This is a genomic window from Criblamydia sequanensis CRIB-18, assembly GCF_000750955.1.
GTDB lineage: Bacteria > Chlamydiota > Chlamydiia > Chlamydiales > Criblamydiaceae > Criblamydia > Criblamydia sequanensis.
Genome location: NZ_CCEJ010000004.1, coordinates 115343 through 173013 on the forward strand (window position 1 = coordinate 115343; position 57671 = coordinate 173013).

Sequence of the window (57671 nt, forward strand, 5' to 3'; positions counted from 1 at the left end):
AGTTGAACTATTTCATTTTTAATAGAGCATGCTTCATCTTTAGATGTCTTTTCTAAAGGCCTGAAGAAGTTTGAATGTCGCTTATGAAGGAAAATAAGGAAGTTATAGTTTTATTGAAAAGCTTGGACTATTTCATCCTTTGAACTGCTGACTTTACGAAATTAATAAAACGAAAAGTTTATAACTTTCCGTGTTATTAAAGCGTCTTTTTTTAGTTTAGAATGCGAAGTGCTTCTTGATATTCGAAAGACTCAAAGTTATCTAAAGCCTTTTGCAAATACTTGGAAGCCATGATGAGCTTATATTCCGAGCCTTCAAAATCTAACTCATCCATTTGAGAATACTTTTTCAAAGAAGTAAAAGTAGCCGGATCTCCATCTTCGATTAAATTGATAAGGCCGAATCCCCAGTATAGAGAAACCAATTGTTTCATAATAAATAGCTTTGATTGTTCCTTTTGGGTCGGCTCTCGATTAAAATAATGAGTAAGAAATAAGTTGTCTTGTCCTTTGTCAAAATCATAAGAAAGTGAAAGGGTTGCCAAATCCAAAAAGGGATCGCTCATTGAGGCCAATTCATAATCGATGGCATAGCATTGGCCGTTAGAAAAAAATAAATTGGCTTTATGCAAGTCCCCGTGGCAAGGAGCTTCCTTTGGAAAGCTTTCAAGGGACGTATTTATTTCTCGACAAGCTTGAAGTATCCTCTCCATCCAATCAAGCGGAATAACTTCCGAGTAAAACTTTTGGGAATAAATATAATCAAGCATTCTAAAAATATGCAGTTCCATAATATTGCTTGAAGAAGAAAAACTTGGACCCTCATGAATTTTTTTTGCGAGTTCTGCCAAAGAAGGGATGCTAATCTTTTCTACATCAAGTTCATTCACCAGGTATTCCATGACAATAAAGCCTCTTTCTTCATCAGAAAGGTAGACTTTCGGGCCATAACCGGCATGGGATGCTATTTCGCAAATGGAAATTTCTTTTTGAAATTCTTCAGGACTTATTTGATTGGAAAATCGAACTACAAATTTTTGACCTTCAAAATCGACTAAAAATAAATCAGCCCCGGAGTAGCCGCCGCGAAGTTCCTTAATCTGAATCCCTTCATCAACTTTTAGAAAATCCTTCATAATCTGAAGAGTTTCTATCTCCCGGTTCTCAGAAGCAAACGAGGTGCCGATTAGAAAAATCAAGGCAAAAACAAAACTTTTTACGCTTGCTAAGTTCATTATTACTTTTTTCATATTCATCATCATTTTTTTAAATGGATCCGGAAAAAAGTTTCTTTTTTCAAAATCCACATTTATTTGTTGAGCCTATATTTTACTAAAGGCATTTAAAATTAACAAAGTAAAAAAAATAAGGACCGGTTAAATCAAACTCTTCGGATTAAAAAAAAATACGAAAAAATTTTTTTTGGAGGAAATTCATGACTTTTTTTTGTAAATGATTCATGATTGAAGAAGATCTTTTCTGTTTTTAAGAAGATCTACCCTATTATTAAAGACTAAACGATAGGAATGGTATGCAAGAAAAAAAATCTTCCGCCAAACCCAATCCCTTGGATATGAGAGAGCTGGAATTACCTGAAACTGTGTTTATACGCGATGTTGAAAATCGTGTTTTTCAAGGCATCGTCTTGCAAAGTCTTTCTAAAATAAGCGGCATTGCGCTTCTTGAGGGCAATTTCATAGATTCCATCTTCAATAAAGGATCTACAGAAGGCGTTAAAGGGATTTTTGCCGAGCAAGATAACAAGCATCAATCGGTCAGCATTAAAATTGAAGTGAACATCCGCTATGGAGAACAGATTCCCCAAAAAGCTGATGAAATACAGACAAAAGTAGCTGAAGATATTACAAAGCTGACAGGCCTTCATGTTTCCTGCGTCCATGTAGTATTTAAAGATGTCATTTCAGAAACGGATGCAGCAAAAATCAATCATACATCAAAAGAAGATGCTTTAAAAATTTCTGAAGCAAGCGTTGAAGAAGAATATTCGGAAGAATTTTGATGTTTAGCTAGGACATAACTTCCATGCAGAATGTGTTTACGACGATTTTAATGTTTATGCTAGGGCTTTTTATTGCCATCGCGGGTTTTCTAGCTATGCTCCTTCCCCTAATTGAAAGGATGCGAGACGCTTTAGTTTACTTATTAATGGAAAAGCCTTTTGCCGTAGCCTTTATCGGCCTCCCCATTTTTCTGATAGGAGGCGCTATAATCCTGTATCTTCTTATCAATGCGCAAAAACGCTACTTTTATATAAGGGGAGGAAAGGAATCCTTGCAAGTCAGCATAAGCATAGTCAGCGCCTATGTAACTGAATACTTGAAATCCCTTTTTGGACTAAAAGATTTGGCCTGTGATGTTCATTGCAGAAATGAAAAGCTGACTATTCATGCAAGCTTGCCCTATGTTCCAGAAGATGAACAAGGGGCTATCTCTCAACGCATTAATAGTGATATCGAAGAAATTCTTCTAAATAAAATCGGGTATATGCGCCAATTTAATTTGTCGTTAAGCTTTGAGGGAAAGCCTAGAAAATAAGTTAGAGGGATCACGTAAATTCAAATCTCTCACCCTTAAAAAAAACTTGAAAGCGAGATTTGCCCGCAAATCAAAGGTTATAAAACGACTCCCTTATAGACAATGCCATTTTCTGTATCGAGGGTCACAAGCTGGCCATCGTGCAATATGTTAAAGGCATTATCAGCCTTAATTAGGGCCGGTTTTCCTTTAGACTCGGCTTCCTTTAACAAAAACTCCTCAGAAGCCAGATCTTCTTCAAGATTCTGCAATAGAACCGCTTGGGCATTATGGATAAGAGGCAGATAGCTTGCATCGCATTTTGTAATCACGATGATCCTATCTCTAACAGTGTAGGATGAAATCCCCTCAGCTGTTGGTACAAGCAAGATTTTACCGTGGGTTCTTTTTCCCGTCCCTTGCTTTCCTCTTACGAGTACAAAACCTATGCTATCGACCATCATCGTGTTAGTTGTGCCGGAAACTCCAAAAGGGGTTCCGACCGTTGCTAGAACAAGATCCCCATTTTTAACAATTTCATGTTTCAATGCAAAGTCGCTTAAATACGAAAAGGATTCAAAAAAGTTTCGCCCCTTATCATATAAAACAGGAATAACCCCCCAATATAAAGAAAGTTGATGGAAACACTTTTCAAGGGGGGTTAGCCCAAGAATTGGGATCTCCGGCCTAAGCCTTGATAGTAAACGAGCAGTGCTTCCGGCATTTGTAAAAGCAAAAATGGCGGTAGCGCTGCAGCTATAGGCGGTTTTAACAGTAGCTAAAGTGACAGCAGAGGGCACATCGTTATAAGCTTTTGCGGCATACTGGTTAAAAAAGCCCTTGTAATCAAAGTCTCCTTCAGACTCCTCTACAATGCTTTTCATCATTTTTACGCATTCAATCGGGTATTCCCCTGTCGCTGTTTCACCGGAGAGCATCACAGCGCTTGTGCTATCATAGATGGCGTTTGCGATATCAGAAGCTTCAGCCCTTGTCGGCCTTGGATTTTTAATCATTGACTCAAGCATTTGAGTTGCTGTCACAGAGGGTTTTCCCGCATGGGAGCATTTTCTAATCATCATCTTTTGAAGCTTCGGCACTTGCATTAAAGGAACCTCTACTCCTAGATCTCCTCTCGCAATCATAATGCCATCCGCTATTTGGACGATGCTATCAAAGTTGGTGATGCCTTCATGGTTTTCGATTTTTGCGATGACTTGAATTTCAGGCTTTCCTCTTTCTGCAAGTATCTTTTTTATCGCTACGATATCTTCTGCAGAACGGACAAAAGAAGCTGCAATAAATTCAACGTCGTGGTCGCATCCAAAGTGAATGTCCTGTATATCTTTTTCAGTAGGAGACGATAAAGAAAGCCTTGTGAAAGGAAGGTTTACGCTTTTGCCGCTTTTTAAAGAGCCTGCATTTAATATCTTAACTTTTAAGTCTTTATTGGTTTTATCAACGACTTCTCCCGCAATGTAGCCATCATCAAAAAGAACCCTTGATCCTACCGGTATTTCATTAATAATAAACCCGGGAACGATGGTTGCTTCATTTTGATCTCCTTTAACTATATCTTGAGTCAAAGACCATATTTGGTCTTTTTCAAGCTTGACAATACCACCCTCTATAGAGCCAAGTCTTATTTTTGGCCCCTTGGTGTCTAGCATAATCGCAAGGGAGACTTGAGTTTCTTTCCGCGCCCTCTTAAGCTTCTCTATGATATCGAGATGATCCGCATAAGTACCATGGCTAAAATTAAGCCTTGCCACATTCATACCGGATTCAATCAACTCTACAATTTTTTCATAACTTGAAACGGCGGGCCCAATAGTACAGATGATTTTAGTACGTCTCATTTTTTGTAGATTTAGAGGAAAGTCCATGAACAACCTAATAAAGATTTATCTCTCTATGAGAGCAGCTTTTTTATTTTGAATCAAGTATTCAAGTCTTAAGACCCGGGTTTCTTCAGAGGCCTATTTTAAATAAATCCTCAAGGAATCATTAGGTTTAAGGATAAGCTTCTTATAAAACTTCTTTTAATTCATTTATAAATCTTCTAACTTTTAATTAAATCATCATCCCAACAAAATGTCCTTATTTTAAAAGAGATCTTAAAAGGAGCCTTTTATGTATTTCAAAAATATCTTGTTAACCGTCTTTTTAATCCCAAGCCTATTTGGAACAACAAGCGCATTTTCTGAAATCGAAACCGTCGTAATCTCATGGGCGCCAGGACTTTGCTTGGAATCCTGCCGAAGAAATGCTGAATCTCGTTTTTCAAGTATGCCTCAGGTAGCAGAAGCGGTTGTGTCTCCCGGCTCTGATACAGCCACTTTCCGATGGAAACCCACGGCTCGCTTTTCTTTTGAAGATTTGAACTTTGCGGTTCGAGGAGTAGGTCTTAGAGTAGATAGCTTAATCATCAAAGTTAGAGGTCTCATTAGCCATGATTCAAGAAACGTCTTTTTGACCTCATTAGAAGATGGAACAGTCTTTCTCCTACTTGGCAGAATTGATGTTGAACCTAGCATGACCCCAATACAAAATAGCGTTTATAGCAGACAATTAAGCCCGGCTTTACGCGACCGTCTTATCAAAGCGCAAAATGAATATAAGGTAGTTACAGTCGTTGGACCTATATTTGAGCCTAACCGCAATAACACAAATCTGCAATTAATCGTTCAAACGATGAGTGAAACGCCCTCATTAAGATAATAAATAAACATTACCAAATAAAAAAAATTCTATTCGGTAAATATAAGATAGTTTACTAACATAAACATTTTTATTTATGTAATTTGACAATAACTCCTCTTTAGTTTATTTCTAAATTGAATGATTAGACTTAGGGGCAGGTTAATTATGTCAACAGAACTAAATGCTGGCATTCCTCTTAATATAAATGAAGCATCGAGTAGCGACAGCTTTAATCAATCTTCTGAAAAAGCGGCTCTTTCTTCATCGGATGAAGGATCTGAATTAGAAAGCAAAAGCCAAAGAGTCGCTTCTAAAAATCTAGGTGAAGCCAAAGAAACTAAATCTTTTAATCTTTTTAAAAAACTTCACTTTTTTAATTCAGAAAAAAAAGAGAAAGAGAAGGAGAAGGAAAAAGACAAGTCCACTAAAATTTTTGAAAAGGCTGCTTTTGTAGAGGAGTCTTCCTCTTTACAGAAAGATAGTCAAGAGGGGCTTATAGGCTTTTTTAAGAATAACCTTTCTAAATCGAAAAGAAAGAAAAAAGAGTCTCAGGATTCCCTTCATGAAAAAAGAAAAGTTACTTTTTCAGAAAAAAGAAAAAAAAGCTTTGTTATCCCCCCTCTTCTTTTAACAGAGATAAGTAAATCAGAGAGAAAGCTTTCCGTATCGAGCTCTCTAAAGAGAACCAACTCGGAAACCTGTTCGATGAGCGGAAGTCGAATGGCAAGCGAATCTGACCTTAGCGCTGATTTGCTAAGCGCAAAAAGAGAGGCTATTGATTGGAAGCAAAAAAGCTCATTCAAACTCTCTTTCAATGAAAGGTTCTTGTCACCTGTTTTTGAAAAGATCGAAAACACAGCTCAAGAAGTAAGAGCTACCCAAGAAAAATTTAAATTTCAAAATGGTGAAGCGTCCTATTTCGCTTTTTTAGCCATAGAAATTGCCAATTTACTTATTATGGATGATGGTGAAGTCAATATTTCTTTAATTCCTGCCATTATCGATTTTTTTATCTCCAATGACCCTGTTTTAAATCATGAAGCGTCTCTTTATTATTCATTAAAAGCCATTTTTGAAAATGATGAGATTGTTGAACTCATCAAAACTATTGAAGCTCCAAACAGACAAACAAGCCCCGCGGCAGACCTGATTCGGATTACTCTAAACATTCCTCTTGGAGAATCTGTCAATGATAGGCAAGCCAAAATTACTGCCCTTTCAGCTCTTCTCTCCCACCACCGACAGAGCTTTGAAGGCTCCTGTTTTGCAACCCACTTTGCTATTGCCTTGCTTGCAAATGACCCCTTGGCTTGCTTAAAGGATTTTAAAGATCTTCTAAAAAGAGGCTCTTTAACGAGAACGATTGGAGGAATCAAAAAACCCTTCCCTTTTTTAATGAGAACTGGCGAGGAGAGTTTAAGCCAAACGATCACCATTACGAAAAGCGGAGAAATCAAGGAGCTTGGAACCTACATCTGGAAGGCTCCCTCTATTCAAAAAGCCTTGCACATTGCGGGATTTCATAACTCTAAAATCCCCTCGAAAAAAGTCTTATCAAAGTTAATCCCGTCAGGGGAACAAACCATTTGCATGCATGAGCTTTTAAAAGCTCTTGCAGAACAAGCCTTAAAACTTGAGGTTAATAAAGGGCGATGCCTTCAACAGATTTATTTTAGGATGACCTTTGCGTTTGAAGCTGTCATCTCCAACCCCTTGCTTAGAGCTTTTGACAACTCGCTTGCAGAAATGGCAGAAGCAAACGAACAGGGAATGATTACAAAACCCGTAGTTTACGCGATTACAAACCCCATTGAAAAAGAGCTGAAACAATTCTTAAAAAAAGAAAAAGAATCAAAAAAAGAAGCGATTTTGCTTTACAATACCTTTAAGAGCATTGTCTTAAAAAGGATTCACTTGCATTATGACCCGGACATCAACGAGAAGATGGAAAACCATGAGCATTTTTCAAAAGAAGGGGGATTTGTCCTTTATGATACGAAAGGAAAATCTCTAACCAGCAAATGGACTCGAATTGATTCACCGGAGTCTTTTAGAGAATTTATTTCCGATATGATCGTTTTATCCTTCAATGAAATCTTACCGACTTTAAGTGAACTCGAACCAGATTTAAAAAAAGAAAAGGAACTCATTTATAACCGATTGGTCAAGCGCTTAAGAAAATATATTAACTCCAAATTCTTCTTACTGGAATCCCTATCTTGTTTTTATCCGGCGAATTTAAAAATGAATGACCCTCTAAAATCCTGGCGTAAATCGCAATATACCCCATGGAGAACTATTGCGGGAAATTTTGGTGAAAAAGTAAGGGAAATTTATAACGAAAAGCCTTTGCCCTCGGAAAAAAAGTTATTGCCGGTGGATAATACTGAGATTTGCTTAATGACTTTAGCTGAGGTTAGGAACCTTTACCGCGCCTCGGGAGATAAAGACAGCTTAATTAATTGCCAGAGCAAGGTTCCCGTATATACAAGGACACATGCCTTTAATTTGATTTTTGGACACCCTTCCTTTCAACATTTAAATTCCGATGATCCAAAAAGCTCTTATAATTCATTGATTGACTTGAGCTTAAAGCTCTCGGAAGATGAATTTGAGGAATCAAAAAGAGAACTCTTATCTTCTCAATTTTTATTAGCCTACAATGAAAGCCACTTCAAAGGTAATTTAAATTTTGAAGCCCTAAAAAATTTTATGAAGGAATTAACTTTTCCAATTAGCTGTAAGAATTTTTGGGAATCTAGTTTAAAATTTTTAGAAGGACAATCAGAGGCATCTCAGTTATCTCCTCAAGAAAATGCCTTTCTTATAGATAGGACTTTATGCAGCTGTTTGTCTGAAACTACCCTTTTTTCTATGCAGCGGAACGCTATCCATTTTGCCGACACAAACTGGAAAAATGGCTTGCATGACATTCATTTTTGTATCGCCCCCCACCCGGGGACGGGTACCCTTCGGTTATTCGAAATCCAAGACGATAATCAAAAAATAACACCTATTCATGATTTTTTTATCTTCGAAAAACCTTGGGAGTTTTATTAATACTCCTGACTAATGCCCAAATCTCGCTGTCAGGGGTAAACGTATTGGACTTCTTTTAAAATTCTATTGAATGTTAAAAGAGCTGTTATTGGCATCTTTTTTCCTAAATGTTTCAGGTAAAGTTTATCCTATGCTTTCAAAATTTATCAAAAAATTTGCACAAAACCCGCCCACTCAGCCAATCAAAGAGAGTTCGAAAGAAGTCTATTTTTAAAAGTCTCTTTTCTTGCTTTGTAAGTTCTCTTTTCGTATGAAAAAGAATGCTTATTAAAGAAAGGAGGTAGGCTTTGTTAGCTTTGCAAGGCGGGCTGTCGTCAGCCCCTTTTTATGGAGAAAACCCCTTCATGGATACAACGCGTATGGAAGAAGAATCCGAAGAGACCATTTCAGATGTTATGGATCTTCTTGAGAAAAACCCATCACTTGCTCATAACGCACATCAATTTGCTAAAGCCATCACGGAAAAGCTTCTCGGTGAAGTCTATCAACTTATTGAAAATCCGGAAGTTTTTCGAAAGCAATATAAAGAACTAAGAAGCGAAAACAAATTTTCCAAGAATCCCTACTTGCCAACAAGCGCTTTTGAAAATTACGATCTTTCAATCCTGGCTTCGCCAACATTTGATAGTAAAGGGAATATCGTTTTTTTTGTGACCCGATCCTTTGTTCCTTACTTAGTCTCTTACGAAAAAGGCACAAACGAAGTGGTCCTGGAAATGCTCGATTCTTGAAAATTACAAATCTCGCGAGGGTTCAGTCTTAATCCGCTATCTGGATTTTGCTTGGAACATAGGATCGAGCTTTTTTTTTGCTTCAGAGTCGAACCTATTAAAAGCCAATCGGCAAAACTCGTTACTATCTAACAAATGATTTGATCTATCTTTTAGGTGAAGAAACCATCTCTTTTAATGGCTTCTTGTAATAAGCCACCCTAAAGCTTGTCGTTGGATTCGATTTAAATTTGGGACTTTCCTGATTTTCTCCATCTAGGGCAAACCACTCTGAAAGTCCTTTTTCTTCAAGGATCATTTCAAGCTCATTTGCAAGAAGCCATTCAGAAAGTGTCGGAAGGCGCATTCCCTTCCACTTGGCAAACTTTTCAGCCTCCTGATGCGAGACATTGACAACGGGTTGATTCTCGGTTCCGGGTCTTGGGATCCCTCTTACCCAATGGGAGGGAGCTTTGGCATTATTTGCTTGAACATAAGCTAAATATTCACGATTTGTCACTTCTCTTTTCCCAATGTAAAAAGGAGCCTTTAAGTTTTCATTAGATGCCATCTGATTTTCATCCAATAAGACCATGTCAGACCTTTGAGAATCATAAAAACTTGCTTCAGGTGAAAATTCTTTAGGTTTAGGCTCCCTATAAATATCTTCTTCATTCACCTCGAAAAGCTGCTTTTCTTCTTCTTTAAGCTTTTCTTCTTCTTTGTAAAGATGAGACTCATCTTCTTTTTCAAACTCGGGGTATTCGTGAAATGAGCTTCCTCCCTCATCCGTTCCAGTCATTTCCCGATAAAGGTCTGGTTCATTCGCAAATTGATTAAGAGAGGGGTCTTCCTTTTTTGGTAAAGAGTAGGCTACGATTTGATCTTCACTAGTTTTTAAAGTAGACCCGACAAAAGCTTTGCTTAAATAGGCCAGTTCATTTTCATTTAAATCCTCTATAATTTCGGATTCTACATATTCGAAATCATGGAAGGGATTTGCGGCAATTTTATTCTCAAGCCAAACAAGAAGCCTTTTTTCTTCATTGATCTGATTTTCAAGAAAAAATTCGTTTACAACCTCGTCATCATGAAAAATCCCGGCTTCCTGTGGACTCTCTTTATAAGCGGCAATTGAAACACTCGAAAAATGCGGAGAATCAAGATTTAATCCTAGAGAATTTAAACCTGGCGGTTTCCAAGTTCCATAGTGGCTTGGAGCGATGGATAACCCGGAATAATAGGAAAGAGACGAGTTCGGATCATTTTGAGCCATTGAACAAGAGCCCCAAGCGATGCTAAATCCAAGAAAAGCGTAAAACTTCTTCATGTTTTCTCCCTCTGCCACCTTTATTCCTTAAGCTAAATAGTCACTATACATAGTTGTTTTTTTTTTCAAATATTTAATTTCTAAAGCGCCGATTCCCCAAAATGGGAATCGAAAAAGACCTTTCAAATTTTTAACTTTGGTTAAAAAAGAATTAAGGAATTCTTGCCGAGATTACCAAAGGAGATGTATAATAATTTTTCATAAAGCACTTAGGTTCGCTTCTTTTCTTAAAATCTTCAGTTTGCTAGTGCACCTTCAAAAATTGTAAACCATTCAACCTGATTAAACTAAAAATTTAAACAACCGTAGGTTCAAAAGTGAATCAATCAAGAATTGAGCTTCGCAAAGTTGCCGTTCACAATCTGAAAAATATCGACCTCTCCTTACCTGCCGGCAAACTTATTGTTTTTACAGGCGTTTCAGGTTCCGGCAAGTCCTCCCTTGCTTTTGATACGATCTACGCCGAAGGACAAAGACGTTATATCGAATCACTCTCTACTTATGCAAGACGCCAGCTTGGAGAGATGTCCAAACCTGAATTGGAAGATGCAAAAGGCATTACCCCGACCATATCAATCGAACAAAAAACAGCCGGAAAAAACCCTAGATCTACAGTCGGCACCATGACTGAAATCTATGATTATTTAAGGGTTTTATATGCTAGGGCCGCAACCCCCTATTGCCCGGTTAGCGGTGAAAAAGTCCTTCCTGAGAGCAAAGAAAAAATTATCCGCACTCTTCAAAACCTGGAAACGGGAACTAAAATTATCATCCTTGCCCCTTTTGCCAAGGCAAAAAAAGCCGAGTTTAAAGAAGATTTTCAGGAGCTTGTCCGAAAAGGGTTCACAAAAGCTAGGATTGATGGAAAAATGCTCGACCTTCTTTCCATTAATAGCCTTGATGGGAGTGTCTCCCATGACGTTGATCTTGTCATTGATCGAATAAAGGTTGAAAAATCAGAATCTTCAAGAATTGCTGAAGCTGTCACAATAGCTCTTGAGCAAGGGAAAGGGGAACTTATCCTTCTTGAAAGCGATACTTTAGAAGAAAGGCTCTTCTCAACTCACGCCTATTCCGAAAAATCAGGAATTTATTATTCCTCCCTTGAGCCGCATGATTTTTCATTTAACAGTCCCCTGGGAATGTGCGAGCGTTGCATGGGGCTTGGGATTGTCAATGAATTTGACTTAGAGAAAATTATAGATAAGGATAAGAGTATAGCAGAAGATGCTTGCATAGTCGCAAGCTCTTATTCAACAGTCCGCTATGGAAATATATACGATAATTTAGCCTCTCTTTATAATTTTAACATCCATACTCCCTGGAAAAAGTTATCCGAAAAAGCAAAAAAAGCCTTTCTTTATGGGACCGAAAAGAAATGGACGCGGATGAATTTTGTCCACCCGGTGACTGGTCAAACTTGGACCGATCATGTTAGATGGAGAGGGGTCTTATTTGAAGCCCATGAGCGTTTTCAGCAAGCTAAAAGCGACGCCTATAAATCCAACATGCAAAAGTTAATGAAGAGCATGGTTTGCCCGGACTGCAAAGGAGCGAGATTAAAACCTTACCCTGCGGCTGCAAAGCTTTCCGGAAAGAAAATTAGCGAAATTGCAGCCATGACTATTTCTGAATGCGCCACCTTTTTTAAAACTTTAGTTTTAAGCGAGAGCGAGAAAAAGATTGCGGGAGAGCTTCTAAAAGAAATTCAAACAAGGCTTGATTTCTTAAAAAATGTAGGCCTTGACTATTTGACCCTTGATAGAGGGGCCCCCACTTTATCCGGCGGGGAGGCCCAGCGTGTTCGTTTAGCATCCCAAATCGGGTGCGGACTTGTCGGGATCACTTATGTCCTTGATGAACCCTCAATTGGCCTTCATGCAAGAGACAATAAAAAACTGATTGAAACCATTAAAAGGCTGAAAGACATTGGCAATACCGTGATTGTGGTTGAACATGATGAAGAAACTATTGCCGCAAGCGACTATGTCGTCGATTTTGGTCCGGGACCAGGTGTTAATGGCGGGGAAATTGTTTTTCAGGGTAGCTTAAGAGGGCTGCTTGCAGAAAAAAAATCGCTGACAGGCCAATATTTAAATGGCACGCTTCAAGTAGCTCCCCCTAAAAAAAGAAAAAAACCCGGCAAAGAAAAGCTTAAAATCGTTGGTGCGGCTCACCACAACTTAAAGGATGTCACAGTAGAAATCCCTTTAGGGCTTTTTGTCTCTATCACCGGCGTTTCAGGCTCCGGAAAGTCTTCATTAATAAGCGATATTTTATACCCGGCACTCTCTAATGCTCTAATGGAAACAGATTGGGAAGTCGGAGTTCATAAAGAAATTACAGGCGATGAGTTTATTGATAAAGTCATTGCCATCGACCAAAGCCCTATCGGAAGAAACCCGAGATCAAACCCTGCAACCTACATCAAAGTCTTCGATGAAATCCGCGATCTTTTTGCAAAACTTCCTGAAAGCTTAAGCCGCGGTTATAAACCCGGAAGATTCAGCTTTAACGTTAAAGAGGGAACTTGTCATCAGTGCCTTGGCCTTGGCATGATCAAAATTGATATGGACTTTCTTGAAGATGAATGGGTGACTTGTTCTGCTTGCCACGGAAGACGATTTGATGAAGGAACTCTTTCTGTCCTTTTTAAAGGCAAAAATATTTATGACGTTCTTGAAATGGATGTGCAAGAAGCCCATAAACTCTTTGAAAACATTCCCTCCATTAAAAACAAATTGAGCACACTTGAAAAAGTAGGCTTAGGCTATATAAAACTTGGGCAGTCCTCGACCACTTTATCAGGAGGAGAAGCTCAAAGGGTTAAATTGGCAAAAGAGCTTGTTCGTCCGGCTACCGGCAAAACTGTCTATATTTTTGATGAGCCGACAACCGGGCTTCACTTTCATGATGTGAAGCATTTAATTCAAGTTTTACAAGAGCTTGTCGATAGAGGCAATAGCGTAATCGTAATAGAGCACAATATCGATATTGTAAAAACAAGCGACTGGGTCATTGATTTAGGCCCTGAAGGAGGCTCTTACGGCGGTCAAGTTATTGCCAAAGGAACGCCTGAATCTATCGCTAAAACTAAGACTCCAACCGGAGTTGCCCTTGAGGAAAGCTTCACAGAGGAAATCAAAAAGAGGATCTTAAGTAAAAAAGAGGATCAAAAAGAAGAGGATCGATCAAAAGAGATTACTTCCATTACAGTTGAATCTGCCGAGCAGCATAACTTAAAGCATCTCGATCTTGAAATTCCAAGAAATAAAATGACTATTTTTACAGGGCCGTCGGGATCCGGTAAAAGCTCTCTTGCTTTCGATACGATTTATGCTGAAGGTCAAAGAAGGTATGTAGATTCCCTTTCCCCTTATGCGAGACAATTTGTTCAGCAAATGCCAAAACCCAAGGTCGGCCGTGTCGAAGGGCTTTCTCCAGCTATAGCGATTGAGCAAAAAGCCCATGCCGGCAATCCGAGAAGCACAATTGGCACGATGACTGAAATTTATGATTACTTACGGGTACTCTATGCAAGAGCCGGGATTCCCCATTCTCCTGAAACAGGAGAAGAATTAAAATCGATCAGCAAAGAATATATAGCCGATCAACTGCTAGCTTTACCTGTTGATTCAAAGCTTCAAATCTTAGCTCCCCTTGAGCTAAAACGAAGCGAAAAATTCGAAGAGGTTTTAGCAAAAATCAGACGTCAAGGTTATGTCAGGATTCGTCTTAACGGAGTTTTTTATGACCTTGATGAAGAAAATGAAATATCTTTTGATCCCAAACGGAAAAACCATCTTTATCTTGTGATAGACAGGCTTAAAGTAGACCCCTCGATTAGAAAAAGGCTTCTTGAAGCGCTGCAGATCGCAAGCGATATCGGCTTAAAAAAACTTGTTGTCATGAAAGACGATGAGGATATTTTTTACAACATCGCCTTTTCAGCTGTTAAGGAAGGAAAATCCTACCCTGAAATTACCCCGCAAACTTTTGCTTTTAACAATCAGGAAGGAATGTGTCTTGAATGTTCAGGCCTTGGATTTCTTTATGGCGCCCATTTATCGCAAAACCCCATAATCCTAGCCGCCTCAACAGCCGCGCTCATTAAGGATATCTGGGGATCTAAATTTTCAAAAAGAGCCTTTGAATGCCTTTGCCTTATTTTGCAAGAAGAAGGCATCGATCCTTTTTTACCGCTAAGCGAATTGTCAAGCGATAAACTAGCGATTGTCTTTAATGGCACCCCGAAAAAAAATGTTTACAATTCTCCATACGGCTTTAAATTTCGATGGATTGGTATAAGCCATGTGCTTGCTAAATCGGGAAGAAATGCCTTAAGCCATTTAAAAGAGGCTGTCCTTCCCCTGCTTGATGAAATTGAATGTTTCGCTTGCAAAGGCACAAGATTAAATCCTTTGGCAAGGCACGTTACAATCAACGGCTTATCTATTAGTGATTTTTGCAAACTGCCCATCCATAATGCCTTAAAATCCCTTGATGAGATTTCTCTTAAAAAAGAAAAAAGGGTTTTAGAAGAGGTCTTTCAGCAGATTAAATCACGATTAAAATTTTTAAACGATGTCGGGCTTGATTATATCTCCCTTGATCGAAAAGCCCCTTCTTTAAGCGGCGGAGAAGCTCAGAGAATTCGGCTTGCAAGGCAATTAGGGAGTGGTTTAACGGGGGCTCTTTATGTTCTTGATGAACCGACAATCGGACTTCACCCAAGCGACACGGAAAGACTGCATAAAGCCTTAAAACAGCTTAAGGAGCTTGGCAACACTCTAATTATGGTCGAGCACGACCCCCTAACCATTGAAAAAGCGGATTACATCTTTGACTTCGGCCCTAAATCAGGCGAGCAAGGCGGTCATATAACAGCGAGCGGCTCCTATAAGCAATTATTAAAAAATCCGAATTCACTAACGGGCGCTTATCTTTCACATAAGAAATTAATCCCGATTCCTGAAAAGAAAAATAAGTTGGACAAGGGATTTTTTACGGTCGCTCAAGCCAAAAAGCATAATTTAAAAGGAGTCAATGTCAAATTCCCGATCGGGGCATTGACTGTTTTAACAGGGGTATCAGGTTCCGGAAAATCCACCCTTTTAGAAGAGGTCATTGAGCCGCTTGTTAAAAAATCGATTGAGAAGCGTTCCAATAAGGTTTCCTCTGACTTTGGAACTTTTAAAACCGATGATCTATTTGATAGACTTATTTTAATAGATCAAGACCCGATAGGGTTAACCGTCAGGTCGCTTGTTGGCACCTATGTTGATTTTGTGCCTAAAATGCGCGAATTTTTTGCAAGCCTCCCAGAGGCTAAAAAATTAGGGCTGCAAGGAAAACATTTTAGCTCTAATCATAGAGCCGGCATGTGTACCTCTTGCTGGGGTCTTGGTTATAAACGGGTAGAGCTACATTTTTTACCGAGCGTTCAAGTGGTTTGCCCGGAATGCCAAGGCATGCGTTTAAACCCCTTAAGCCTAAAAGTTCTTTATCATAATAAAAATTTCGGAGAACATTTAGAATCAACGATTGAAGAAGCTCGACTTGAATTTGATAATTTTCCTAGAATGACAAGAATATTGGACACCCTAATTTCAGTAGGACTCGGCTATCTTAAACTTGGGCAAGAAGTTTCTACCCTATCGGGCGGTGAAGCACAAAGGCTAAAATTGACAAGGGAACTTGCCAAGCGCTCTACCGGTAAAACGCTCTATCTTCTAGATGAGCCGACCACGGGACTTCACCCTGACGATATTGAAAAGCTTCTTAAGGTTTTGCATAAGCTTGTTCATAAAGGAAACACCATGATAGTCATCGAACATCATTTGGATATGATGATGAACGCTGATTGGCTGATTGATTTAGGCCCAGGGGGCGGCGAGCATGGAGGCAGCGTCATCTATTCAGGAAAACCTGAGGGCATTATCACTAACCGAATCTCAAAAACAGCGCCGTTTATCGAACGCTATCTTGAAGTCCGTAAAGAAATTGCTGCACCCAAAAAGAAAAAAACGTAAAGCTTTTCATATGGCCATACCTACCTTTTCGTTTAGAAGCCTTTTTGAAGCTATGAATAACTGCAGGTCCATAGCTGAGATTCAAATAAGCGAAGAAAAAGGCATTGAAGTCTTGGATAACCCTAATTATTCCAAAGAAACGATAAGGCTATTCGGGCTTTCAAAAGCAAGAAATGAAAAAGTGAAGGCTTTAAGAAAAAAAACTTTTTTTCTTTTTAAGTCTATCGTTCAAAAGGAAATAACGGACATCCAAATAAATAGTGGCATTCAACCGCTATTACACGAAATAGAACAAACATCCCACCTTAACTCTCCTCTGACCTCGCTTTTTGTTAGAAATTGCTATAAACAAGTCATTCAAGCCTCTCTAACAGGCATTAGGAAAATTGCTGCGTCAGCTCAAGAAAATAATAGAGTGATATGGAGTCTAAAAAAACAAAGTTTTAAAATAGAAAGAGGGACTCTATTCAAAAAATCCCAAGCAACAATCCGAAATGAAAATAGAACCGCTTGGAAAAGACTAAAAGAACAGTTTTATATAGAATGGGGGAAAAAGAGGGTTAAGAATGCGCTTTTTCAAACAGGTTTTACAAAAACCAAACTTGCTTTAACAACCGATAAAATAAATAACCTGGTTTTAAGCATTTCAGAATTTCATCATCAATATCTCCTAATAAGCTGGGAGAGGTTAAAAAAAGTTTTGAAGCAAGAGATTCCATTTACGGAAGTGCCTTTATTTGAAAAAAGAAAGCTTCAAAACGAATTTATTGCTTTTGAAGATAAAAAATTACTTGCCCGCTTAAAAAAGAGATTTCGTCCTTTTTTGGACCAATCTTTTAGAGAGCTGCCCTCAAAAGAACAAACTTTAATTCAATCGATTGTTTTTTTTAATGCCAGGGAACTTGAACTAGCATTCCAAGGAAAACGCTTGGAAGGTATTTTAGACGGCGGACAGACTACTTTAAAAAATTTTTTCTTTAGAAACATTTATTCTCTATCGCGCGAGCGGCTGCAGCTTTATGAAATCCTTTTTACAGCCAAAGATTCGATACCTGAAGAACAGCTCGAGATCTTCTATGATGAGATTCTTGTTAAAGCGCTTGTAAAAAAAATAGAAGAGCAACACTACATACCAACACCATGGTCAACAGAAGAGGGAAAAACTATTTTCTATGAAATCAAAAAAAGAATTCTCACCAACCGATCCAAACTTGCCTATTTTTTAACTTCCATTGAACCCTTATTGAAAGATCTTTTGGTCTATAGAAGCACCTCCTCAGCTCCTTCTACCCCTGATTCTTTAGCCACCTTATTGTCTGACCTTTTTCCGAAAGGCCCCGGGTATTTTTATCATAGGGCCGGAGAAATTGAAGAAAGAGAAATTTTCTTTTACAGCAAAAAAATCCTGAAGCTCATCGGTCATAGTTTGGGCGGCTGCCATGTCATGCTCGCCTTATTGCATCGATTATTACTCAATGATCTTCCTCTAAAAAATTATGAACTCAGAACGTTTGATTCCCCTAAAATAGAAAAGGAGTGTTGTTTAAGCTTTGCGGCTTTACTTGAAAAATTCCCTGAATTTAAAGAACTTATCAGTATTAATCACTACTTAAGCAAAGGGGATTTTGTTCCCAAATCTGGTGTGGCTCTTTTAGGGGAATTCGTACCCGAAAAGCACTTAAAAGAATTTATTGTAACAAAATTAAAACCTTCCCATCCGACAAATAGCGCCCTTATCTCGAAACATCCCCACAATCGACATTTTTATAGATTTCAACTAGGCAAAGATTTCGTTGAAAAAGAAGTTCCCTTTAAAGCAGAAAAACGAATGCGCCTCCATTTAATTGAAATCATAAGACGAATTGTCGGGGTTATTCTTTTTCCGATTTTATTTATCATCTGGCGTATCAAGAGGTTTTTTTCTGTCTATAAACCGCCGATTCATCTTCAAACTAACCGGCTTCCTGTTTGATTTTAAAAAATTGTTTATCATTTAAGATAAACTTGCGCTATAGATCTAGTATCTTTACATCTTTACAAAAGAGGTTACTATGTCAAATTGGATCCTATCAAAAAACAAAGCAGACGCCCTTTCAAACGGGATTTTTTTAATAGCGCTCGGACTTTTATTTTTCTTCAACGCCTGGTGGCCTGGAATCATTTTGGCTATTTGGGCGCTTCTTGCTGTAAGACAGTACTTTACCGGTAGATACTATGATCTTTTTTTAACAACCCTCATTCTCCTAGTCTTATTTTTCTCTGTTCTTTTTAGAATTGACTTGAATGTTCTCACTCCCATCTTGTTTATTATCGGGGGTATATATATTGTCTTTAGAGAGTTTTTCTACGGCGACGACAAGAACGAGAACAAAGAAGCGTAAGAAGCATGGAAGAGCCAAAAATTGGGCAAATTATAGATATCGCTAAATTGGATGTTCCCTTTGAGGGAAATAAATATTTATTGCTACGAAGACTTGAACCTAAAGGATTTGCCTGGTTTTTAGATAACGGTGGCTCGGAGGTTCCGACAGGGATTGTTAGAGACACCATTGCTTTGGCATTCCAGGAAGGCTTTAGCAAATTTAAAATGAACTCATTTAGACCCGTCCTTTCCGGCTTCCGTTATTTGTTGCCGGAAAGGGACGAGCATGGGGAAAGGGCCACATTTTCTGAAATGTGCCGATCCTATGCTTCAAGCAATGGGATTTATTTTGATGAAGCGCTTGGCCACAATTGTTATGTTCAAAATGCCTCTCTTGAAGCCCTTAATCTCTTTCGAAATTTTAAGAAAGCCGGCCGGTTAGAAACACCCCTAAAAAAATAATTTTTAACCGCTAAGAAAACATGGACTCAGAAAACAACCCCAAAGAAAATCCCACCCCTGAAGAAAACTCCTTCGCATTTGTGAAAGGGCAAAAACCTCTCGATAGCGAAGTTAAATTTCGAATAGGCCCCTATTTAATTCTTGAGACTATAGGAAAAGGCGGTATGGGAGAGGTTTTTTTAGCTTATGACACTTCTTGCGGAAGACAAATCGCCCTTAAGCGTATTCGAGAAGACCTTCTTAATTTTAAACAAATTCATGACCGCTTTTTAAAAGAAGCCCATATCACAAGCCAATTGACCCATCCCTCTGTGATACCCATTTATACCATTCATAAAGACAAAGGCACCATTTATTACACAATGCCCTATGTTAAGGGGGAAACCTTAAGACAGCTTTTAAAAGAAGCTAGAAATCAAGAAATCAAAGAACATCATCTAGAGCCGGTTCAAAGCTCGATCCCATCTTTAATCCGTATCTTGATTTCCATCTGTCAAGCCATAGCTTACGCGCACTCTCATCAAGTTCTTCATCGAGACATAAAACCTGAAAATATTATTGTTGGGCGTTTTGGAGAGGTGTTAATTCTAGATTGGGGGCTTGCCAAGCTGATGAATGACCCTGACGAGGAAGGTGAAATAGAAGAAAAAAAAGGGTATTTTGATTTATCGGGTTTGACAAGAGTTGGAAAAGTGGTGGGCACTTTAAATTATATGGCTCCTGAGCGTGCCCTAGGAAAGGAAGCCAATATACAAACAGATATTTATTCACTCGGGGTTATCCTCTATCAAATGCTGACTCTTCGTTTTCCTTTTAAAAGGAAATCACTAAAAAATTTTCGCGAAGAGATGAAGTATGAGGAGCTTATAGACCCGACAGAAATTGCCCCTTATCGCGATGTCCCAAGGGTTCTTTCCAAAATTGCTTTTACCTGCTTAGACCCCGATCCTAAAAAACGATACCGAAGGGTTGAGGATTTGATTCGGGACCTTGAAAATTTTATTGAAGGAAGAGCTGAATGGTTTCATACAAAAGAACTCTCTCCTGCCAAGAAAAGTGATTGGGAATTTCAGGAAAACGTTTTTTTAGCAGAACATATTGCCATCACAAGAGCTGCTGAAGTATCCGATTGGATGAACCTGATGATCTCAAAAGACTCCTTCGGTGAAAACGTCAGAATCGAAGCAAAAGTCCGGCTTAAAACTCATGGGCACGGAGTTGGCTTTCTAATAAGCGTTCCCGAAATTTCCGAAAGGCGCCATTTAAATGACGGCTACTGTTTGTGGCTTGGGTCTGACATTAATAAATCAACTAAACTTTTACGATCAACAGTTGAAGTCGTTCACGCGCCGGAGTTAGTTTTAAAACGTTATGCCTGGTATAAAATTACGATCGAAAAAATTGAACACCGCATTAATTTTTACTTAAACGATGAACTCCAGTTCTCATATGTCAGCCACCTCCCTCTTGTGGGAACACACGTAGGTCTTTTATCAAGGGACGCCGACTATGAAATTCAGGACTTGAATGTTTTTGTGGCAGGCCAAAACGTCATGGTGAAATGCCTAGCCGTCCCCGACGCATTTTTAGCCCATAAAAATTTTACGGCGGCTTTAAGCGAATATAGACGTATCGGCTATTCGTTTCCCGGAAGACAAGAAGGGCGAGAGGCAATGTTTAGAGCTGGCATCACTCTTCTTGAAGAAGCTAAAAATGAAACAAATCCCTTGCTTGCTGAAAAGCTATACGATCTTTCGTTAAAAGAGTTTGAAAAGCTTCATGAAACGCCCGGTGCTCCTTTGGAATATCTTGGGAAAGCCCTTGTTTATCAATCCTTAAAAGAATATGAAGAAGAAATAAAATGTTTTGAGCTTGCTTTAAGGCGTTTTCCAAGCCACCCTCTTTCCTTCATTCTTCATGAGCAAATCCTAAGCCGGATGCATGAATGCTCAAGGAGCAATAGAAAAGCTACCTATAAATTTATCCTTTTAGCTTTAAGAAGACTTCCTAGAATTTTGACGCTTCCTAACTCAAAAAGACTATTTTCAAGCTTGGAAAGGCATTGGGAAGAACTCTTTCTTCTAAAGGCGCCCTCTTTTTTAGAAAGCTCTTTACAATGGAGTCTGAATTTCTCTTCAATTTTGGCTTTCTGGCTAAATAAAGGCTATGTTTTGACAGAAATTGCAGAAGATATGCTTAAAAAGACAGTCGTAGAACCACTGCCGGTAAATCTTTTCACCCTTCTATTTAAAATGGAAGATAGCGAATTTTTATCCAAGGCCATTCAAATTTTTTCTCAAAAAGAAGAGTACCGGCTGTTGGCAGCTTTCGTTCAAGAACTAAACCTTATTTTAGAACCGCAAGAGGGTGTGGATGAACTTTTCTTAAAAACCCCGCTTGATTTTAAAACGAAAGAGCTTTTCTTGTATGCCCTTATCGATATTTGGCTTGCAAAAGGGGGTGCAAACAAAGCCATCATTCTTCTAGATTCCTTGGATCCGTATCTAGAAAACACTCTTGAGCTGGACTCGCACAAAATTTGGTGCTATCTCAAACTTAATTTATTTGAGGAGGCAAGTAAAATATTTTCAAATTATCCCTCCGATTTTTTAGCTAAGGAAGACTGTCCCTTATTTTCACTTTTTGGTTGTTTTCTTGCAGCTACTGATGGGGAAGAAGTAGCTTATATACACTTCCTCGGGGCTATAGATATCGCCTACCCGAGAACCTGGACCCTTCTTGCCCATTTCCTTAAGGGGCAAAGAATTGAAAACTTAAGCTGGCAGCAAAGAGCTTTTTTTTGGGAGAAAAAGCAGCTCTATCGGCAAATTTCACTCTACTATCACTGTATAGGAGAGCCAAAACAAAGCGAGCTATGGCTACAAAGAGCTTCTTTTGATAAGACTTAAATTCCCTTAAAGAGCGTTACCACTTTAGAGACGAGTCAGAATAAAAGAAGCTATAAGATGCGCTTAAGCTCTTTATGTTTGCCCCTTTACTGCCGGTTTTAAAAACTTGCGATTTCTTAAAAAACCTTCTTTTTTATATTCAAATAGTAACTGATGTTGTTGTTTTACAAAACTCCACCTCTCAAATAGAAATTTAGTTTTCTTAAACAAGTATTGTTTCATAGAAGGTACTTTACAATGAGTATATAGGTGGCTTATAAGTTCCACCATTCCGGATGCTCGAGGTAGCCGTCCCTCATCTTTACATTTATGAAGCATAGCCGGCAGAAAGACGATGCCTGTTTTCCAAAAATCATGGAATCTTAGTGACTTGCACACCTTCTTACCGTTTTCAATAATCCACGTTTCTTTTAAGGCTCCCATAGGTAAATGGAAAAAGGTTAATACAGGGGTTTGCCATGAATCCGGCAATTTTTTTATAATTTTAAAAATATGGGATACCACGCCTTCCGGCTCAGTATCCAAAAGACGCATTCTAAACATTTCAGGAATTTCATTCTCGCTTAGGACCTCAGCTAAAGTTTCATGAACCCATTTGGCACAGTTTTCAGATTCGATCTGGTAGACAAAATTGCCTTGCCTTCCTTTTAAAAAGTCCCTTTTAATGAGGTTCATCAATTGATGCCCTTGAGTTTCTGTCAAAATGAAAGGATGGCAAGCGTAAGATCTATGACTGTAATAGACATTATCATCGGGGTAGGCAAGAGTCGCATGAAGATTCCGGCCAAAAATTTCTAAGGTCTCTAAGAAACTGCCGGGAAATTTGGTAGCTACCTTTCCAAAGGAGTAGACAGCGTAGCTTGAATCCCCTCTCGGGATGGCCACTTCCATAAAAGCATGTGTATTTTCATAATCAAGACGCGGGGCAAGCCTTGTTGCAGAAGCAAGAGCGCACCAGCAAGTTCCATTTAAATGGATTCCAAAACGCTCCTCAGCTTCTTTTTTATCTAGAATTTCAAAATAAGGCAGCTCTTCCCACCAATAAAGATGCGTTAAATCGATCGGGATTATCCTTTTTTTCACGGCATCATAATACCCCCATTGATGGGTATTCCAGTTCATAATCCCGGCTTGCAAGTATTCAATGTTTCCAATTTCGAATTCCTTATTTTTAAAAATCGAGAACACTTGATCGAGGGTCAGGGCATAATTGCCTTGAAAAACAATTTCTTTAGTTCGGTCTAGAAGGCTTGTTGAGACTCCGTTGATTGGAAGGGTTAGAACTTTTTCTTTAAAGGAAGCATCCGGACTTACCCTTTCTTCAATTTTAAGATGATATTCATTAATTCTGCCGATTCGTCCTGCCAGATTGCAATCGATCAATTTTCGAACCGTGCTTGGGTATTCTATGAAGGCCTCAGGAATATTGCCGTCTCTGAAAACCCAATTTGCGTAATCGTTAAAAATTTTTTTATTTTCTAAAAGTAGAGCCGCAAAATTTGCAAATTGAGAAGTCGTTTTAAGGGCTAAAAGGTCTCTATTCGTTAATATTTTTTTATTCTGAAAGCTAAGCACTCTTTTTTTAAGCTTTTCATATAAGCTCTCATCAGGAAACCCGGGGTCCTCCCCTCCATGAATTTTACCTATACGATAGCCAAGCGAGATTCTTTTTTGCTTTAATGAATAATAGGCCTCTTCCTGCGAGTCTTTAAGGGTCTCCAATAAACGATCTACACTCTCTAAGTGCTTTTTATAATCAGCCTGTATCTTTTGGCCCTTCAAAGGGAATTTAACAGGGATTTCTTCGAGAAGATCAAGAGCTTGCATCCACTCTCGAAAAAGCTTTTTCTGTCGGCCTTTTGTTACAACTAATTTTTTAAGAAATTTAAAAAAAGAACTGTTTGTCAGAAGGAGAAAAGGCTTTCTCAAAAGAAGCGGCAATTTTTTCTCGAACCCATTCAAAAGAGTATTATTTATATTGAGACTAAGCATGTTATGATCCTCATCTCTATCGGTTAACGCTCTATAAGCCTATTATAGCATTTTATCTAAGGGGGTGATGAAAAGTGAGGAGGTTTTATAGCTTGAAATGAAAGAAATTGATTTAAGAATGGAAAAAAATTCCCGACTTAAAAAATTTAAATTGAATAGCCGTTAAGCAAAAAGCAGGCCAAACCTTCTTTTTCTAAAATTAAAGCAATTTATTGAGTTTCTTTGTTCTTAATTAAGAGATGATAAATTCTTCTTTTCATCATCCCTAGAAATCCCTTAAAATTATTCCTCTAAATATAAAATTAAATGGACCTTAAAAAAATGAGTACCCCTAACGAAAATACAGAGGATCTTCCAAAAACCTATGAAGCTAAATCGATTGAAAGTAAATGGCTTGAATTTTGGGAAAACCATCATCTTTTTAAGGTCGATCCTCTGTCAAAAAAACCCCCCTATACCATTTGTTTGCCCCCTCCTAATGTAACTGGAGCGCTTCACATGGGTCATGCCCTTGGAATTACCCTTCAGGACATCTTAATCCGCTGGAAAAGAATGCTGGGCTTTGAAGCTTTATATATTCCTGGAACCGACCACGCAGGGATCGCTACCCAAACTACCGTAGAAAGGCATCTCATCAAAACGCAAGGGAAGACAAGAAAAGATTTTTCTCGCGAGGAATTTCTAAAATATGTTTGGGAATGGAAAGTTCAAAATGAAGATAGGATTACAAAGCAGTTAAAAAAAATGGGCGCTTCTTCTGATTTTTCAAATATGCGCTTTACAATGGATGATACTTGCTCGAAAGCTGTGAAAACTATTTTTAAAAGGCTTTATGACCAAGGTTTGATTTATCAGGGAGACTACCTTGTCAATTGGGATCCGGTGACGCAAACCGCCTTAGCAGATGATGAGGTTGAATATGAAGATAAAGAGTCTTATCTTTGGCATTTCAAATACCCATTAAGCGATGGGACAGGTTTTGCAAAAGTGGCTACCACAAGACCTGAAACCATGCTAGGAGATACAGCAGTCGCCGTTTCCCCAAAGGATCCACGCTATAAAAGCTGGGTTGGCAAGACCGTTATTCTTCCCCTTATGGAAAGAGAAATTCCAATCATTGCCGATAGACGTGTGGATCCTGAATTTGGAACAGGCATGGTAAAGGTAACCCCCGCCCATGACCCTAATGACTATGAGACGGGGCTTGAACACAAGCTTCCCTTTATCAACATTATGACACCCGATGGCAGGATCAATGAAAATGGAGGATCTTTCCAAGGTTTGACTATGCTTGAAGCAAGAGATGCCGTAGTTAAAGAAATGGAAAAAAAAGGCTTTCTTGAAAAAATAGAGCCTCATAACCTGCGTGTCGGCGTATCTTACCGCTCAAAAGCTATTATCGAGCCCTATCTTTCCAAACAATGGTTTGTTAAAATGGAAAGTTTTGGAAAAAAACTTAAAAGTCTTGTCGAGAGCGGTAAATTTCAGATTATTCCTGACAATTGGGAAAACACCTACTTTCATTGGATTGATAACCTAAGGGATTGGTGCATCAGCCGTCAGCTATGGTGGGGCCATCGCATCCCTGTTTGGTATCATAAGGATAATCCTGAAATAAGAATTTGCTATGACGGCGAAGGTTTACCTGAGGAGGTCAGAAAAGATCCCGATAACTGGAAGCAAGACGAAGATGTGCTTGATACCTGGTTTTCCTCGGCTCTTTGGCCCTTTTCAACTCTTGGATGGCCTGAGAAGACAGATCTTTTAAAAAAATTCTATCCTAATCAAGTGCTTGTGACCGGCCATGATATTTTGTTTTTCTGGGTGGCAAGGATGCTTGTAATGGGAGAATTTGTTTTTGACAAAGAACCTTTTCCGGAGACTTTCTTGCATGGCTTGATTTACGGCAAATCCTATTGGCGAAAAAACAAGGACGGCGGGATTCTTTATGTTACCCCTGAGGAGCGAATTCAATATGACCTTGGCAAACCCCTTCCTAAAGATGTCGAAAGTAAATGGGAGAAGATGTCTAAAACGAAGGGCAATGTGATCGACCCCCTTGAAATTTCCGATCAATACGGGGTGGATGCTTTAAGAATGGCTCTAGCTTCTTCTCAACCTCAGCAAAGAGAAATTGATCTTGATAGAAGAAGATTTGAAGAATTTAAAAACTTTGCCAATAAGGTCTGGAATGGCGCCCGTTTCGTATTTATCAATATCGAGAGTTTATCTCTTGATGAATTCCAAAAGGGATTGGATGAAAAGTTTCTTTCCTTAGAGGATCATTGGATTATTTCATCTCTTGCCAAAACTGTTTATGAAGTGAATGATAGCTTAAAAAACTACGCTTTTGATAAAGCTGCAACCCTTGCCTACGATTTTTACTGGCAAGAATTTTGCTCTTATTATGTCGAAATTGTAAAGCCGGTCCTTTTTGGTAAAGCCGGAACCGATGGGGAGAGGGCTAACAAGAAAAAACTTCTAGTTATTATCCTTTTGCAGTCGATTCGTCTTTTACATCCTATGATTCCATTTATAACAGAGGAATTATTCCAGCGTATAAAAACCCTTTTCGGAAATGCGAAATCAGAAAGCTCTGATCCTTATACCAAAGATGCCATCCGAGCTTTAAGTTCGCTATCTATATCGCAAGCGCCCTATCCTGAGGTCCTCCGTGAAACGGATCTTGATCTAGAGATCAATTCGATGTTTGATCTGATTGGAAAAGTGGTTTATACCATTCGAAACTTGCGTGGAGAGATGAAAATCCCGCCCCAAATGGCAACAGAAGTTATGATAAGCGGTCCAAAAGAGGATCCAATAATTGCGATAATCAAAAAACATGAGAAAATCATCACTGCCCTTGTTCGGGTCTCCAAGATTGAAGTTAAGAATGAAAGTGAAATTCCCCTCTCATCATCAGCTCTTGTGGATTCAGTAAAGATATCACTGCCGATACCAAAAGAGATGATAAATGAAGAAATCCAAAGGCTCATTAAAGAAGAAAACCGTCTTAAGTTTCATTTGGAAAGAGTCTCAAAACAGCTTTCAAACGAGAATTATATTGCGAAAGCTCCTCCTAGCATTGTTTCTCAGCAAAAAGAAAACCTTTTGCAAACAGAGAGCGAGCTTAAGGATTTAGAAGCTAAGCTTATTTCTTTTAAGAAATTAATAGATTCCGGTTCCCGCTAATTAGCGGGAATCAAATCAATCAAATGCATTTTGGTCAGGACCCTTTGGCGGAGAAGGAAAATTCAATTTTTTCTTTTTATTTTGCATCTCATCGGTAATTTTTTTCGCTTCGTCAAAGTAGCTTATTGTGGTTAGAAGATATCTCCAAGTTTCTTCAAGGGTGCTATTCTCATCGATCTCCTCAGAATATCCGGCTACTACATGAGATGCGCCTTCCAATAATGCCCCCTCCTCTCTTTTAGAGTCCTCATATTGAATGATCTGCTTTTTTAATACCTTCGTAGCATTCTTTTCGGAAGATGCGTTAAAGGATGCGCCAAATATAAAATTTGCTAAGATCTGTTTAATTTCATTTTGTCTCGATTGGGGAACATGCGAATTTTTAGCTTTCAGCCCTTCGATGAGGGTCAAACTTTCAAAGATGAAATTATTTCTATCAGGGGATTCGGTTTTTTTAAGTCCAAATTTTTTAAATAGGAAATCTTCCTTTTTAGCCTCGCTTTGATTGACTTCTCTTAGCTCGGATAGTTTATTTAAAACAGTTGCGGAATAGACAGCGGCGATAAAATTGACGCCGGGTATGGCTTCAGCAATAGAGGCCTTCCAAAGGCTTTCATAACACTCTTTTTTTTCTTGGTTGACATTCAAAAGGTTAGAGACGCCAAAAGAATGAGCTTTTTTTGCTGTTCCTTCGGTTCCATCTTTTTCTTCTTTACCGATACTAAGGTCCTTCTTCTGGGCCTTATTATAATAAACAAAAGCTTTTATTATTCCTGAAATGGTGCTGACACCCGGGATGAAAGCTGCGACAGCCCCTAATTTCTCCAATGCTTTTAAAGCCATTAGGACCCCCAATAAAACTTTGAAATACGTTTATAATTATAATTTATGAAACAATTTATTTATCACTTAAAACAACTTAACTTAAAAAATGGTTATATTAATGATTATACAAATAACTTTTATTAAGAATTTGTAAAAATTAAGCCAACCCTCTTTTTAATAATAATTTTGCTTTTTCAATGCCAATTGCTTGAATCAAATAGATAGCCTTTAATGTATTTGCATCTAATGCTTCTCCAGCTTGCAAAGGGCGCATACGCTTTGCTGTTTCATAAACGCTAATTCCAACCGCTACTGATAAATTTAAGCTTTCCATCATCCCTTGCATTGGAATTGTAAATTCATATTCGCATGAGGATAACGCTTCCTCGCTTAGACCTCGGTCCTCATTGCCAAAGAGTAAACAAAGAGGCTTATCAACCGGGATTTTTTCTAAACTAAGTTTGCCTTTTAAGGAAGCTCCCGCTAATAAGACTCCCTGTCTTTTCATTTCAGAAATAAAATCCTGTGTATTTTTATGCTTATGAACAAAAGTCCATTTCCATGCCCCTTGGGAGGCGCTTTTCCCTGAAGTTTTTTTAACTTCACTGGAAATAACATGCACCTGATAAACCCCAAAAGCTTCACAAGATCTTGTGGAAGCTGATGCATTATGTAAATCGCTTGGCGATTCAATGGCCACTTGCAAACCATGCAGCCTAGCGTCTAAAACCTGATCTATTTTCTCAAGCCGATTTGGCGATGTCCACTCAGAAAGCAAACGAATGATGGTTTCATTTCTATAAAGCGACAGCAAATCTTGAAATTTTTTAGGTATTTCCATTTTCAAAAGAATCTACAAATTTATATTTACCAGTAATTTTTTCGATTTTGCTCCCATTGATACATCTTATCAAGCCTCGACAACATCCTTGAAAAATAAGCTTATTGACATTTGAAAAAGAAACAAGGACCTTAACCTCTTTCTCAACTCTTAGAACAGTTTCGAAATGAATAATAATGGTATCCGTATTGGAATTTGAGATAAGAAGCTCTTCCCCGCATCCCTTTATCATTCTCACCTTAGAATTTTGCGCAAGCTTAAGCTCTTCCCTAAAGAAAATGGAATCTGCGTTAGAATGCTCTAAAGTGATTTTTCTTCCCGTGACATGACCGATTTCCGGACAATTTGATATTGTTATAAGTTCGCCATCAATCCTTCTAAGCAACTTGGGGGAATTAGATATTTCAATTCTTTTTCCCGATATCACTTCCCCTTTAACTTCTGTCGATTGCAGTGTAACATTTTTTTCTGCATAAATTCTCCCTATCTTTGAATTTATAGCTTCGACGTTATCACCCGATCTTAGCGTTCTCTTGCATATGGAATTGATAAGATTAACTTTTTTTTCAGCCTCTACTGATGAAATTTTTGCGGAGTTTATTAACTTGATAGACGAGAAGCATAAAATAGGGGCTTTACATCTCTCTCCATCAAAAATTTTGAAACCATGTACCACTAATTGATAATCTATTTTTGTTTTATTTTTTTTTTTGGCTGACCCAAATCAATAAATTCACTCTCAAGCTGACGTAGCTCGTCTGAAATCGTACCCATGTTTTCCTTTGGTGATAACCTGTATTCTCTTTGAGTTTTAAATTATATTTTTAAATATTTAATTTATCCTTTATGAAAGAAGAAAGTCTCTTTGTGTTGGACTATATTTAAAAAGTGGATTTTGCTTTCATCTCTTGTATCAAAAGTAAGTGATTCGCTTCAAAAAGTTTGGTGAAAATGTTTGATGATAAAGAAATAAAGAAATTATGCGAAGCCTTAAGGGATTTTAAAAGCAATTCCTATACCATAGAAATTGATGAGGCTATGAAAAAAAAGGAAAAGACAAGCAAAAATCATGGCATCAAAGAAGAAGATTACGCCTTGCATGCTTTTCGAGAAGTCCTATCCCGTTTTCTAATTGATATCTACGATATTTTGGATAGAGCTACGAAAGACCTTCAAAATGACCAAGATATCGAAAGATTTTGGGATTCTGTTAGAAACCATATGGAAAAAACAATGAAAGATTGGGCTAAGGTTTCTTTAGAGAAATGCCCTTCATTAAAAGGTTCCTTGCCTCAGATTCTAAGAGATTTGTCTGAATTTCATGAAAGGGCCGTGAAATTTCACAAGGAAAGGCAGCAGTTTTCCCTATCTCTTCGAAAGAAGATGTTGAAACAAGAAGCTAAAGGTTAAAATCTTAACAAGTGAACGTACTATGTGTTTTTCAAGCGAGGCTAGTTTTACAGCCACAGTTTTACTGACAGCCACCGGGATCATAAACTTAAAACTCAACAATGAAAAAATCCTCTTTCCGCTTGCTTGCACCCCCTTTCTATTTGCTCTTCAACAAGCTTCAGAAGGCTTTATTTGGATTGGAGAGACTCATCCGGGCTTTCCCCAAACGTTTGCCAAATTGGCAATGCTGCTATTTTTATCTTTCGCTTTTTTATTTTGGCCCGTCTGGATACCTTTTGCCACATGGTATGCGGAAAAAGAAAAAGACAAAAAATTTATTCTATTTATGATTTTATGTCTTGGAATCCTAGTCTCTTTAATAAGCCTTGCCATCGTTCCTAAAAATAGCTTCAGGGCGGAGATTGTAAATGGAAACTTGCATTATGGGATTTCAAGTCCGTTTGCTGTTAATGTTCAAATGTTTACCATTCTATATGTCTTAAGTATTTTGCTGCCTTGCATCGTTTCAAGTCTAAAAGGAATGAAACTTTTTGGCTCTTTGGTTGCGATCTCTGTTGCGGTTTCCCATTTCATATATTATGAAACCTTTACTTCGGTTTGGTGCTTTTTTGCCGCGTTAATTAGTGTGAGTTTGATTGTTGTCATTCTAGCCAATGGAAAAGAAGAGTCGGAAGAAGCGCAAAATATAAAAGAAAAATTCTAGAAGTTTTCTTCTAAAATAGAGGGTTCTTCGTTATTTTTTTGATCCGAAAAGGCTTTTGGAAGCGTTTTGATTCCAAACAGCCCGAGAAATAATGCATTTACCCCAATAAAGTAGTAAAGGCCGGAAGCCCCTAAAAAAGCTATTATCCAAGAAGCTACAAGGGGGCCTATTGTGGCGCCTATGCTGTAAGCTAGCAAAAGGACGCCAGCAATATGTGTCATCCCTTTTTGCTTCACCCGATCGCAAACAAGGGCTACCGATAAAGGATAAATTGTAAAGGTTAGCCCGCCTAAAATAAAAGCTAGAATGTAAGGAACAAAGCTAATTTCATCCAATAACTTAAGTCCAAAGGTTGGCAAAAGAACAAGAAATGAGAGAGCGATAAGCAATTTTTGGCGATCCATTTTATCCGATAACTTTCCAATCGGCCATTGCCATAGGGTTCCACCCAAGATAGTTAATCCCATAAAGAGTGAAATTCTTAAATCCAACTCCAAGGCGACATTTGGAATAAATGCGAAAATGGATCCAAGAATTATTCCGGAAAAAAACGAACCAATCATGCCTAAGGGCGATTTTTGATAGAGAGCAAAAAGAGATTGTTCGTCAGTTAAGTCTTCCTTCATTGGATTTTTTTCTTGAGTGATAAAAACGGGTATAACGGAAAGAGCCGCTATTAGAGAGGCTGTAAAATAAGGCCCATTGGAATCGACATCTATCCAATCAAAAAAGATTTGTCCAAAGGCTTGAGCCCCATAGTAGGCTATTAAATAAACAGCTAAGACACGCCCTCTTGTGACCATCGAGCTTCTGTCTAAAAGCCAGCTTTCAATAACGATATAAACTCCGGCCAAGCAGACTCCTGCAATAAATCGAAGAGCGCCCCAAAAAAAGGAATCAAAGTAAATTCCTTGTGCTAAAATAGTTACGGCTGTTGTAAAGGCAAAAACAGCAAAAGATTGAATGTGCCCAACCCTTATAATTAACTTTTCAAGGACAAGACAGCCGGCGATTAATCCGGCAAAATAACAAGCGTGTATATTTCCGATAATCGTTTCAGACACGTCCCTATTATAAAGAGCGACACTTACAAAACTTGTAAAAAAGCCCCCGCCGGTCACTAATATTGCAAGACTAAAGAGGGGGCCTAAGACTGAAAGCCAAAGCTTAGCCATTCAAAAACCCTTTATGAAGCAGCTTATCCCAAGCGAAGATGTAATTTAAAGCCCTAAGGTAGAGATTGAAGGAGCGGGGCTTTTTAGATAAGCCAGGAATTAAAGTGAAAGAAAGGAAATGAGTTAAAACAAAAACGTCTTAGGTGATTCAAATTTCTTAAGCTCATATTGCACTTATTTATCAATTTTTTCAAAATGAGATTAATTTGAAATATAAAACTTCCCCAAGGGGCTTGTTATGCAAAGATTTTATAACCTGATGTTTATGATTTTTCTTCTCTATCTCGGATCAGGTGTTGCGAAAGAAGAGCCCTTTATTCCAACCCTTACGGTACAAGGGACCGCCACAGTCAAAAAAGCCCCTGACCTTTTAATACTAAATTTTTCTGTCATTACAGAAGCTGAAAATGCAATTACAGCTCTTCAGGACAATAACAGTAAAATGAGCAAGCTTATTGATTCGCTTAAGAATTTTGGGCTAAAAGAGGATGAGATCGAGACCGGCACCTTTTCAATCACCCCTGTTTATACAAGACCCTCCCCTAAATTTGAGGGCTCTTTTATCCCTAAAATCGGCTCTTATCAAGTGTCGAACACTCTTGCCATTCGAACAAACCAAATTGATTCCGCCGGAACGTTAATTGATATCGCAGCAAAAGCCGGTGTTAATTCAATAGATAGCATGCGCTTTGATATAAAGGATTCACAAACCTTAAAAAGAGAAGCCATTACGGAAGCTGCTCAAAATGCTATTACGGACGCTTTAACTCTTGCTAAAGCTTCAAACATTAAAATAAAAAGAATGCTGACAATCAGCTTGGATAACACAGGACCTGAGTTTCCCATGGCAAAAGCTAGATTTACCTACGCTGCCGTTCCGGAATCTAGTGGAACTCCTATTATCGCAGGTCAAGTGGAAGCAGAAGCTAAAGTTCATGTCTCTTTTGAAATCGAGGATTAATTTAGTTTTGATTTAATTGCCATCAACTTTTATAAGATTTGGCAAATTATTCAACCTTAAATTTAATTTAAAAATAAAAAGAGATTTTCATGAATGGAACATCACCTCCCCCCTTTTCCTCAGCCAATCTATTTTTCAGCTCTTCCGATTTGGACTTAAGTTCTCTTGTGACTAGCTATGGAAACCAGGGTCTTTGCGCTATCTCTTATATTAAAGAACAGCTCGCTGTAAAGTCGCTATCTTTGTCATATTGTAAAAGCACACGCGAATTTACTATTCTTGGAAGCGCTTTTTACAAAAATGAGGATTTAAGCTTTTTGCTTAAAGGCAACTATAGGAAATGGTGTTGGATGCCAAGTCTTTTGCCAAAACTTAATAGCCAAAACTGTAGGTTTAGCTTGGTGCCAATCAGCCCCTCCCTAAGAGTATGCAAGGATGAAATATTTTCTTTTAATGGAATGTTCGAACTTTTTCTTCGAAATATCCCAGCTCAGGAAGAAACCACTTTAGCGGTTGACTGGTTTTTTAAAAAATTCGCCCCTCCGGGTTCTTTTCAAAAGAAAATTGAAGCCCCTGAATTCAATCCCGCTTCCTTTCTTTACCTTTTTGGAATTGCAGGTGTTAATACTCTCGCTATTATGAAACATGAGCTTGAGAAAAAATCCTTGTCTTTAGCTTACAGTCAACCACTTCGAGCCTTTATTATTCAGGGAAGCACTAGATTTGAAAAAGAAGAGATAGAGGCTTTTCTAAAAAAGGATTATTTTCTCTTGGAACCTAAAGTCATTGGGAGAAATCATCAAAGAAATTTTGTGGTATGGTTGTCAAAAATGCCTTATCCCTCACCCCAAAGAACAGCCTGGAGCCATTCCGATCTTTTTTCAGATGAAGATTTAGGGGCCTCTCTTTGGGAAGAGAAAAAGAAAAGCATTCTTGAGAGATTTAAAAATCAAAAACAAAATGAAATTACACAACACCTTAAAAAATTTCCAAAACTCATTGAAATCAGCGCAAGTGTTGCTAAGATCGCTTCAAGTACTATTAGAGCAAAGGTTATAAAAGACTGCTCCAGTCAAATGTTTAAAATAGCAGAATTTATCGATCAAATTTTGCTTCTTAAGCAAATCCTTTCATTACAAGACTATAGAGGTCCAAAAGATAAGAATAAGATTTCTAACGCACTAAGCTGGTTTTTTAAGACTTATGCGCCGCCTGGATATTTTCAAAATAAGCTTGAAGGATCTATAGAATAGAAGACTATTTAAATAAGTTGGAATGGCAGTTTTGGTAAAAAACCTATCTTTAAGATAGGTTTTTTACCAATAATTTAGTTTATTTTTTGGGGTTAAAGTCCCATGATAATATCTCATTATAGGTATTAGAGGCATAAATTTTTCCATCAAAACCATTTAAATTTAGTATTTTAGTTGCCTGCGTACTTTTTAATGATTTAAGTTTTTTTCCTGTATTGATATCCCAAATATGCACCATTTCTTTATCTTCTAAGGATACTCCGATGATTTTTCCGTCAAAAATTCGAATAACGGTAATAGGGAAATTATGACCTTCCATTTTTTGGAGTAATTGGCCGGTTTTAATATCCCAAACACGTATGATGCCATCAAAAGAGCTGCTATAGAGCTTTCCATCTTCTACCTGAAGACTTGTTATCTCTCCCATCGCGTCTTCTAAAACAAACAATTCTTTTCCTGTCTCTGCTTCCCAAATTCTTATTGTTCCATCGCTTGAACTGCTTATGATTTTCCCCTCAACTATCTGCAAATCTGTAATACTTTCTTTATGGCCTTCTAACTTCATGACTTGCTTCCCTGTTGAAGCGTCCCAAACCATTATGGTTTCGCCCCAAGATCCGCTATAAATTCTATCGGAATCAAATTTTATGCTTGATATAGCGCTGTTATGGCCGTCGGCTAAAGATAGAATTTCCTCTCCTGAATTTTTATTCCAAATTCTTAAAGTACCCTCCGAATCCCCGCTTGTAATTTTATCTTTAGTAATAATCATTTCCGTAACTCGATTGGGACTTACTATCTTTAACAGTTGTTCCTTTGATTCCATATCCCAAACTCTTATCGTTCTGTCATCAAAGGAAGTATAAACTCTTTTGCCTTCAAACTTCGTGGATTTTACAAAAAACTCGTTAATGTTGAATTGTTCTGTACTGGGTGGAACGAGATTAAAAATTTCAGCTTTTGGGAGAACCCTGGGAGAGCGCATTCTAAGATCAGCCTTTAGGCTCTTTAAGCAAAATTGAACTTCGTTATTTTTTTCTTTTTCGGAGGCGTAAGAAAGAGCGGTACTTTTAAGCGTTTCAAATAAACGTCCTTTCATTTGAATGGGATCGAAACTTAAATTGTTCCACCATTTTGATGTCCTTGGCCGTTTGAGAAAGGGTTGGCAGATCTAGGTATGAAAAAATTTCGAGTATCAACTCATCGGAAAGAATGCTAATGTCGCCTTGAGCTTCTTGTGCAGCCTCAGCTTGTGCGAGACGTTTTTGTCCACCATAGTCGCCATTAATCATAAAGACCCTTTATTAATTTTTTTGTGTAAATAGATTATTTTTAACAAAGAATCATTAATAATTAATTAAGAATGATAATAAGACAAATTAAGAAGTTAAGATCCCGGAACTATCGTGGTTTAACATAACCGGCATAGGTTTTTCCATTAAATAGCCTGGCAAGCAATGCAAAAAAGTTCCTGGAGATCTTTTTAAAAATCGCATGTTTTCCAAGATGTCTAATGAGGGATTTATGATACAAGAAGTCTTAAATAAGGGCTTGTTTAAAGACTAAAGTCTAAAATCTCAATTTCATTATCATTATGTCCTATGTATATTTCTTCATCCATGACAGTCAGAGAATTTATACCGGACAGTTTTAAACTTTCAAATTGGTTAATCTCTTTGCCCGATTCTGCATCCCAAACTTTAAGGGATAGGCCGGAAGAGGCACTAATAATTTTTCCGTTGAGTATTTGTATGTCAACAACACGTTCTGTATGACCTTTAAGCTTGTAAAGAGAGGTTCCCGGCTCAAAAATATCCCAAACGAAAATCTCGCCTCCATAAGACCCGCTGTATATTTTTTTATCTACTTTTAAAAAGCAAGAGACTCCTTTTTCATGGCCTTGCCATTTCGTAATTTCTTTTCCCGATAAAAAATCTACGACGCTAATCTCCCCAGAATAAGATCCAATCCAAATTGTATCTTCAAAAACTTGAATGCAAGAGATATTCTTAAGTGTGTTCTCAAGTTTTTTGATTTCATTTCCGGTATCGATATCCCAAATTTTAATGCTTCCATCATAGGATCCGCTGTAGACACTATTATCGTAAACTTTTAGGCATGACACAGCTTGCTCATGACCTTCTAATGTTAACAAAACGTTGCCTGAATCTATATCCCAAATATTAATTGTCTTGTCTAAAGAGCCCGTTACGATTTTATTGCCCTTTATTTGAAGGCACGTGATGCAATCTGAATGACGTCCATTGAATTCATTTAGCTTTACTCCTGACTTTTTATCCCAAACGAAAATCGAAGCACCCATCGCTAGGCTATAAATTTTGCTATCGGTTAATTGAAAAAACCAAATCGCGAACGGGCCTTTTTTATCATTTTGCAAGCATAAAATGTTTGCGCTAGGTTTAAACGATTTTGACCGAATTTTTTGATCCAATTCAAGACATTTTAATAAATAAGGCAACTCATCTATTCTGCTTCTCTTATGTAAAGATGCATTCGCCTTTTCATTTTTTTTTAACCACTCATTAAGACAAAGTTCCGCAAACCCCTTCATGGTTTTAAAAAAACATTGCCTTATCAATGAAGAATCAAAGCTTAAACGCTTCCATCTTTTACATGTTAGACGGACTTTGCAAAGTGTTATATAATCCAGAGAAGAAAATAGAAGGTGCAGGAGTTCTTCAGAAAGGCATGAGGTGATAGATTCGGATTCTCCCTCTTCTTCTGAAAGCACATCGTGTATAAAAGTAGGTGAAGCACTCATAACTTTAAAAGACATATCCTATCCTCAATAAAAAAAAAGTAGCATAAACTAAGGGATAGGTTCTTGCCAATTAAAGTCCCAGACTCGAAGGGTTTGATCAAGAGAACCGCTTATGATTGTGCCATTTTCAGCTTTTAAATAGATGATTTGTGAGGTATGTCCCATTAGTTCATTTATCATTAAGCCCGAGGCTTTGCCCCAAATTTTGATGTTATTATCCAAAGAACCGCTAATGATCTTATCGTTAAAAACCGCAAGCGAAGAGATAGATCTTTTATGCCCCACTAGTTTGTGAAGAGGAGATCCTGATTCCCTATCCCAAATGCGAATCGTTTGATCCCTTGAGCCGCTATAGATTGCATCCCGCTCGACTTGGAGGCAAGTAATCATGCTCGTATGGCCTTTTAGCTCTTTAATTAACAACCCCGTTTCAGCATCCCAAACTCTTAAAGTATCATCCAGACAACCGCTGTAGATTTTATTCTCAAAAACTTTTAGACAACTTATAAGGGTGTGCTGATTTATTCGCTTTAGCTCCTTTCCTGTCGCCCTATCCCAAATGCGAATCGTTTGATCCCAAGAAGCGCTGTAAATTTTATCCCCTTCAATTTCAAGTGCGGAGACTTGATAACGATGCCCTTCTAATCTCATAATTTCTTCGCCGGAATCCTCATTGAGAACATAAATGCCGCCGCCTAATGATCCGCAAAAGATGTTTTGATCTAAAGTTTGTATGCAAAGTCCTTCGATAGGAACATTCTCAAACGTATGATGACTTAAAACTTTCAATTGATTATCGCAAATGTATATAGCTTTATCGCTTGATGCAAAATAGATTTTTTGATCTTTGATATTCATAGCATTCATTTTTGCCGGGAATGGGAAAACTTTTCCGCTTGGTAAACACTTCTCTGATCCCATTCTCAAATCAGATATAAGATTTTTTAGAAAAAATGCAGATTCATCAATTCTAGCCCTCTTAGCTTTTGTTAAATCCTCTAAACAGCTCTCTGAATAAACATTAGCGGTATCTTTTAACGTTTTAAAAAAAATACCCCTTAAAAGCAACGCATCGGAAGAGAGGCGTCTCCATCTTCTTGAGACAGGTTTTGCAAGACTGCAAACGGATAAAAAATCTAAATGGCTCAGAATAGTGAGAAGAAGTTCGTCAGGAAGAAAAGCCGTTGGATCCAAGTTTGAGGAAGATGCTGAATCTTGCATTGGAGAACAAAAGAGCTTTTCACTCACACTATTTTCAAACATAAAACTCATCACTTAAGCTTAAGAGTGAAGGATTATAAGTCTAAAAAATAGAAATAACAACTTATTTGAAAATTTTGAAATCAAGCTTGCTAACAAATGAAAGCCACAAAATGCTATAGCATGCTTAGAAAATGCTCTTTTGAAAAAAAAGATCTACTTAATAGAAGTTACTTTAAATTAAAGCCTATTAAAATTTGGATAAGAGAAACGCATTAAAAGAGCTATTTAATTATCCTAGTCTTCGTAAAACGGGCTTCAAGAACTTGTGCCATTCAAGATCATCTTCCTCAAAATATTCTAAATAAATTCCCAAACCCAAAGAATCCCATCGTTATATTCTGCATAAATTTTTCCTCTGTAGATATGAATAGAAACAAAAAATTCAGAGCCCGGCCTACGGCCGTCCAATCTTTTAAGCATCTCCCCTGATTCTGCATCCCAAATCCTTATGGTTTTATCGCGAGAAGCGCTAATGATTTTACCATCAAGAACTTGCAAATAAATAACATTGGACTCATGCCCTTCCAGTTCTTTGATCTGGTTTCCCGATTTTGATTCCCAAATTCTAATTTTGCCGTCGCAACAACCAATATAAATTTTGCCATTCAATATCCGGATGGATGAAATTCCATTTTTTGGCCCCACTAATTTTTTTAATAATTCTCCGGATTCACTATTCCAGATGTGAATTACATGAGTAGAGGTGAAGCTATAGATAATGCCATCTGCAACTTCAAGACATTTAATATAATTAAGGTGTCCTTCCAATTCCTGTAAAACTTTACCCGACTCCATATCCCAAATTAAAATTTTGTTGTCGTAGCCGCCGCTATATGCTTTTCCATTAGCAACCTGCAAACAGGACACACTATTTTTGTGGCCTTCTAACACCTTAACTGCACTTCCCGATTCTTTATCCCAAACACGAATAGTATTATCCCAGGAGCCGCTGTAGATATATTTTAGATCTACTTGTAGGCAGGATACCCTATTATTATGACCTTCAAGTCTCATGATCCTCTTTCCGGAATCCCTATCCCAAACCTGAATGGTGTTATCATGTGCGCTGCTATAAATTAGATCTTCTCTGATTTTCATGCATTCAATAGCCCAAGAACTTGGTTGGAATTCCTCTAAATTAAGAACCGCCCATGTTGGTTGAAACTTTTTAGAACGCATGTAAAGATCGCCTCTTATTTCATAAAAAAAATATTCCGTATCATCTATTTTACTTCTCTTGCTTGTAGATGATCTTGCAAGGGCGTTTCTTTCCAAGCATTCTTGCTCGTGAGTTTTAGCGGAATCTTCCAAGCTTCTAAAAAAGCAGAGTTTTAAAAGAGCCTTATCATAGCTTAATCTTTTCCAACGTCTACATGTAAGGCCTGTTTTTAAGTGAAGTGATAAAAAATCGAGGTAGGATAGAATGTTTAGAACAATTTCATCCGGAAGATTAGCGGTTGCCGTTTCACCACATTCCGATAATTCTCTTAAATCTTCTATTTCGGAAAAAGGTGCAAAATGTCTTTCAGTTTTATTAACAGAACTTAACATAAAAAATTATTCCAATCCTTCTGATTCAAGGAGCATTAAAATCCCAAATTAAAATCTTATTATCGTTAAAACCTGCATAGATCCTTCCTTCTATAATTTGGAGTGAAATAAGAAAGAAAAATTCGACACTTACTTTTAATACTTTTATTTCCTCTCCTGTTTCTTCATCCCAAATTCTTATGGTTCTATCTTTAGAGCCGCTAATAATTTTCCCATTATAAAGATTTAAAAAGCTCACATGATTATTATGCCCATTTAAGAGTGTAAGCCTATTTCCTAAATTTTTATCTAAAACACTTAAAAAACCGTTTTTATAACCGACGATGATTTTATTTGACGTAGCAAGAATACTAGAAGCGCTTACATCAAAATCTTTAAATATTTTAGGCTCTACCTCTGATTCAGAGTCAAAAATTCCTATAGTTCCATCATGAAATCCAACGTACACCTTTTTATCAAAAACTTGCATGCAGGTGATGCTGCAGTTATTTTCAAATTTCTTAAGTTCGATTCCAGACTCTAAATCCCAAACTCGAAGAGTGCCATCGTAGGACCCACTATAAATTTTTTCGCACTCTACTTGAAGGCAGCTCGGAGAACCTGTTTGCTCGATTAGTTGTTTTAGTTCTTTTCCGGACTTTCTATCCCAAATTCTTAAAGTCTCATCAAAAGAACCGCTGATAATTTTTTCATCCGTTGCTTTTATTACGCTCACACCACAAAGATGGCCGCACAATTTTTGCTTTAATTTACCTGAACTAATTTCCCAAATTCGTATGGATTTACCGGCAGATCCAGTTAGTATTTCATCCCCTTCAATACACATGGATATCATACCAAAGACGTCTGCGTCTTCAGAGTGCAATTTTAAAACTTGAGGGCATGGAATGAACTGAGGGGCTTTAAGCCTAAAATCCGCTTTTAGAATCTTTATAAAAAAATCAGTGTCATCGATTTTTGCTCTTTTATTGTGAGTTAGTCTTGAAGCTTCTTTTCTTTTTTGAACTTCTTCTAAATAGCTATGAGCTGAATCATTTAATGCGGTAAAAAAACAATTTTTTATAACATCCCGATCCATACTTAATTCACGCCATCTTCTGCAAACTGATTTTGCGGCCTTGCAAAGCGTTAGAAAGTCAAGATGAATCAAAATAAATTGAAGAAGTTCATCGGGAAGAAGCGCTGTTAGGGTTCCGGTGAATTCTTCTTCCAAAAGAGGTAGAGCGGGAGGCCTGAAGGCTTCGGAAATTTTATTTTCACCCATATGAACTACTTGATTAAAACGAGAAGAATTTGAAAGTGCTCGACCAACATAAATCTATCCTTAATGACCATAGAAAAAGCCAATTTTTTTTTAAAAACATACGATTATAAGCATACTCCGAGATAGCAACAAAGTGTAATTTAGAAATTTATCGAGTTGGGGGGGGGGTTTAAAACCTGGATTCTGACCTTATCTATGGGTCGAAAAGTATCCAAGCTTCCATAAGAAGTGGAAAGGATGGCAATTATCGCCTATCAGATAAAGGCTTAGGAAGAACATTTATCACGGGTTTAAGGATAGCCCGACAGGTATAGCCGGGCTAGAAAGATTTTACGCAAGTGTAATTTCTTTATTTAAATAGACATCCTGAATCGCATTAAACAGTTTAACACCTTCCTTAAATGGCTTTTGGAAGGTTTTTCTGCCGCTGATTATACCGATACCTCCGGCCCTTTTATTAATGACAGCTGTTTTCACAGCATCTTCCAAGTCATTTTTACCGGCTTCTCCGCCGGAATTTATTAGGCCTACTCTTGAGCTGTTAATAACCTGATAGCGGCAATAGTCGATCGGGTTATCGTCAATATCGCAAAGATCCGAATACATTTTCTCAGACCACTTGCCATAACCTTTGTTATGTTGATTCATCGCTTTATAGCCTCCGTTTAGAGTGGGCAGCTTTTGCTTTACGATATCGGCACCAAGGGTCATTCCAAGGTAATTTGCTTGTGCCGTCAAATCAGCGCTTGTATGATAGTCAACCCCATCGAACTTAAAGGCTGGGTTTCTTAAGTAACACCAGAGGATAGTTGCCATGCCAAGATCGTGAGCCTGAGCAAACGCTTGACTGATTTCTTGAATTTGTCGATGGCTTTCAAGAGACCCGAAGTACACGGTGGCACCGACTGCAATAGCGCCCATATCATAGGCTTGTTTTACACTTGCAAAAAGGATTTGATCATAGCTATTAGGATAGGAAAGAAGCTCATTATGATTAATCTTCAATACGTATGGAATCTTATGGGCATACTTTCTTGCCGTTAACCCTAGAACTCCAAGAGTTGAAGCCACGGCGTTGCATCCGCCTTCTATGGCCAGCCTAATGATATTTTCAGGGTCGAAATACTCGGGATTTGGAACAAAAGTGGCTCCTGCCGAATGTTCAACCCCTTGATCCACAGGAAGGATGGAGAGATAGCCGGTTTCCGCAAGTCTTCCATGATTAAATAGGGCTTCAAGACTTCTAAGCACCCGATTAGGCCGATCGCTTTCTTTAAAAATGCGATCCACCCAATCTTTTCCGGGCTTTATAATTCTATCTTTCGGAATCTTTGTACATGTGTAGTCCAAAAGTTCCGATGCCTCATTTCCTAAAATAGAAATGATATCTTCATAGGTAAAGGATGACTTTTTTTCGTTTAATAGAACCATAAAACCTCGAGCTCAAAAATTGCAAAACTGGATTTATTTTTGTTGAAAGCCTTTTTTTTTGCCAGTACGGTTTCTAAGAGCGATTATATTAAATAAATTTATTTATATATAAATTAATTTCTAATCTTGACATTTTGCTTATTTTAAGGTACTCTAGCAGGAATTTCTTTAAACTAAAAAATAAGTTTTTAGCTTAAAAATAAAATTATTTCTTTACACGTCGCAAATTAAAATTTGTTTTCAAAACTTTATAGTGTTTTTTCATGAATATTCAATTAATCATCGCCTTTTTTGCCTATTTTTTTGTTCTCCTTCTCATCGGCCTTGCGAGCCTAAGAAGACAAAAATCGGCTGATGACTACATCATTGGAAATCGCTCTTTAAGTTATTGGATGACTGCATTCTCAGCTCACGCAAGTGATATGAGCGCCTGGCTTTTTATGGCTTTTCCGGCCGCAATTTACACCTTTGGCCTATCTCAACTTTGGATCGCTATCGGTCTATTGATAGGCATGTTCCTAAATTGGCAATTTGTCGCAGAAAAATTAAGAAGAAACACAGAAACTTACGAAAGCAACACTCTTTCGACTTTTCTTGAACGCCGTTTTAATGATAAAAGCGGTGTCATCCGAGTATTAACTGCCTGCATGATTTTATTTTTCCTAACTTGCTATCTGTCCGCCGGCCTTATCGCCATGGGAAGCTTGCTTGAATCTCTTTTTGGTATAAACTACTACCTCTCTCTTGCGATTGCCATGTTTGTTGCAGCCTCTTATACAACTATCGGCGGTTACTACACCATCGCAAGAGTAGATCAGTTTCAAGCGCTCTTTTTACTCTTAATGATTATCTTAGTTCCGGCAACCGCCTATTTCAGCATGCCGAATGCCCTTGAAACTATTGTTTCACAAGCTAAAATTAAAGAAGCTTCCCTTAGCCTTTTTTCTGATTTCTCTTTCCAATCGTTTAGATCCACTCTTTTTTTGATTTTAGGCTGGGGGCTTGGGTACTTCGGACAGCCTCATATCATTACAAAATTTATGGGAATTAAGAGTCCGGATGAGATTAAAAAAGCGAAATATGTGGGAATGACCTGGCAGATTTTAGCTCTTTCAGCCGCAGCTTTTGTAGGTTTTGTGGGCATTGGATTCTTCAGCGAAAATCCTTTAAAAAATGGGGAACTGGTTTTTATCGAGATGGTGAAGACGCTTTTTAACCCGCTTTTCGGCGGTTTCATTTTATGCGGATTAATTGCTGCAAATATTTCAACTATGGATTCTCAAATTTTAGTTTGCGGTTCAGTGATCAGCGAGGATTTTTGGAGATGTCTCTTTAAGAAACACGCTAGCGACAAAGAACTTCTCTTGATTTCAAGAGTTGGGGTATTATTGACCTCCCTTGTTTCTCTTTTAATCGCTTTTTACAAGAGCTCCACCGTGCTTGAAGCGGTTTTATATGCCTGGTCCGGTCTTGGCGCAGCTTTTGGCCCGACGATTATCATGTCTCTCTATGACAAAAAAGCTAATAGAAACGGCGCCATTGCGGGTATTTTTGTCGGCGGTTTTATTGCGGCTTTTTGGGATATTCTTAACCCTCACCTTGCAAGCTACCCGATCCCTGCCATGATTCCCGGATTTTTCTTGGGACTTTTGACAGTTTATAGTGTTTCAAGATTAGCACCGGAAAGAGCCGCTGTTGACACTTTAAGTTTTTAGGGAAGGAAAGAGGATAGCCTGAGTAAGCTACCCCCTCTTGGAACTTAGGCTCGATGCTTTTCAATGTAGTTGATTGCATCGCCAACTGTTTTAAGCTTTTCAGCAGCTTCTTGCGGAATTTCGCATCCGAATCTTTCTTCCAGTGTCATGATAAGTTCTGTCAAATCAAGGGAATCTGCATTCAAATCTTCCACAAATGACTTTTCACGAGTAATTTCTTCTTTATCAACGCCAAGCTGCTCGACAATGATTTCAATCACTTCTTGTTCAGTTGTTGCCATATTACTTTACCTCTTTGTTTGGAAAAAATTTGTATCCGAATTTGATCGGATGAATTATTGAAACCTAAAGGGTCATTCCCCCATCCACTATAAACACTTGGCCTGTTATGTAATTTGAAAGATCAGAGGCCAAGAAAAGAACCATATTCGCAATGTCTTCAGGCTTTCCCATTCGATTTAAAGGAATATCGTCCATAACACTTTTCCTTTTCTCTTCAGGCAAGCTTTGGGTCATCTCCGTTTCAATATAACCCGGAGCGACGCAATTCGCCATGATATTTCGGGAAGCCAATTCCTTAGCTAGAGATTTAGTAAAGCCTATCATGGCAGCTTTTGAAGCAGCATAATTAGTTTGTCCGGGATTTCCGCTAACTCCAACTACAGAGCTAATATTTATAATTTTCCCATACCTTGACTTCATCATGGAACGAATAAGCGCTTGGCAAAGATTGTAGCAGGACTTCATATTTATATCCATGACGAGGTCCCAATCTTCTTCAGGCATCCTAAGCAAGAGCTGATCTTTTGTAATGCCGGCATTATTAACTAATATTTCAATTGAGCCTGCCAACTCAAACGCTTTTTTAACCGCTTCCTCAACTTCCGCTTTCTTTGAGACATCGACTTGAAAAAAATAAGCTTTAGCACCTAATTTCGAAGCCTCTTCAAATTCTTTTTTGGCGTGCTCGCCCTTCTCCTTATTGGTTCCAAAGAAGATAACATTGGCACCCTGATCAATAAATGCTCTTGAAATGGCTTTGCCGATCCCGGACCCACCTCCTGTCACAAGCGCTGTCTTTCCTTTTAAATTCCACATACTGATGATCCAAAAAAATTATTGATATTCGGCAAGAAGTTCCAAATCAGATAGTCTCTCTATGGAAAGCGTGGGGCTTAAAACTCCAATTCGTTTATTGAATCCGGCTAAAGTTTTGCCGGGTCCAATTTCAACAAAAAGATCTACCTGATTATCCCTCATGGTCTCAATAGACTGTTCCCAAAGCACAGAGGAGGTCACCTGTTTTATAAGGTTTGATTTAATCTCTTCAGGGCTCTTTGCGATAGCGCCTGTCACATTCATGACAAGTTCGCTTAACCCTTTTCGAAGCTGCAAAGCTTTAATATGCGGCTCGAGCCTATCTTCTGCAGACTTCATTAGAACGCTATGAAAAGCTCCGTGAACGCTTAAAGGTAAAATTCGTTTAGCCCCTTTTTGTTTAGCTAAATTCGAAACTTCTTCAACCCCGTCTAAAGTTCCGGAAATTACGATTTGGCCTGGGCAATTAAAATTGGCAAGGGAAACGCGTTTTTTTCTTCCAACCTCTTGAACGATACTTATAAGAATCGAGGGTTCTATGCCAAGAACGACTGCCATCGTGCCCTTTTCTTCCTCGCAAGCGTCATTCATATACCGTCCCCGTCTTTGAACGAGAGTGAGGGTTTCTTCAAAAGAAGAAAAGCTGCCTGCGTAAAGGGCGGTGTATTCCCCTAGACTTAAACCGGCTGTAAAAGCAGGGTCGAAATCTGGGAAAAGAAATTTTAAGGCCCTAAGAATGGCTGCACTCGCTATAAATATACCTGTTTGGCTATTTCTTGTTTGGACAAGGATATTTTCAGGCCCCCTTAAAATAATATCTGATATTTTTCGTCCCAAAATGTCGTCTGCTTCCTCAAAAGTTTCCCTTGAAACAGCATAATGTTCAAAAAAATCTTTAGCCATTCCGGGATATTGAGCGCCTTGGCCGGGAAATATAAAAGCAATTTTTTTTGCGCGTACCATGATACCTAAAAAGTTAAATTTTTTTTAAGATGATTGAGCCGAATGAAAGACCGGAGCCGATCCCTGTCAAAGCGATAAGATCTCCCCTTTCTAAAGGGTGTATAGACAAAAGATCATCTAAGGCAAGGCCAATACTTGCAGCTGAAGTGTTTCCATGCTTATCTACTGTTTTCCAAACTTTCTCATCAGAAAGCCCGAACTGTTTTGCAAGAGCATCGATAATTCGAATATTAGCTTGGTGAGGGATGAAATAAGTTATATCATCTAGCTTAACTTTCGCCAGGCTTAAGCAAGTCTCTAAAGAGGAGCCCATTTTTCTTATCGCTTGTTTAAAAACTTCCGGGCCTTCCATAGATAAAAAATGCTTATCGGCAAGAACCGTTTCTTTTGTCGCAGGCTCCCTTGAGCCGCCGGCTGGAATTTTGATTAAGTGGCTTTGACTGCCATCAGATCCTAAAACAATTTGACCAATAGCCAGCCCCTCTCCCCCTTTTTCAATTAAAGCTGCGCTTGCGCCATCTCCAAAAAGAATGCAAGTGGCTCGGTCTTTATAATTTACAAGGCTCGACATTTTTTCTGCCGCGACAAAAAGAACTCTCTTTGCAAGATTTGCTTCAATATAGGCTTTAGCAGTGGATAGTCCATAAATATAGCCTGCGCAAGCCGCCCCGACATCCAAGCTTGCCGCATTAACCGCCCCTATTCCATGTTGAATAATGGAAGCTGTGCTTGGGGCGATGAAGTCAGGAGACATGGTGGCAACAATAATAAGGTCAATGTCTGAAGGAGCCAGGTTATTTTCATGAAGTAATTTTTTGCAGGCGGCAATCCCTAAATCAGAGGACGCTTGGCTGTTTTCGGCAATTCGCCTCTCTTTAATTCCTGTCCTTTGCTGGATCCAATCATCTGAGGTAGCAACCGTTTCTACAAGCTCATGATTGGTAAGGATTCTTTCAGGCAGGAAGGAACTAATGTATTTTATAGTCGCTTGCTGATTATTCACTCTAAAATAAAGCCTTATTTTTAGATTCTCCAAATCAAGAAGAGAACCCGTCAAGTTTTTAAAAACAAAAGAAAGTCTAACATAAGATTCTGAAAATGCAAAGCGGTTTCAAATCTTTAGTTCCTTCTAGAATTAAAAATTCTTGTATCCATTGCAACCACTTGAAAAGTTATTGCAAAAAGAAATATTTTAATAAAATTTTCATCGACGGCAGTCGGTAAAGTCGCTATACTCTTAATTTTTTATGCCGAGGTTTAATTTGTCTCTTAAATCATCCATTTATCCGGACGCCTTATTGGCCCTAATGGCGGAATTAAAAAAATTTCCCGGCGTCGGAAACAAAACTGCCGAGCGTTATGCAATTGATCTTTTAGATTGGAAAAAAGAGGAACTCGCTCTCTTTGCAAAACTTTTGCATACCCTTAAAGAAGAGGTCAAACTTTGCAAACGCTGCGGCTGTCTTGAAAGAAACGGATCTTGCCCTTATTGCGATTCTGAGAGAATAAATTCCGGGTTTCTTTGTGTGACAGCTTCTATTCGAGATGTGATTGCCATCGAATCTATTGGTATTTTTAAAGGTTGCTATCATGTGATTGGCGGGCTTCTCTCCCCGCTTCAAGGCAAAGGCCCGGACTCGCTTGGGATTAACTCTTTAAAATCAAGACTTGAAAATGAAAAAATCGACGAACTTGTCATAGCCTTTGATCCCACAATTGAGGGGGATGCGACAGCCCTTTTTCTAAAAAGGGAACTTTCATCATTAGTTCCTACAATTTCTAGATTAGCTCTTGGACTTCCCATGGGAAGCAGTTTAAATTATATTGACGGAGGGACCCTTTCCCAGGCCTTTTCAAGGCGTAATTCCTTTTAAGAAAAAAAGAAGGCTGAAGCTGCATAACTTCAAAAGTTAAAGTTAACTTTAGAAGCTTGCATAAATTGTAATGATTTCCCTATGATGAGGTGCCGTTTTTCGAATGATCGCATAAGAAACTTCAAAAGACAATTATGCCAAGTGGCAAAACGACCTAAAGCAAACGTACGTGATCTTAGAATGAAAAAGTCATAAGCCTGTAAAGGATATAAAATAATAATGAATTTCATTTCGATTCCGCGTTTATTGCAAAACCAGACCTAAGACAGAAAACTTTGAAATAGGAAGCTCATGAAGCTCTCGTCATTTCTTTTTTTATTCCTATCGCTTGTGGGATTTACTTTAACAAATTCTTTAGTTGCAGCTCCTGTTATTTATGAAAATCAGCTGATTGAACGGGTTGAAATTCAAATTGGAGGAGGCTTATTCTCTGAATACCAAGAGTCTCTTGCCAGAAGCCGCATGAAAACGAAAGAAGGCGCTTTGTTTTCACAAGCTGATTTTGATAAGGATCTAAAAGCTCTTTCACTAGATTTTGATCGCATCGAACCCATTATTTCTTCATGCGAAGACAGGCTATCAATAATTCTTCACCTATGGCCCAAACCCCGTATTCGTACTATCACAATACAAGGAAACTGCAAAGTCCGGGAATCTGATTTAAGAAAAGAATTAGCCATCTCTTGCGGCAGCATCTTTGATAGGCAAACCTTTAACAAAGCCTTCAATAAACTAAAACTTTTCTACATTCAGCAAGGCTATTACGAATCTGAGTTAAGCTATTCGGCAAGCTATATCGAATCTTGCAATGAAGTGGATGTGACAGTTTTTATCGAAGAAGGACGATCAGGAAGGGTAAGTGAAATTAAGTTTCATTGCTTTACCTCTGATGAAATTGATGAAGTCACTGATTTAATGATTACTAAAAGGCACAATCTATTCTCCTTTTTTACAGGAGAAGGCATTTTCCATGAGGAAGCGATCGAGCAAGATAAATTGGTAATCTTGAATTATTTGCAAAATAAAGGTTATGCCGATGCCGCAGTTGACATCAATGTCTTTGAACCTTCTTGCGGCGGACGGATTATCGTCGATATTACAGCAGATAAGGGACCAAGATACACTTTTGGAGAAGTTACTTTAGAAGGCAATACCCTCTTTTGCGATGAAGAAATTCTATCCCTTCTAGCTTTTAGAAAAGGCAGCACTTATTCTCCCGAAGCTTTACGCATCACCATGGAAAGATTGACAAATCTATATGGTAAAAAAGGGTATATAGACAACTACGTCAACTTTCTTACCAAGCTTGAAGAAGACTGCGAAGTATATTCAATCCACATCACAATAGATGAGGGTGAAAAGTATCGAGTGGGTCTTATAAAAGTTTTTGGAAACTGTTCGACGCAATCAAGCGTCATTCTCCATGAAACGCTGCTTGTTCCGGGTGAAATATTTAACCTCGAGAGACTTGCTAAAACAGAACAGCGTTTAAGGAATATCGGCTATTTTAAAAATGTGAACGTCTATGCCGTAAGAAGCGAGGATTTTGATTCTTGCTTGGGCGATAATTATAGGGATGTTCACATTGAAGTAGAAGAGATGTCCACTGGACACTTTGGAGCCTTCTTTGGTTTCAGTACCGTTGAGAATTTCTTTGGAGGTTTTAATCTCACGGAGCGCAATTTTAATTCAGGCGGCTTTTATAATTATAAATATGACGGGATGAGAGCTTTTAGAGGCGGTGGAGAATTTGTAAATTTCACTGCCATGTTCGGTATCAAAAGCACAAGTTATAAACTCTCTTATGTTAAACCTCACTTCATGGATACCAATTGGAGCGTGGGTTGCGATTTTGAAAAAAGCTATACCCGTTATATTTCTAACGACTATTCGATCCAAGCCGCAGGCTATAACCTCCATGCCTTTTATGATTTAAATGCTTTTATGCGTACCGGTTTTCACTATAGAATCCGAAAATCGGATGTCAATGTTCATGGATGTGTGCCCCCTTCTTTGCAAAAGCAAGCAGACCATGCCGGCTTAATTTCTGCTGTCGGCGGAACTCTTATTTATGATTCTACAGATAGCTCTCTTAGGCCAACTAATGGAACAAAATCGAGGCTTCTTGGGGAGTTTGCAGGCGTTGGAGGCGATGTTCAATTCTTAAATGTCGGCTATTTAAACACCTACTATTGGCAAGTAAACAAAAGAGGCGTTTTAAAAATCCGTTTTGATTTCCGATTTATCCAACCGGTCTTTGAATCAGACTTTGGACATGTGCCGCTCGACGAAAGAATCTTTTTAGGCGGCGACAACGAAATCCGTGGATACCGTCCCTTCCGCTTGGGTGAAAAGTACACTAATAAAGACGGCAAAGAATCAGATGACCCGGAGGGCGGTATTTCAATGCAGCTCTTCTCTTATGAATACCAGCACCGTATCTTCTCAAGATTGGATGCCTTTGTTTTCTGCGATGCAGGCTTTTTGTCCACAGACACCTGGACATTTGGTGTTCCATGGACTTCCGTAGGTTGCGGTATTCGTCTTCAAGTGTTTGAAAGCGGGCCTCCTTTAATGGTTGGCTTCGGCTATCCGATCAACCCAAGAGATGATACAGATATTAAACGATTCTTCTTCAATATCGGTGGTAAATTTTAAACTCGGATGCATTACAAGAGGGGCGTAAAACAATACGCCCTTTAAAAGTTTTTTAAAAAACGAAGCGCTCTAAGGGGCATTCTCTAACAGGAGTTTTATTATGAAAGATTGGAAAAAAAGTAAAAAAGCCTTTTTCACTTATCTAACGCTCGCTTTGCTTTGCATCGCTCCGTTTACTGCAAGTGCTGCAGAAAACCGCTCCCTTCAACGTGTCGGAGTTTTGAATTTTAAAGAATGTGTTGAAAAATCAAAGCTTGGCAAACAAGAACAATCCACATTCGAATCTCTAAAAAAACAAGCTGAACAGATCATGATCCAGCGTGAAAAAGACATTAGTGAAGTCGCAGCTAAATTAAATGACGCCGATTATTTAGAAAGCTTAAGCCGAGAAGCGGAAGCTGAATTAAGACATAAATATAAAACAATCAGCCAAGAAATTGCCCAGCAACAGCAGCAGCTTTATCAAACTTTGACTCAAGCAAACTATAAGATTTTACAAAAATTGACAGATGAAGCTAATAAAGCAGCAAAAGTTGTGGCTCAAAGAGAAAATTTAGATATGGTTTTTAATGATGAATCCACCTATTTTTTTGCTAATCGCTTGGACATCACAAACTTGATCATCAATGAAATGGATGCTTCTTTAAGCAACGAGCAGCCATAAATAAAAAGGAAAGGGCATCCCTCACCATGAAAGATGAATATCTTTTAGAAGACATTGCTGCATTGACAAAAGCCTCTCTTCATGGTGATCCAAAGCTTGTTATTAAAGGCATTTCTGATTTAGGAAGCGCCGAAGAGTCGGATGTCTCTTTCCTTGCAAATCCAAAATACGCAAAGCTTCTTTCCGCTTCAAAGGCCGGGGCGATTTTTGTTCCCCCGACTCTTGCTCCCATACCGAACATGAATTTTCTTGTTGTAGAAAACCCATCGAAAGCTTTTCAGGTGATTGCCGAGCTGATTATGAAAAATCGGCCCATGCAAAGCGGTTTTCAAGGCGTTCACAAAACTGCTGTCATTCATCCCGAGGCCAAAATCGGCGAACATGTCATTATTGGACCTAACGCTGTCATCGATGCCAAAGCCATTATTGGAGATCATTCTGAAATAGGTCCCGGTTGCTTTATAGGTGCAAGCTCAATTATTGGGCAAAACACTAAGTTACATGCTAATGTTACGGTTCGAGAAGGCTGCTTTATTGGCAATAGAGTGATTATACAGCCGGGGGCTGTGATTGGCTCTTGCGGGTTTGGGTATACCACCACACCTCAGGGGCATCATGAAAAATTGAATCAAATAGGTTCGGTTTTGATTGAAGATGACGTTGAAATAGGGGCCAATACGACAATTGATAGAGCTCGTTTTAAGTCCACACGGATTGGCAAAGGTTCAAAAATTGATAACCTTGTCATGATCGCTCATGGTGTAAAAATAGGTGAAAATAATTTACTTGTGGCTCAGTCCGGGATTGCAGGTTCTTCAGAAACCGGAAACAATGTCATTCTCGCCGGACAATCGGGGGTCGTTGGCCATGTAAGCTTAGGGGATGGCGTTATTATAGCCGCGCAAACAGGGGTTTCAAAATCCATTAAGGAAAAAGGTTCCTATAGCAGCGGTTTTCCGGCGATGCCTGTGCTTGACTTTAACAAAATGGCAGTTCACTTAAGACGGCTTGGCGACTATGTTGAAAAAATCAAGGATCATGAAAAAAGAATTCTTGATTTGGAAGAAACTATTTCTAATAATTAGTTTCTAACAAGCGTATCCAAGTAGCCTTGACCTTTGATATTTTCAACAGCTTGCTTTATCGCTTGAGCATCTTCCCTGTCTTTTTTATCATTCCAACCATAGCCTAGTTTGAATAGAAAAACTCCACCCGCTGCCAAGCCTAAAAGCAGCCCGGCGCCCATAAAAGGGTAAGATGCAAAAATAGCGCCAATAAGTGCAAAAGCTGCTGCTGCAACCAAGGCTGCTGTCAGCACTAACTTAAAAACGGCATTGGTTTTAATTCTTGAAAAAATGCTGTCTCGTTTTTCGGCAATCTTTTTTAAATTGTCAACGTAGGGTCCCGCTTGGCCTGTTAAATCTGTCGCTTCAACATAAGATAAATCAGACGAATATTTTTTATTATAAGCGATCTCTTGGCCGGTCTCATCTAAATGATTTAGGGCGCTGCCCACATGAAAAATTGCAAAACCTCCAAAAATCGCTGAGCATAACCCAACAAGAATGCGAAGCCCGCCGCTTGGTTTATCCTCATCTTCTTTTCTTCCGTATTGTCCCTCTCTATAATGATGAACATGATGGACCGTTTGGATGGCAGGGCTAAGTAAACCAAAGGGGGTGCCAAAATTGTAGTTATTGACATGAACATGACCCATACGGCGGCCGTCTTGATCAGCCCCATATTCCTTTGGCTCTAGAATCTGCTTTGCAAGCTTTGCAGAGGATTGAATGTAATTTTCAAAATGGGTTGAAAAATTTCGTTTTGGAAGAGGAGCCGGTTTAACTTCATAGCTTGCAAAAAGGGCAGGTTCGCCGTGAGTTGGGTTCATATATTGCATTTAGGGCTCCAAATTTTTGAATAGTTAATACTTTTTCTATTTTCCAAGTGATTCTATAGGGTTGAGATTAAAAAAAAGTTAAACTTATAATAAGAAATCATTAAGATTTATTTTTAATTAAAATCAGAAAAATAGTATTTTAAAAATAAAATATAGTTTAGCTTTGTTATGGTTCCCATAGAGATTTATTTACAAATAGCCCAATTTTGTAGTTTTTCAGAATTACTAAATGTTAGGCTTGTAAGAAAAAACTGGAACTGCCTGGCGGTTGGGTTTTATTTCGCTCAAATTGAAGAAGTTAGAAAAATCTGTTTACTCATCCAATCGCTAAAGGAAAGACTTGAACACATCAAAGAAATTTCAAAACTTGAACTCTCATTTGATGAGGGTGCCATTGCCCGATTTTTTAGGGTTCGGGTTTTAGAGCTTCCAATGGGGTCTCTATCCCAGCCTCCCTATCTAGAAAATTTTAAACGAAAGGTCTTAACACGCCTATTCGCCCGCAACCTTTTTCCTCATAAAATAAGGGTTATTGTAGAAAGGAAATTCAAGGAAGAATTGACTTTTTTAAAAAACAACCCTGTATTTCTTGAAAAACTAAGAGAAAAATTCATTAAAGAATACCCTCAGCTGACAAGAGACTACTCCTGTATTTTTGCTTTCATCTCAACTCAAATGGATGAAAAAGAAGCTCTAACCCATATAGAAAAAACAAACAGTGAGCTTGAGGCGCAAGGATTAAAAAAAGAATCTCTGATTGTTCGAAAATATGTTTTAAGAAGAGTTCTTTCTGAAGTCTTGCGAAAAAAAAATAAGCCTCTTAACAATAATTAGAAAAGAGGCTGTATTTTCTTAGGACATAAGAAGACAAACAGGGTTTTCCAAGTAAAACTTTACTGAATTTACAAACTCAGCTCCTAAAACCCCATCTACGACTCTATGATCAGCAGAAAGTGAAATACGCATGATTTTGCCCGGCTGAATCACCCCTTTCTTGACAATGGGGCGATCTAAAATGCCGCTTACCGCTAAAATTGCTGATTGAGGCGGATTGATAATCGCCTGAAACTCTGAAACCCCATACATGCCAAGATTTGAGACAGTAAATGAGCCTCCCTTATACTCAGCTTCTTCTAGTTTCTGCGCGCGAGCTCGTTTTGCAAGATCGTGAATTTCGGCCGAAATTTGACGCAAATTCTTATAGTCGGCAAATCGAATGATGGGTGTTATTAAGCCGCCGGGTGTGCTTACTGCTACTGATATATCAATTGTTTTATATTGAATAATGGAATTCGTGACATTATTAAAACCTGTATTCACAGCAGGGTGCTTTTTCAAAGCTAAGGCCACAGCCTTAACGACACAGTCATTTAAAGAAACAGTCATGTCTACTTCTCTAAGCTGCTCTCTAAAGTCCACAAGCCTATCTGAAACCACTTCCTGCTGGACATAGAAATGCGGAATAAACGTTTTAGCTTCTTGAAGCCTTCTACCAATGGTTTTTCTCATCGGAGTTAGGGGAAGCTCTTCGTAAGAGCCAGGAGGAATGTCCGGAAGTTCTTTTGGCTCTAAACTAAATTCGCTTTTTTTAGAAGCTAAGTTAAGATCCTTTTGAACAATTCTGCCTCCGGGCCCGGTTCCTTTAACCGTTGCTAAATCAAGATTTTTTTCCTCTGCCACTTTTTTTGCAAGAGGGGATGCTTTAATTCTGCCTTCTCGTCTTGCTTCTGAAGGACTTGCTTTTTCTAAGGGAGGAACAGGTTCAAAACGAGGCTGATTGAAAGACACCTCGGATCGCTTGGGTTCTTTCTCTTTTGCAGCTTCAGGCTCTCCGCTTGATTCTTGAAGCTCTTTTTCTTTTTGAGCTGGCTTTTTTCCCTCAGGAACATAGCCTTCTATGCTTTCATCCTTTTTTTCTGTAAAGATAGCAATAGGTTCATTGACAGCGGCTTCTTGTCCTTCTTGAATAAGTATTTTTCTTAAAAAACCGGGGTCGAGAGCATTATATTCAACCGTTGCTTTGTCGGTTGCAACCTCCATCAATAAATCCCCCTCTTCGACAAAATCGCCTTCATTTTTATGCCATTTGGCAATAGTTCCTTCATCCATAGTGGGCGATAATTTAGGAAGCTTAAATGTGAAGGGCATGGGAAGTCCTTTTTCGATTTAGGGGTTCTGTCCTACAACTTGGCGAATTGCGGATATAATACGAGAAACATTTGGCAAAGTATTTTTCTCTAGTTCTTTGGAATAAGGCATCGGGGTATCTTTTTGACAGACACGCTTTATAGGAGCATCCAGATAGTCAAATCCCATTTCCATGATTTGGAAAGCGACCTCTGAGGCAATGCCTGAAAAATAATGCCCTTCTTCAACAATAACGGCCCGATTGGTTTTTCTGATGGAGCCAAGGATTGTGGATATATCAAGCGGTCTTATGGTTCTTAAATCAATTAACTCAACTTTAATTCCGCTTTTGGCAAGTTCCCTAACGGCCTCTTTACAAAATTGCATCATGTGGCTATGGGAAATGAGGGTCGCATCAGTGCCAACCGTGTCAATCCTTGCTTTGCCAAAGGGTATGAGATACTCCCCTTCCGGAACTTCCCCTTTAATTCCATAATCTAGCTCTGACTCTAAAAATAGAACCGGATTGTCATCACGGATAGCTGTTTTTAAAAGACCTTTTGCATCGTAAGCATTGCTTGGAGCCGCTATTTTCAAGCCCGGAAGATTTCCATAGATGGCTTCAACGCAGTGGGAGTGTTGGCTTGACACTTGGGCTGCGGCCCCATTCGGCCCCCTAAAAACAATGGGAACTGAATAACGATTGCCTGACATATAATACATTTTGGCAGCATTTGAAATAATTTGATCGGCAGCAACAAAAGAAAAGTTAAAGCTCATGAATTCAACAATAGGTCGAAGCCCCGTCATGGCAGCGCCTATGCCAAGGCCTGCAAAGCCAAGCTCCGAGATAGGGGTGTCTATGATTCTTTTAGGACCCCATTTTTCTAGCAGCCCTTTTGTAACTTTGTAAGCTCCATTATATTCAGCGACTTCTTCTCCCATTACAAATACTTTGGAATCACGCTCCATTTCTTCATCGATTGCTTGTCGAATCGCTTCTCTCATTTCTATAAGAGCCATAGAACCCGCCTAATTTTCCTTAAAAACATCTTCTTCAAGAGTTATTGGACTTGGCCAAGGACTCTCTTCTGCATATTTCATAGCAGATTTCGCAATCTCTTTAGCCTCATGATCTAATTCTTTATAATGGTCTTCTGTCAGGATCCCATTTTCTTCAAGAAGGTCTCTAAACATCAAAATCGGGTCTCTTTCCATGCAGACTTTAAGATCCTCTTTGGATCGGTATAAGCCGGGATCTGAGATGGAATGGCCTCGAAATCTCTCTGTGATGACTTCAATAAGAACAGGCTTGGATGTTTTTAAAACATTTTGATAAATCGTAGAAAATGCCTCGTAGCACTCAAAAAAATCCATGCCGTTTAGTGTAAAGCCTTCCATCCCGAAACTTGCGGCTTTATCTTCAGCTAAACGAGGGACCGAGATGGCTCTTGAAATATGAGTGCCCATGCCCCAAATATTATTCTCGATAACAAAAATACAAGGCAGCTTCCAAAGAGAGGCTAAATTTAGGGATTCGTGGAAAGAACCTTGAGCTACAGCGCCGTCTCCTAAAAAGCAGATGGAGGCTTCTTTTTTTTCTTCATATTTGATAGTAAATCCGGCGCCTGTTGCAATAGGTATTTGCCCTCCGACTATTCCAAAGCCGCCGAGCAGCCTATCGGTATAAAGGTGCATCGAACCGCCGCGGCCTTTGGCATTACCATTCGCTCGGCCATAAAGTTCGGCCATGATTTCATCGGGGGTTGCTCCAAGTAGAAGGGCTAGCGCATGGCAGCGATAGGAGGTAGCCCACCAATTTTCTTTTCCCATGGCGGCAACAGCTGCTGTCTGTATGGCTTCCTGGCCCATGTAAGAGTGAAAAAAACCGCCGATAAACCCTTGCTGATAAGCGGATTCTGCT

At 38.6% G+C, this 57671-nt stretch carries 44 protein-coding genes (1 of these 44 cut by a window edge); 21 read left to right on the forward strand and 23 right to left on the reverse strand.

Features of this window, described 5'->3' with window-relative positions; translation table 11 throughout:
* Positions 1 to 211: 211 nt before the first annotated feature.
* A complete protein-coding gene (locus CSEC_RS05305; protein WP_161780967.1) occupies positions 212 to 1249 on the reverse strand; it encodes a phosphotransferase in 1038 nt (345 codons plus the stop codon).
* A 281-nt stretch (positions 1250 to 1530) separates the two neighbouring features.
* Here CSEC_RS05305 and CSEC_RS05310 point away from each other — a divergent pair, with 281 nt between their 5' ends.
* Positions 1531 to 2019, forward strand: a complete 489-nt coding sequence (locus tag CSEC_RS05310; RefSeq protein ID WP_053331804.1) for an Asp23/Gls24 family envelope stress response protein — start codon at positions 1531 to 1533, stop codon at positions 2017 to 2019.
* Positions 2020 to 2042: 23 nt separating this feature from the next.
* Positions 2043 to 2555 (forward strand): Asp23/Gls24 family envelope stress response protein, encoded by a 513-nt coding sequence (locus CSEC_RS05315; protein WP_041017406.1) that lies wholly within the window; start codon positions 2043 to 2045, stop codon positions 2553 to 2555.
* Positions 2556 to 2632: 77 nt separating this feature from the next.
* Here CSEC_RS05315 and pyk read toward each other — a convergent pair whose 3' ends face one another.
* Entirely contained in the window at positions 2633 to 4420 is a 1788-nt protein-coding gene (pyk, locus tag CSEC_RS05320) for a pyruvate kinase (protein WP_237559209.1), read from the reverse strand.
* A 247-nt stretch (positions 4421 to 4667) separates the two neighbouring features.
* On the opposite strand from pyk, the gene CSEC_RS05325 reads away from it, so the two are divergent.
* The 3 genes from CSEC_RS05325 (at position 4668) to CSEC_RS05335 (ending at position 9028) form a co-directional block, all read left to right on the forward strand.
* Positions 4668 to 5255 carry a hypothetical protein gene (locus CSEC_RS05325; RefSeq protein WP_041017407.1) on the forward strand — a complete coding sequence of 196 codons (588 nt, stop codon included), beginning with the start codon at positions 4668 to 4670 and terminating at the stop codon, positions 5253 to 5255.
* A gap of 147 nt (positions 5256 to 5402) precedes the next feature.
* Entirely contained in the window at positions 5403 to 8297 is a 2895-nt protein-coding gene (locus CSEC_RS05330; protein WP_041017408.1) for a hypothetical protein, read from the forward strand.
* A gap of 287 nt (positions 8298 to 8584) precedes the next feature.
* A complete protein-coding gene (locus CSEC_RS05335; protein WP_041017409.1) occupies positions 8585 to 9028 on the forward strand; it encodes a hypothetical protein in 444 nt (147 codons plus the stop codon).
* Positions 9029 to 9173: 145 nt separating this feature from the next.
* Here the strand turns inward: CSEC_RS05335 and CSEC_RS05340 are convergent, their stop codons facing one another.
* Positions 9174 to 10337 (reverse strand): formylglycine-generating enzyme family protein, encoded by a 1164-nt coding sequence (locus CSEC_RS05340; RefSeq protein WP_154017633.1) that lies wholly within the window; start codon positions 10335 to 10337, stop codon positions 9174 to 9176.
* A gap of 317 nt (positions 10338 to 10654) precedes the next feature.
* On the opposite strand from CSEC_RS05340, the gene uvrA reads away from it, so the two are divergent.
* From uvrA to pknD, 5 genes are all read left to right on the forward strand, one after another.
* Complete coding sequence (gene uvrA / locus CSEC_RS05345; protein WP_041017411.1) at positions 10655 to 16369, forward strand: excinuclease ABC subunit UvrA; 5715 nt, start codon at positions 10655 to 10657, stop codon at positions 16367 to 16369.
* Between the two features lie 10 nt (positions 16370 to 16379).
* Entirely contained in the window at positions 16380 to 18341 is a 1962-nt protein-coding gene (locus CSEC_RS05350) for a hypothetical protein (protein WP_154017634.1), read from the forward strand.
* Positions 18342 to 18420: 79 nt separating this feature from the next.
* Positions 18421 to 18750, forward strand: coding sequence for a hypothetical protein (locus CSEC_RS05355; protein ID WP_053331805.1), 330 nt, complete (start codon positions 18421 to 18423; stop codon positions 18748 to 18750).
* Between the two features lie 5 nt (positions 18751 to 18755).
* Positions 18756 to 19193: a hypothetical protein gene (locus CSEC_RS05360; protein ID WP_053331806.1), complete on the forward strand. Its 438-nt coding sequence runs from the start codon at positions 18756 to 18758 to the stop codon at positions 19191 to 19193.
* Positions 19194 to 19213: 20 nt separating this feature from the next.
* A complete protein-coding gene (pknD, locus tag CSEC_RS05365) occupies positions 19214 to 22102 on the forward strand; it encodes a serine/threonine-protein kinase PknD (protein WP_053331807.1) in 2889 nt (962 codons plus the stop codon).
* Between the two features lie 72 nt (positions 22103 to 22174).
* Here the strand turns inward: pknD and CSEC_RS05370 are convergent, their stop codons facing one another.
* Positions 22175 to 24094 (reverse strand): hypothetical protein, encoded by a 1920-nt coding sequence (locus CSEC_RS05370; RefSeq protein WP_041017413.1) that lies wholly within the window; start codon positions 24092 to 24094, stop codon positions 22175 to 22177.
* A 321-nt stretch (positions 24095 to 24415) separates the two neighbouring features.
* Here CSEC_RS05370 and CSEC_RS05375 point away from each other — a divergent pair, with 321 nt between their 5' ends.
* Positions 24416 to 27286: a valine--tRNA ligase gene (locus CSEC_RS05375; protein ID WP_041017539.1), complete on the forward strand. Its 2871-nt coding sequence runs from the start codon at positions 24416 to 24418 to the stop codon at positions 27284 to 27286.
* A gap of 15 nt (positions 27287 to 27301) precedes the next feature.
* On the opposite strand, the gene CSEC_RS05380 is transcribed toward CSEC_RS05375, so the two are convergent.
* From CSEC_RS05380 to CSEC_RS05390, 3 genes are all read right to left on the reverse strand, one after another.
* On the reverse strand, positions 27302 to 28129 hold the full coding sequence (locus CSEC_RS05380; protein WP_041017414.1) for a hypothetical protein: 828 nt from the start codon (positions 28127 to 28129) through the stop codon (positions 27302 to 27304).
* Positions 28130 to 28268: 139 nt separating this feature from the next.
* The gene (locus CSEC_RS05385; protein ID WP_053331808.1) at positions 28269 to 28952 is read right to left on the reverse strand and encodes a TrmH family RNA methyltransferase; all 684 of its coding nucleotides are present in this window, start codon (positions 28950 to 28952) and stop codon (positions 28269 to 28271) included.
* Positions 28939 to 29628 (reverse strand): hypothetical protein, encoded by a 690-nt coding sequence (locus CSEC_RS05390; protein ID WP_041017415.1) that lies wholly within the window; start codon positions 29626 to 29628, stop codon positions 28939 to 28941. Before CSEC_RS05390 ends, CSEC_RS05385 begins: the two co-directional genes overlap by 14 nt.
* Before the next feature lie 275 nt (positions 29629 to 29903).
* On the opposite strand from CSEC_RS05390, the gene CSEC_RS05395 reads away from it, so the two are divergent.
* Positions 29904 to 30362 carry a hypothetical protein gene (locus tag CSEC_RS05395; protein ID WP_041017416.1) on the forward strand — a complete coding sequence of 153 codons (459 nt, stop codon included), beginning with the start codon at positions 29904 to 29906 and terminating at the stop codon, positions 30360 to 30362.
* Positions 30363 to 30384: 22 nt separating this feature from the next.
* On the forward strand, positions 30385 to 31068 hold the full coding sequence (locus tag CSEC_RS05400; protein WP_041017417.1) for a DUF6629 family protein: 684 nt from the start codon (positions 30385 to 30387) through the stop codon (positions 31066 to 31068).
* Here the strand turns inward: CSEC_RS05400 and CSEC_RS05405 are convergent.
* Complete coding sequence (locus CSEC_RS05405; RefSeq protein ID WP_053331809.1) at positions 31065 to 32243, reverse strand: MFS transporter; 1179 nt, start codon at positions 32241 to 32243, stop codon at positions 31065 to 31067. The genes CSEC_RS05400 and CSEC_RS05405 overlap by 4 nt on opposite strands.
* Before the next feature lie 238 nt (positions 32244 to 32481).
* On the opposite strand from CSEC_RS05405, the gene CSEC_RS05410 reads away from it, so the two are divergent.
* Both CSEC_RS05410 and CSEC_RS05415 read left to right on the forward strand, forming a co-directional pair.
* Positions 32482 to 33204 carry an SIMPL domain-containing protein gene (locus tag CSEC_RS05410; RefSeq protein ID WP_041017418.1) on the forward strand — a complete coding sequence of 241 codons (723 nt, stop codon included), beginning with the start codon at positions 32482 to 32484 and terminating at the stop codon, positions 33202 to 33204.
* Positions 33205 to 33293: 89 nt separating this feature from the next.
* Complete coding sequence (locus tag CSEC_RS05415; RefSeq protein WP_041017419.1) at positions 33294 to 34457, forward strand: hypothetical protein; 1164 nt, start codon at positions 33294 to 33296, stop codon at positions 34455 to 34457.
* Between the two features lie 79 nt (positions 34458 to 34536).
* On the opposite strand, the gene CSEC_RS05420 is transcribed toward CSEC_RS05415, so the two are convergent.
* The 7 genes from CSEC_RS05420 to CSEC_RS05450 form a co-directional block, all read right to left on the reverse strand.
* A complete protein-coding gene (locus tag CSEC_RS05420) occupies positions 34537 to 35556 on the reverse strand; it encodes a WD40 repeat domain-containing protein (RefSeq protein ID WP_041017420.1) in 1020 nt (339 codons plus the stop codon).
* Complete coding sequence (locus CSEC_RS05425; RefSeq protein WP_041017421.1) at positions 35537 to 35749, reverse strand: F-box protein; 213 nt, start codon at positions 35747 to 35749, stop codon at positions 35537 to 35539. Before CSEC_RS05425 ends, CSEC_RS05420 begins: the two co-directional genes overlap by 20 nt.
* 263 nt (positions 35750 to 36012) lie before the next feature.
* Positions 36013 to 37254, reverse strand: coding sequence for an F-box/WD repeat-containing protein (locus tag CSEC_RS05430; protein ID WP_041017422.1), 1242 nt, complete (start codon positions 37252 to 37254; stop codon positions 36013 to 36015).
* Positions 37255 to 37287: 33 nt separating this feature from the next.
* On the reverse strand, positions 37288 to 38502 hold the full coding sequence (locus CSEC_RS05435) for an F-box/WD repeat-containing protein (RefSeq protein WP_041017423.1): 1215 nt from the start codon (positions 38500 to 38502) through the stop codon (positions 37288 to 37290).
* A 297-nt stretch (positions 38503 to 38799) separates the two neighbouring features.
* Positions 38800 to 40053: an F-box/WD repeat-containing protein gene (locus CSEC_RS05440; RefSeq protein WP_041017424.1), complete on the reverse strand. Its 1254-nt coding sequence runs from the start codon at positions 40051 to 40053 to the stop codon at positions 38800 to 38802.
* A gap of 25 nt (positions 40054 to 40078) precedes the next feature.
* A complete protein-coding gene (locus tag CSEC_RS05445) occupies positions 40079 to 41317 on the reverse strand; it encodes an F-box/WD repeat-containing protein (protein WP_041017425.1) in 1239 nt (412 codons plus the stop codon).
* A gap of 330 nt (positions 41318 to 41647) precedes the next feature.
* On the reverse strand, positions 41648 to 42748 hold the full coding sequence (locus CSEC_RS05450) for a class I fructose-bisphosphate aldolase (RefSeq protein WP_041017426.1): 1101 nt from the start codon (positions 42746 to 42748) through the stop codon (positions 41648 to 41650).
* Between the two features lie 263 nt (positions 42749 to 43011).
* Between CSEC_RS05450 and CSEC_RS05455 the strand changes: the two genes are divergently transcribed.
* On the forward strand, positions 43012 to 44463 hold the full coding sequence (locus CSEC_RS05455; RefSeq protein ID WP_041017427.1) for a sodium/proline symporter: 1452 nt from the start codon (positions 43012 to 43014) through the stop codon (positions 44461 to 44463).
* A gap of 44 nt (positions 44464 to 44507) precedes the next feature.
* Here the strand turns inward: CSEC_RS05455 and acpP are convergent, their stop codons facing one another.
* The 4 genes from acpP to CSEC_RS05475 form a co-directional block, all read right to left on the reverse strand.
* A complete protein-coding gene (gene acpP / locus CSEC_RS05460; RefSeq protein ID WP_041017428.1) occupies positions 44508 to 44744 on the reverse strand; it encodes an acyl carrier protein in 237 nt (78 codons plus the stop codon).
* A 64-nt stretch (positions 44745 to 44808) separates the two neighbouring features.
* A complete protein-coding gene (gene fabG / locus CSEC_RS05465) occupies positions 44809 to 45561 on the reverse strand; it encodes a 3-oxoacyl-[acyl-carrier-protein] reductase (RefSeq protein WP_041017429.1) in 753 nt (250 codons plus the stop codon).
* Positions 45562 to 45579: 18 nt separating this feature from the next.
* On the reverse strand, positions 45580 to 46524 hold the full coding sequence (fabD, locus tag CSEC_RS05470) for an ACP S-malonyltransferase (RefSeq protein WP_041017430.1): 945 nt from the start codon (positions 46522 to 46524) through the stop codon (positions 45580 to 45582).
* Positions 46525 to 46537: 13 nt separating this feature from the next.
* Entirely contained in the window at positions 46538 to 47527 is a 990-nt protein-coding gene (locus tag CSEC_RS05475) for a beta-ketoacyl-ACP synthase III (RefSeq protein ID WP_041017542.1), read from the reverse strand.
* Between the two features lie 259 nt (positions 47528 to 47786).
* On the opposite strand from CSEC_RS05475, the gene recR reads away from it, so the two are divergent.
* The 4 genes from recR to lpxD all read left to right on the forward strand — a co-directional run bounded on the left by recR (position 47787) and on the right by lpxD (position 52805).
* Positions 47787 to 48398: a recombination mediator RecR gene (gene recR, locus CSEC_RS05480; RefSeq protein ID WP_237559210.1), complete on the forward strand. Its 612-nt coding sequence runs from the start codon at positions 47787 to 47789 to the stop codon at positions 48396 to 48398.
* 291 nt (positions 48399 to 48689) lie between these two features.
* A complete protein-coding gene (gene bamA / locus CSEC_RS05485) occupies positions 48690 to 51056 on the forward strand; it encodes an outer membrane protein assembly factor BamA (RefSeq protein ID WP_053331810.1) in 2367 nt (788 codons plus the stop codon).
* 100 nt (positions 51057 to 51156) lie between these two features.
* Positions 51157 to 51720, forward strand: coding sequence for an OmpH/Skp family outer membrane protein (locus CSEC_RS05490; protein ID WP_053331811.1), 564 nt, complete (start codon positions 51157 to 51159; stop codon positions 51718 to 51720).
* A 26-nt stretch (positions 51721 to 51746) separates the two neighbouring features.
* On the forward strand, positions 51747 to 52805 hold the full coding sequence (gene lpxD, locus CSEC_RS05495; RefSeq protein ID WP_041017432.1) for a UDP-3-O-(3-hydroxymyristoyl)glucosamine N-acyltransferase: 1059 nt from the start codon (positions 51747 to 51749) through the stop codon (positions 52803 to 52805).
* On the opposite strand, the gene CSEC_RS05500 is transcribed toward lpxD, so the two are convergent.
* Positions 52802 to 53620 carry a hypothetical protein gene (locus CSEC_RS05500; RefSeq protein ID WP_041017433.1) on the reverse strand — a complete coding sequence of 273 codons (819 nt, stop codon included), beginning with the start codon at positions 53618 to 53620 and terminating at the stop codon, positions 52802 to 52804. The two genes, lpxD and CSEC_RS05500, sit on opposite strands and share 4 nt — an antisense overlap.
* Before the next feature lie 168 nt (positions 53621 to 53788).
* Here CSEC_RS05500 and CSEC_RS05505 point away from each other — a divergent pair, with 168 nt between their 5' ends.
* Positions 53789 to 54454, forward strand: a complete 666-nt coding sequence (locus CSEC_RS05505; RefSeq protein WP_041017434.1) for a hypothetical protein — start codon at positions 53789 to 53791, stop codon at positions 54452 to 54454.
* An 18-nt stretch (positions 54455 to 54472) separates the two neighbouring features.
* Here the strand turns inward: CSEC_RS05505 and CSEC_RS05510 are convergent, their stop codons facing one another.
* The 3 genes in view from CSEC_RS05510 to pdhA are tightly spaced (at most 18 nt apart) and all read right to left on the reverse strand, a layout consistent with a single transcriptional unit that may run on beyond the window.
* Positions 54473 to 55768: a pyruvate dehydrogenase complex dihydrolipoamide acetyltransferase gene (locus tag CSEC_RS05510; protein ID WP_041017435.1), complete on the reverse strand. Its 1296-nt coding sequence runs from the start codon at positions 55766 to 55768 to the stop codon at positions 54473 to 54475.
* Between the two features lie 18 nt (positions 55769 to 55786).
* Positions 55787 to 56770, reverse strand: coding sequence for a pyruvate dehydrogenase complex E1 component subunit beta (locus CSEC_RS05515; protein ID WP_041017436.1), 984 nt, complete (start codon positions 56768 to 56770; stop codon positions 55787 to 55789).
* Between the two features lie 9 nt (positions 56771 to 56779).
* Positions 56780 to 57671, reverse strand: the 3' portion of a protein-coding gene (pdhA, locus tag CSEC_RS05520) for a pyruvate dehydrogenase (acetyl-transferring) E1 component subunit alpha (protein WP_041017437.1). It continues 134 nt past the right edge of the window; 892 of the gene's 1026 nt are visible here — the last part of the coding sequence; its start codon lies off the right edge, out of view; it ends in the stop codon at positions 56780 to 56782.

Bases quoted from the DNA above. Each gene is read 5' to 3' on its own strand.
- CSEC_RS05445 (WP_041017425.1), bottom strand. From the start codon at position 41,317: ATGGGTGAAAATAAAATTTCCGAAGCCTTCAGGCCTCCCGCTCTACCT.
- bamA (WP_053331810.1), top strand. From the start codon at position 48,690: ATGAAGCTCTCGTCATTTCTTTTTTTATTCCTATCGCTTGTGGGATTT.
- CSEC_RS05380 (WP_041017414.1), bottom strand. From the start codon at position 28,129: ATGGCTTTAAAAGCATTGGAGAAATTAGGGGCTGTCGCAGCTTTCATC.
- CSEC_RS05370 (WP_041017413.1), bottom strand. From the start codon at position 24,094: ATGCTTAGTCTCAATATAAATAATACTCTTTTGAATGGGTTCGAGAAA.
- CSEC_RS05375 (WP_041017539.1), top strand. From the start codon at position 24,416: ATGAGTACCCCTAACGAAAATACAGAGGATCTTCCAAAAACCTATGAA.
- CSEC_RS05305 (WP_161780967.1), bottom strand. From the start codon at position 1,249: ATGAAAAAAGTAATAATGAACTTAGCAAGCGTAAAAAGTTTTGTTTTT.
- fabD (WP_041017430.1), bottom strand. From the start codon at position 46,524: ATGGTACGCGCAAAAAAAATTGCTTTTATATTTCCCGGCCAAGGCGCT.
- CSEC_RS05440 (WP_041017424.1), bottom strand. From the start codon at position 40,053: ATGTTAAGTTCTGTTAATAAAACTGAAAGACATTTTGCACCTTTTTCC.
- CSEC_RS05515 (WP_041017436.1), bottom strand. From the start codon at position 56,770: ATGGCTCTTATAGAAATGAGAGAAGCGATTCGACAAGCAATCGATGAA.
- CSEC_RS05330 (WP_041017408.1), top strand. From the start codon at position 5,403: ATGTCAACAGAACTAAATGCTGGCATTCCTCTTAATATAAATGAAGCA.
- CSEC_RS05450 (WP_041017426.1), bottom strand. From the start codon at position 42,748: ATGGTTCTATTAAACGAAAAAAAGTCATCCTTTACCTATGAAGATATC.
- CSEC_RS05505 (WP_041017434.1), top strand. From the start codon at position 53,789: ATGGTTCCCATAGAGATTTATTTACAAATAGCCCAATTTTGTAGTTTT.
- CSEC_RS05340 (WP_154017633.1), bottom strand. From the start codon at position 10,337: ATGAAGAAGTTTTACGCTTTTCTTGGATTTAGCATCGCTTGGGGCTCT.
- CSEC_RS05490 (WP_053331811.1), top strand. From the start codon at position 51,157: ATGAAAGATTGGAAAAAAAGTAAAAAAGCCTTTTTCACTTATCTAACG.
- pyk (WP_237559209.1), bottom strand. From the start codon at position 4,420: ATGGACTTTCCTCTAAATCTACAAAAAATGAGACGTACTAAAATCATC.
- CSEC_RS05420 (WP_041017420.1), bottom strand. From the start codon at position 35,556: ATGAAAGGACGTTTATTTGAAACGCTTAAAAGTACCGCTCTTTCTTAC.
- CSEC_RS05415 (WP_041017419.1), top strand. From the start codon at position 33,294: ATGAATGGAACATCACCTCCCCCCTTTTCCTCAGCCAATCTATTTTTC.
- CSEC_RS05385 (WP_053331808.1), bottom strand. From the start codon at position 28,952: ATGGAAATACCTAAAAAATTTCAAGATTTGCTGTCGCTTTATAGAAAT.
- fabG (WP_041017429.1), bottom strand. From the start codon at position 45,561: ATGTGGAATTTAAAAGGAAAGACAGCGCTTGTGACAGGAGGTGGGTCC.
- lpxD (WP_041017432.1), top strand. From the start codon at position 51,747: ATGAAAGATGAATATCTTTTAGAAGACATTGCTGCATTGACAAAAGCC.
- CSEC_RS05310 (WP_053331804.1), top strand. From the start codon at position 1,531: ATGCAAGAAAAAAAATCTTCCGCCAAACCCAATCCCTTGGATATGAGA.
- CSEC_RS05425 (WP_041017421.1), bottom strand. From the start codon at position 35,749: ATGATTAATGGCGACTATGGTGGACAAAAACGTCTCGCACAAGCTGAG.
- CSEC_RS05405 (WP_053331809.1), bottom strand. From the start codon at position 32,243: ATGGCTAAGCTTTGGCTTTCAGTCTTAGGCCCCCTCTTTAGTCTTGCA.
- CSEC_RS05400 (WP_041017417.1), top strand. From the start codon at position 30,385: ATGTGTTTTTCAAGCGAGGCTAGTTTTACAGCCACAGTTTTACTGACA.
- CSEC_RS05455 (WP_041017427.1), top strand. From the start codon at position 43,012: ATGAATATTCAATTAATCATCGCCTTTTTTGCCTATTTTTTTGTTCTC.
- CSEC_RS05410 (WP_041017418.1), top strand. From the start codon at position 32,482: ATGCAAAGATTTTATAACCTGATGTTTATGATTTTTCTTCTCTATCTC.
- CSEC_RS05315 (WP_041017406.1), top strand. From the start codon at position 2,043: ATGCAGAATGTGTTTACGACGATTTTAATGTTTATGCTAGGGCTTTTT.
- CSEC_RS05395 (WP_041017416.1), top strand. From the start codon at position 29,904: ATGTTTGATGATAAAGAAATAAAGAAATTATGCGAAGCCTTAAGGGAT.
- CSEC_RS05435 (WP_041017423.1), bottom strand. From the start codon at position 38,502: ATGTTTGAAAATAGTGTGAGTGAAAAGCTCTTTTGTTCTCCAATGCAA.
- CSEC_RS05360 (WP_053331806.1), top strand. From the start codon at position 18,756: ATGGAAGAGCCAAAAATTGGGCAAATTATAGATATCGCTAAATTGGAT.
- CSEC_RS05355 (WP_053331805.1), top strand. From the start codon at position 18,421: ATGTCAAATTGGATCCTATCAAAAAACAAAGCAGACGCCCTTTCAAAC.
- CSEC_RS05500 (WP_041017433.1), bottom strand. From the start codon at position 53,620: ATGCAATATATGAACCCAACTCACGGCGAACCTGCCCTTTTTGCAAGC.
- CSEC_RS05510 (WP_041017435.1), bottom strand. From the start codon at position 55,768: ATGCCCTTCACATTTAAGCTTCCTAAATTATCGCCCACTATGGATGAA.
- CSEC_RS05430 (WP_041017422.1), bottom strand. From the start codon at position 37,254: ATGTCTTTTAAAGTTATGAGTGCTTCACCTACTTTTATACACGATGTG.
- acpP (WP_041017428.1), bottom strand. From the start codon at position 44,744: ATGGCAACAACTGAACAAGAAGTGATTGAAATCATTGTCGAGCAGCTT.
- pknD (WP_053331807.1), top strand. From the start codon at position 19,214: ATGGACTCAGAAAACAACCCCAAAGAAAATCCCACCCCTGAAGAAAAC.
- CSEC_RS05350 (WP_154017634.1), top strand. From the start codon at position 16,380: ATGGCCATACCTACCTTTTCGTTTAGAAGCCTTTTTGAAGCTATGAAT.
- CSEC_RS05325 (WP_041017407.1), top strand. From the start codon at position 4,668: ATGTATTTCAAAAATATCTTGTTAACCGTCTTTTTAATCCCAAGCCTA.